The organism is Microbacterium sp. SL62, assembly GCF_026672635.1.
In the GTDB taxonomy this organism is placed as follows: domain Bacteria; phylum Actinomycetota; class Actinomycetes; order Actinomycetales; family Microbacteriaceae; genus Microbacterium; species Microbacterium testaceum_A.
This window is the reverse complement of the sequence record NZ_JAPPRM010000001.1, coordinates 2840256-2897926: the sequence shown is the minus strand read 5'-3', so window position 1 is coordinate 2897926 and position 57671 is coordinate 2840256. Positions and strand designations below refer to the sequence as shown.

The window sequence follows — 57671 nt, the reverse complement described above, 5'->3', positions numbered from 1 at the left end:
TGCCCGACCTCTCCGTCTCCGTCTCGCAGACCCGGGGCCTGGTCGCTCAGGGCATCCGTCTCGACTGGACCGGAGGCAAGAAGTCGACGGCGCCGTCGGCGGGGGGCAACGGTGGCGAGAACTTCCTCCAGGTGTTCATGTGCTGGGGCGACGATCCGCAGAACGCCCAGCGTCCCGATCGCACGACGTGTCAGTACGGAGGGGCGGGGAGCGTCGGGGCGACCCGCGACGCGTACCGCAACTATTCCTCGATGGACGAGGTGCCCGCGGCCGATGTGGAATTCACCGCCCCCGGCTCGATCATCTATCCGCCCTACACGTCGATCCCGTTCATCGCTCGCGACGGGACCCGGGTCGACTCGATCACGCGCGACCCGAAGACCGGCGGCAAGACGATCAACTCCGCCGTCGACGTCAACGCCAACCAGTTCTTCACCTCGTACACCACCAACGAGATCCCGTGGGTCGGTTCGGGAGACGACGGGAAGGGCTCCGTCACCTTCGAGGTGCAGACGGCCGTCCAGTCGAACGGACTCGGATGCGGAAACCCGGTGACGACGTCCGGCGCCACCGTCGGAGCGTCGTGCTGGCTCGTCGTCCTCCCGCGCGGGACCTCGGATAACGGGTCGACGAACATCACCCAGTCGGGCCTCTTCGCCGACTCGTGGCAGCACGCGCTCTCGGTGAAGCTCGACTTCGCACCCGTCGGCGCCGGCTGCCCGATCGGACAGGCCGAGCGACAGGTCGCGGGCAGCGAGCTCGCGGCACTCGCGGTCGCTTCGTGGCAGCCCGCGGTCTGCAACCAGAAGAACGGTTCGGTCTACTCGCTCATCACGAGCGCCGAGTCGGACGCCCTGCTCTCTGCCGCCAAGAACGCGCAGGCGCCCCTCGCCCTGACGAGCTACGCGCTCACGACCGAGGGCAAGGACCCGCTGACGTACGCCCCCGTGGCCTTGAGCGGCGTGGCCATCTCGCTGGCGATCGACAGGCTTCCGAACCCCAACGACAAAACCGTCCCCCAGGAGTGGAAGGACAAGGCGCGCACGCCATTCCGCGGCGTGAACCTCACCCCGCGTCTGCTGGCGAAGCTCCTCAGCTACTCCTACCGCTCGTCGATTCCCACCGGGGCCGACCAGGGATATCTGACGGGGACGAACGAGTACAACATCACTCGCGATGAGGACTTCCTCGCGGTCAACGATCCCGAGTGGAGGGCCCAGGACCTCCAGGGCGCCGCGATCGCCGACGTCATCGTTCCGCAGGGGCGGTCGGATGCCGCTCGCGCGGTGTGGAAGTACATCTCCTCCGACCAGGATGCGATGGACTTCCTCGCCAGCAAGCCGGACCCGTGGGGCATGGTCGTCAACCCGTGGTACTCCACGAACGCCGACATCAATCCCAGCAAGGTGGCGTTCTCGCTCGATCGGGACGACTTCCCGAAGGCCGACCCCGTCGAGGTGGTGCCGAAGAATCAGGCACCCTTCAACCTCGTGACCTGGCGCCCCTACGCCAACGACCTCTCCGCGATCGCGTATCTGACGCTCCGCGGAGACGGCCAGGGACCGGGGCAATGGGATCCGAACACCGTCCCGCCGAAATACGGCAAGAACCCGCGCATGCTGCCCGGAAGCCAACGCCTACTCGGGCTCACCAGTGCGGCCGCCGCCGCACGGTTCCAGGTGGTCACGGCATCCCTGCGTAATCCCTCCGGCGGATTCGCCGCTCCCACGAGCGCCTCGATGCGTGCGGCGGCCGATGTGATGACGCCGGCGGGCGCGGGGGATCGCGTCGTCGCCTTCGACCCGAAGTCGTCGGTGGCCTCCGGTTCCCGTGACGCCTACCCGCTCACCATGCCCGTCTACGCGGCCACCAATCCGACGGCCACCGATCCCTCGCTGCGCGCGGCGTACGCGGACCTCGTCCGCTTCGCCGTGGGCACCCAGGCGCAGACCCCCGGGACGGCGGCCGGAGAGCTCCCCGACGGTTACGTCGCGTTGCCCGCGGCCTGGATCGAGCAGGCGCGGGATGCCGCGGACGTGATGCAGAACGGCCCGCGGCCCTCGTCGACCGGGGAGTCGTCGTCGACGTCCGGCGCGTACATCCCCTCGCAGCAGACGGCGGTGACCACGGGAGCGGCGTCGTCGAGCGCTGCGAGCACCGCCGCGGCGGCCGGGGCCGCGCCCTCGTCGACGGACTCCGCGATGACGGCGGCATCCGGTGCGTCCAGCGGGGCGCTCGCCGGGGCGAAGACCCCGGAGGACCCCGACGGCGGCGCGCTCGGTGCCGCTCTGCCCCTGAGCGTGCTCGCCGGACTGGCGAGCGCGGCCGGGGTGCCCCTGATCACCCGTCTGAGAAGACGGGTCACCTGAGGCCCGCGCCTGCCGGCTTCTTCGCAGTAACCCATCCTCTGCACCCGAAAAGAACAGGAAGAAATGAAGCTCAAGCGAATCGTCGCGTTCGGCGCGGCCGTTGGTGTCGCCCTTGCCGGCGCTGGCATGGCGTCGGCGGCCAACGCCGACCCGATCTCCGACGGTTACTCGATCGTCGGCTCCGACACCCTGCAGGACGCCGTCAGCGCCCTCGCCAACGGGACCAACATCACCGGTCCCTCGGTCAAGGTGTCGGGCAACGGCAAGTCGCTGGCGTCGTGGGATGCCTTCACGCTGGGCGTCGCCGGAGGCGTCGGCAGCATCCAGACGAAGGCCTTCGGCCCCGTCTTCGACCGTCCGAACGGCTCCGGCGCGGGCCGCAACGCCCTCATCGCGTCGGTCGGCGGCGCGAGCGGCACCGCGTTCACCTTCAACAACGTCAACGTCAAGGACCAGGTCGACTTCGCCCGCAGCTCCTCGGTCGGTGGCACCACCGGAACCCTGCTGACCTACGTGCCCTTCGGTCAGGATGCGATCGGCTACGCGTTCAAGGTCGGCGCGGCGACCGGCAGCGCCAACGCGACCGCGGCGACCGACGCGATCAACGACCTCTCGAAGGACCAGCTGAGCAGCATCTACTCGGCGACCTCGAGCTCGTCCGCGAGCGCGGTCCTCGCCGGCACCGGCTACACCCTGAAGCCGCTGGGTCTGCAGTCCAGCTCCGGCACGTGGACCACCTTCCTCGGCAAGATCGGCCTCAGCACCACCACGCTGGGTTCCGCCGTCGACACGCGCAGCAACTCGATCCCCGAGAACGACGGTCGTGTGCTGACGCCCGCCAGCAACGAGATCCAGATCATCCCGCTCTCGGTCGCGAACTACATCGGTCAGTCCAACGGCGCCTCGCGCATCAACACGTTCTCGGGTGTCTCGGTGGGCGCGATCGCCGGTGTGGCCGCTTTCACGGGCACCGCGCCCAACCTCACCCCCAGCACCAGCTACTACAACAGCGCCGACTGGGGCCGCACGGTCTACATCGTGGTCCCCACGGCCAAGATCACGCCCGACAACGCGGCGTTCGACTCGGGTGTCGCTGCCCTGGTCAACACCTCGTCCACCACGAGCCTCACCTACTGGGGTGGCTCGGGCTCGCCGACGACGACGAAGGCCGTCAAGGCCAAGTTCGGCTTCTCGGCTCCCACCGGCACCGTCCTCACCCGCAACAACTGATCCTCACCCACGAGAAAGAGAAGAACACTCCTCATGAAGATCACCCTCGCGAAGCGCGGAATCCTCGGCCTCGGCGCCGTCGTGACCGCCGCTGCGCTCTCGATCGTCCCCGCCGCTGCGGCGTCGGCGGCGGTCGTCCCGACCGTGGGCTCCGCTCACCCGGTCTACCTGATCTCGGACCTCGACGGTACGCAGATCCCCGCTGGCAAGGTCCTCGGCTGGAACGACTCGGTCCTGGGCTCGCCGGACCCGAGTGACGAGGACTACAACAGCTTCTTCACCGTCCCCGCGAACAGCGGGAGCGTCCGTACGTTCATCTCGCCCCGCGGCCAGGAGGCCAACGTGGCGGCCTGGAACGCGTACGGTCCTCTCGGCCTCACCCCGAGCGGCATCCAGCTGCCCAACCTGATGCCGAGCGCCAACACCAGCACCGGAACGGGCTCGCCCTCGGGCAGCGGCGCCGTCGCCAACGCGGGCGGCGACTACTCGCTGGGTATCGCCTTCTTCAACGGCAACCAGGTCCTCGAGACGGACTTCATCTACATCTCGGTCACGGCCAACGCCAAGCCCGAACTGGCGACGTGGACCTTCGCCACGCCCGCCGCGGCCGCCGCCGCCCCCTCCATCACCACGGCATCGCTCAACGCCGCGACGGTGGGTACGGCGTTCTCGCAGACGCTCACCGCCGACGGCACCGCACCCCTCACCTGGTCGGTCAAGTCGGGTGGCGCTCTGCCCGCCGGCCTCGCGCTCGACGCCTCCAGCGGCGTCGTCTCGGGCACGCCCACGACCGCGGGGGCGTACAGCGTCACGATCGTCGCGACCAACAGCGCGGGTTCGAACGAGAAGGCCTTCTCGGGCACGGTGGCGGCTCCCGCTCCGACCGCTCCGACCAAGCCCGAGGGCTCGGCCACGAACAAGGTCGACATCGCCGACCCCGCCAAGGGTGCGAAGACGGTCACGGTTCCCGCCGGTTCCGCCAACGCGAACAAGACGCTCGTCGCCTGGGCATGGTCCGACCCGACCAACCTCGGCCAGGTCACGACCGACGCCAACGGCAACGCGACCGTCGACATCTCGTCGCTGCCCGCCGGTGAGCACACCATCGCGCTCACCGCCCCCGGTGACGCGACATTCGCGGTCCTCGCGTGGGACACGATCACCAAGGTCTCGGCCTCCGGTGACACCACCACCGACACGGTCGACGTGACCGCCGCCGTGACCGCGAGCGACCTGTGGTCGCTCAACGCCGAGGCCACGAAGGTCGACTTCGGCAGCGTCGCGCGCGACAAGACCGCCCAGGCCTCCCTCGGCAAGGTCACCGTGGTCGACGACCGCAACGTCCTCAAGGGCTGGAACCTCGACGCCGCGTGGAGCTCCTTCAAGAACTCCGCGGGTGACGAGATCCCGGCCACCGCTCTCACGCTGGCTCCCAAGGCCTACGCCGGCACGCCGCTCGTCTCGGGCGTGACCCTCGGTACCACGGGGTCGAAGATCGCATCCAGCTCGGCGGTCTCCACGCTCACCTCCGGTGCGCTGTTCGACGCCGACCTCACCTTCAAGGCTCCCAAGGACGCCCAGACCGGTGACTACACCTCGACGCTGACGCTGACGCTCACCTCCAAGTGAGCTGATCTCGGATAGACCCGCTGCACGCCGTGCGGGGAGGCCGTCACCGGTCTCCCCGCACGGTGCGTCGGCGCCCGCGCCGTGACATGTCTCGGCTCGTTCCCCATCAGGCCTCGTTCACCCCCGCGACATGCCTACGTCGCCCCCATCTGCGGAGATATACCGTGCTCTCCACGACCTCGCGGCGCCGCTTCCCGGCTCTGGGCGCCGCTCTTCTCGTCGCTGCGGCGACGATCGCCTTCCTCGTCCCCTCGGCGCCCGCGACGGCCGCCGAGGGCGATGCCACGTCCGCCGCCACCGTCGGTGTCGCGACACGTCCCGCCGGTGAGGACGGCCGCCCCGACGGCCGCTCCCGGTTCACCTTCACCGCCGACCCCGGCCAGAGCATCACCGATCGCGTGCTCGTCGGCAACACGGGCACGGAACGGCAGGACTTCACCGTCTTCGCCACCGACGCCTTCAACGGCGAAGACGGTAGCTTCTCGCTGCTCGCCTCCGCTGATGCCCCCACCTCGGTCGGCGCCTGGCTGCGTTTCGACGACGGCAGCGACCGGGTCCGGTTCTCGCTCGCGCCCGACGAAGTGCGCCTTCTCACGTTCACCATCGCGGTGCCCGCCGATGGGACGCCCGGCGATCACGTCGGCGGCCTCGTGGCATCCGTCGTCGAAAACGGGCAGCAGGTCAACGTCGACCGCCGCGTGGCGACGTCGATCTTCGCGCGCGTATCCGGGGAGCTCCAGCCGCAGCTCACAATCACCAGTTACGACGCGACCCACGAGGGCGATTGGTGGAATCCCGTGGGCGGGTCGGTGAAGGCGCGGTACACCGTCACGAACACGGGCAACGTCGCGTTGGCGGCCAACCTCACGAACGGTGCGAGCACGTGGTTCGGCATTCCCGCCACCGGTCTGCAGGGCGGCAGCATCCCCGTTCTGCTCCCCGGCAACACCTCGACGTACGAGACGACCATCGGCGGAGTCGGGCAGTGGTTCTACCTCGATGCGCGAACGGTGCTGAGTCCGTTCGTCGACTCCCCGGACATGACGCAGCAGCTCTCGGTCACGCCGGTCTCGCGCGACGCGGTCACGTTCGCTCCGCCGTGGACGCTTCTGCTCCTTCTCGCGCTCGCCGCGATCGTCTTCGTGCTCCTGCGCTGGCGTCGCCGCCGTGACGAAGCGCTCGCGCAGCAGTGGGTCGACTACATGGAGCACGCCGCCGCGTCCGACGCGAACAGCGCAGCAGACCTGCGCGTGGGCGCCCCGTGACACCCCGTCGACGCGCGTCGCAGCGACTCGTGGTCTCTCTGGCGCTCGCGGCCGTCGCGGCGGTCGGCCTCGCCGTGCCCGCTTTCGCGTCCGACGCCGATTCGGGCACCCCGCTGACCGTGAGCATCACCGACGGATCGACGCCCTCGCCTTCGCCCTCCTCCTCGTCGACGACCGGTTCCGGCCCCGCCACGGGCACGTCGTCCGGCGGATCGTCGACGGGTGGCTCGCGCGGCACGGGTGGCTCCACCGGCGTGGGGGGATCGACGGGCACCGGAACCTCCTCGGATCCGGGGACCACGCCGGCCGGACAGACCACCCCGGCGAACGAGGTGAGCGTCGGCGGCGGGCTCTTCGTCAGTGGTTTGAACGGCAACGGGATGCCGGCCATCAATCCCGCGGACGGCACCGTGGACATGTGGTTCACCGTGCGCAATTCGTCGACGAAGCCGGTCGATGCCACGGCCGATTTCTGGATGGAGGGCACGGTCTTCTCCAACCGTCTCGATGCCCGTGACGGCGTTCCCATCACCGCTCTCCAGCCGGGGGAGACGCGGGTCGTCGCGGCGACCCTGAGCGGGGCGGGACAGTGGACGCTCGTCTCGGCCCACGTCACCTTCACCCCGCCCGAGACCGTGGACGCAGCGGCGGCGACCTCGGTCACGCGCGATGCGCTCGTGCTGGTGTTCCCGTGGGTGATCGTGCTCGCCGCGGTCGCGATCGCCTTGGCCCTCGCGATCGTGCGGGTCGTCCGCGCGGCTCTTCCGCCGGTCCCCGCGGCGGCCGCGTCATGACCCTCTTCGAGGAACGACGGACGACGGACGGGGGCGGCTCTCCCGTGTTCCCATCGGCACCCCCGCGCCCCCCGCGTCCGCCGCGCCGTCCACCGCGTCGGCGACCGGGGTACGCGCCGTTGTCTCCGATGCAGGTCTTCGTCCGTGGGACGCTGGCTTCGATCGCGGTGCTCGTCCTGGTCTTTCTGATCAACCTCCTCGTGGTGAGTCACGTGAGCCACTTCGCCTCGCAGCAGCAGCTGCGGGATACCTATCGCGCTCAGCTGGCGGAGGGCACCGCTCCCGTAAGTGAGGGCGACTTCGAGGACCATCTGCTCGTCGACGGCGCGCCCGTGGCGCTGCTGTCGATCCCTCAGCTCGGCATCGACGAGGTGGTGTCCGAGGGCACGACGTCCGGCGTCCTCATGCAGGGACCCGGCCATCGTCGCGACACGGTGCTGCCCGGGCAAGCCGGCGTCAGCGTGATCATGGGGCGCACGGCCGCGTTCGGCGGCCCTTTCGCGCGCCTGCAGACCCTGCAGCCGGGCGAGACGTTCACGGTCCGTACGGGTCAGGGTGAGCAGACGTTCGAGGTCCTCGGCGTCCGATACGCCGGGGATCCGACCCCGCCTGCCCCCGTGAGGGGCGAGAGCCGGCTCATCCTCATGGCCGCCCGCGGCGCGCCCTACCTGCCGACGGGCGTCGCGTACGTGGATGCCCGGAGCGCCGGCGACGCACAGCCCACGGGAGCTCGTCAGACCACGTCGATGGCTCTCCCGCCGCAGGCGAAGCCGATGGCGACGGACATGACGACGGTGTGGGCGCTGGTCTTCGCGCTGCAGTTCCTCGTCGTGGCCGAATTGCTCGCCGTGTGGGCGTATCGGCGTGTGGGCTGGCAGAAGACGTGGGTCGTCTTCACCCCCGTCCTTCTGCTGGCGAGCGTCTTCGTCTCGGACCAGCTCATCCGTCTTCTTCCCAACCTCCTCTGACCGGAGAACCCGAATGTGCCCCATCATCGATCCCGAGCCTCGTGACCAGCACGGTCCCGGAGGCGATCCCTCGTCCTCCGCGCCCGATGTCGCGGACGGCTCCGCGGACTCTTTCCGCACGGACGTGCTGAGCCTCGAGCACCACACGCCGGACCCGTTCATGACCGATGTGGTCTCGGCGGACGAGCTCGACCTGCTCACGCAGACGACCATGGGGGCGGTGCCGACCACGGTCGTCGTTCCGCCCGAGGGTTCGGTCGCCTCCCAGGCGCGCCGCGCACGACGCACGACGCGTCTGTTCGGTCGATCGGTCGCCGCGGGCGCCGACGAGGTCACCGACGTGATCTCGCCGGACGCCGGTGCGTACCCCTCGTTCGCCCCGCCGATGTCGCCCGTTGCCGCCCCCGTGGGTGCGGCTCCGACCACGTCGGCGGGATACACCGTGTCGTCCGCGTCGGTCCGAGCCTCCGCCGTCTCGCTCCTGGGGGGCGCATCGGCCACCCCGGAGCGCCTCGCCGAGGCGGAGCGCCTGGTCGCCGAGGCGGCGGCGCGGCCCCCGTTGTCGGAGCTCGATGCGCGGTCGATCTCGGCCTGGTTCGGCGATCATCAGGTCCTCCTCGACGTGTCCCTCACGATGCCCGCGGGGCAGGTGACCGCGCTCATCGGTCCCTCGGGCTGTGGCAAGTCGACCTTCCTGCGCATCCTCAATCGCATGCACGAACTGGTGCCCTCGGCCGCCCTCGCCGGCGAGGTGCTGTTGGACGGCGACGACATCTACGACCCCGGTCACCGGTTGATCGATGCGCGCAAGCACATCGGCATGGTCTTCCAGAAGCCGAACCCCTTCCCGGCGATGTCCATCTACGACAACGTCATCGCGGGGCTGAAGCTCACGGGTCGCCGTGCCGGGCGGGACGAGAAGGATCACCTCGTCGAGACGTCGCTGCAGAGCGCGGGGCTGTGGAATGAGGTCAAGGACCGCCTGCGCGCACCGGGTGGGGGACTGTCCGGCGGGCAGCAACAGCGTCTCTGCATCGCTCGATCACTCGCGATCCGCCCCAAGATCCTGCTCATGGACGAGCCCTGTTCGGCGCTCGACCCCACCTCGACCCGCGTGATCGAGGAGACGATGGGCGAACTCCAGAAAGAGCTGACGATCGTCATCGTCACGCACAACATGCAGCAGGCGCAGCGTGTCTCGCAGCAGTGCGCCTTCTTCCTCGCCTCTCAGGGCCAGCCCGGCCACATCGTGGAGCACGGCGACACCGCGGCGATGTTCGACTCGCCGATCGATCCGCGCACCTACGACTACGTCAACGGACGCTTCGGATAGGACACGGCGCATGACCCTTTTCGATGAGCGGACCGAGGTCTTACCTCCCGTGCGGACGCCGGAGGCTTCCGAGCAGGGTCGTCCCGGTCTGGGGATTCGTGTGGCGGTTCTCGCCGTCGTCCTCGTCGTCCTGGCGACGACCGCCTTCGCGACGGCGGAAGGGCTCGTTCGCTCCGAGCGGGAGCGGGCCATCGTCGCCGAGGCGAGGACCATGTTCGCCCTTCCCGAGAGTCAACGCATCGAGGTCGACATCCCCGGTTCCGTGCTCCTTCAGGAACTCGCCGGACGCTTCGAAAGTGTCGGACTCACGGTCCGCAGCTTCGCCGTCGGGTCGGCCAACTCCGACTTCATGATGACTCTCGAAGGACTCGAGGACACCGACGGCACCTGGAGGGCCGACCACCTCTCCGGTGCGGTGACGCTCTCCGCCGCGCAGGCGACGGCGCTCCTGATCCCGCCCGAGGCGCAGGGTGCGATGCGGGTCGATTTCTCCGGCGGTGACATGGTCGTCGGCGCGTCCGTCCCCGGTGGAGCTCCTCCGCAATCGGTGAGCCTCGCGATGACGCCGCACTTCGACAAGGGGCGGTTCAGCATGGGGATCACCTCGGTCACGGCGGGTGGCGAATCGATGTCCGCCGCAGAGATGGGGGCGAAGACGGGTGTCGATCTCGCCGCCCTGCAACCCGCTCCCGTGTGTCTTGCCGAGGCGCTGCCCCGCTTTGTCCGCGTGCGCGACGTCGGCGTCACCGACCAGAGGTTCCGTATCGACGTCGACGTCGACCTGCCCGCGGTCGAGACCGCGACGGGGAGCGAACCCGGCTCCTGTCCCTAAGAACCCCGGATGCCACGGCCCGGTGCCCGCGCGATGCGGGGGCCGTGGCATCCCGGCTCTCGTTCGTGACTACCGCCGTGCTCGTGCCCGCACGCGCGTGACGCTCGACAGCGTCGCGCGCACCGGCTGGCCCAGGTAGATGCCGAGCGAGGCGCCCACCGCCAGGGCGATGCCGATCGTCGCCGCCCCGGCGAGCGTGGTCACTCCGGTCATGAGCACGGTGGGGTCGTCGCCCGACTCGACGATTCCGAGCAGGCCGCGGAACACCGCCGCACCGGGCACGAGGGGCAGGATCGCGGCGGTCGTGATCGCGACCGAGGGCACGTGCAACCGGTAGGCGACGACGATGCCCGCGAAGCTTCCGACGAATGCGCCGACGCCGCTGGCGGCGGCGACCTCGAAGCCGAGGCCCGAGGCGGCGACGTACCCCGCCCAGGCGACGAGGCTGAGAGCGGCGCTGACGACGACGATGCGCGCGCCGGCGCCGTTGTATACGGCGACGGCGATCGCGATGACGGCCGCGCCGACGAACTGCACGCTGACCGGGCCGAGGGGGAGGGCGTTCGAGGGTGGGGACATGCCCATGCCGATCACGCGCACCGTCTCGAGCCCGGCGAGGATGCCGAGGACGACGCCGAGGGTCTGCGTCGTGAGCTCGAGGATGCGTCCGGTCGCCGTCAGGGCGAAGCCGTCGATGGCATCCTGAGCCGCGCCCACCACGGTGAGTCCGGCGAGCATCAGGACGATTCCGGATGCCACGATCACCGACGGCCGGATCGCCGCGGCCGCGTCGAGGCCCGTGTAGCGCAGCAACGGGGATAGGGCGGCGAAGACGGTCAGGACGAACCCGCCCGCGATCTGCGCGAAGAAGTACGGCACGCGTGCCCGCGCCATCACGTATTGCGTCGACGCGGCGAGGGCCGCGGCGATGAACGACAGCACCAGGGCGAGCCAGTTCGCGCCGAACATGATCGCGACCCCGGCCGCGAGGGACGCCTGCGAGGCGATCACGATCGCGGGGCGATAGCGGAACGGCAGTCGGCGGATGGCGCGGCAGCGCACGACCGCGTCGTCGAGCCCGAGACCGCCGGTGATCTCCTGCACCAGAGCCTGCAGACGCTGCAGCTTCGCGTGGTCGGGCACCGAACCGCGCACCACCCGCAGCAGGGTGATCGGGTGGGTCGCGCCGGGGCGGCTGTGGGCGATCGTGATCGAGTTGTAGGTGACGTCGACGTGCACCGGATCGAGCCCGTAGGCCGCGCATACCCGCACGATCGTGAGGGTCACCTCGTTGGCGGGAGCGCCGACGACGAGCATGGTCTCGCCGATGCGGATGGCGAGGTCGAGGATGCGCGTCGAGAGCGCCTCGTCGATGACCGGGATCATCGTCGTGTCGGGCGACGAGGCCTCGTCGACGTGCACCAGACGGCGCAGGGACGACAGCAGTCGCCGCGGGGTGGGGGACAACCGCGGGCCTCCAGGGAACGGGGGAGTGGGAGCGCTCGATCCTATCGACGGGGCCTGCGGTTTCGCCGGGCGTCGGCGCATGACAGAGGCGGTATGCACCCGCCTCTAGGATGATCCTCGGGCGCGGCACGAGCGCCCCGTCGTGGCATCCCGACGCACGACCCCTCCGGGAGTTCTCCTCATGGCTCTGATCGTCCAGAAGTACGGCGGCTCGTCCGTCGCCGACGCCGAGAGCATCAAGCGGGTCGCCAAGCGCATCGTCGACACGCGTCGCGCCGGCCACGAGGTCGTCGTCGCGGTCAGCGCCATGGGCGACACCACCGACGAGCTGCTCGATCTCGCGGGCCAGGTGGCGCCGATCCCCGCGCCCCGTGAACTCGACATGCTGCTGTCCAGCGGGGAGCGCATCTCGATGGCGCTGCTGGCCATGGCGATCCACTCGATGGGGTTCGAAGCCCGCTCCTTCACCGGCAGCCAGGCCGGCATGATCACGGATGCCACGCACGGCGCGGCCCGCATCGTCGACGTCACCCCCGTGCGCCTGCGCGAGGCGCTGGACGAGGGCGCGATCGTCATCGTCGCCGGCTTTCAGGGCTTCAACCGCGATACCCGTGACATCACGACCCTCGGTCGTGGTGGCTCCGACACCACCGCCGTGGCGCTCGCCGCGGCGCTGAACGCGGATGTCTGCGAGATCTACAGCGATGTCGACGGCATCTTCACCGCCGACCCGCGCGTCGTGCCGCTCGCTCGCAAGCTCTCCCGCGTCGGCAGCGAAGAGATGCTCGAGCTCGCCGCCAACGGCGCGAAGGTCCTTTACATCCGTGCCGTCGAGTACGCCCGCCGCCACGGCGTGCTCATCCACGCGCGTTCCACGTTCAGCTCGGGCGAGGGCACCTGGGTGCTCGACGCTTCGAAGACCTCCGCACTCGTCCCCGAAAGAGGAGCCATGGAAGAGCCCATCGTCGCCGGCGTCGCCACCGACCTCAGCCAGGCCAAGATCACCGTCATCGGCGTGCCCGACGTGCCGGGCAAGGCCGCCGACATCTTCAAGATCGTCGCGAAGTCCGGTGCCAACGTCGACATGATCGTGCAGAACGTGTCGGCGGCCGCCACCAGCCGCACCGACATCTCATTCACCCTGCCCAAGACCGACGCCACCACGGCGCTCAAGGCGCTCGCCGGTGAACAGGCCGAGGTCGGCTTCGAGAGCCTCGTCCACGACGACCAGATCGGAAAGCTCTCGGTCGTCGGCGCCGGTATGCGCACGCACTCGGGCGTCTCGGCGACGCTCTTCGAAGCGCTGAGCCTGGCGGGCGTGAACATCGAGATGATCTCGACGTCCGAGATCCGCATCTCGGTCGTGGTGCGCGGCGTCGACCTCGCCGAGGCCGCCCGTCTGGTGCACACCGCGTACGGTCTCGACGGCGACGCCGAGGCCACGGTCCACGCCGGCACCGGTCGCTGACCGGGCTCGCGCCCCGCGGCGCCGCACGAAACTCCTGAGTCTCGCCGGCTACGCCGCGCCACACCCACGCGATTCCGCCATCGTGCGGCGGATTCGCGACGGATTCTCGGGAGTTCGGACCGCTCTCGACGAACCCATCCCACCGCTCGCGCTACCCTGACCCGAACGCCGCCGTCGCGGCATCCATCACCCGAATCCCAGAGGTATCCCGCATGACCCGCATCTCCGATTCCGGAATCTCCCTCGCCGTCGTCGGCGCCACCGGCCAGGTCGGCACCGTCATGCTCGAGATCCTCGCCGAGCGCTCGTTCCCGATCCGAGAGCTGCGCCTGTTCGCCACCGCCCGCTCCGCCGGCACCTCGATCGAGTTCGGCGGCCACTCCGTCGTCGTCGAAGACGTCGCCACTGCTGACCCGGCAGGGGTCGAGGTCGCGCTCTTCTCCGCTGGCGCCACCGGTTCGCGCGCCCACGCCCCCCGCTTCGCCGAGGCGGGCGCGCTCGTCATCGACAACTCCAGCGCCTGGCGCATGGATCCCGAGGTGCCCCTGGTCGTCAGCGAGGTCAACCCGCACGCGATCGACGAGGCCGTCAAGGGCATCGTCGCCAACCCCAACTGCACGACCATGGCCGCCATGCCGGTGCTGAAGGTCCTCGACACCGAGGCGGGCCTCGAGCGCCTGATCGTCAGCACGTACCAGGCCGTCTCGGGCTCCGGTCTCGCCGGCGCCCAGGAGCTGCTCGGTCAGGTCGAGGGCGTCCTCGCCCAGGGAGAGGTCGAGCGTCTGGTCCGCGATGGTTCGGCCCTCGACTTCCCGACCCCCGAGAAGTACGTGGCCCCCATCGCCTTCGATGTCATCCCGTTCGCCGGCAATCTCGTCGACGACGGCCTCAACGAGACCGACGAAGAGAAGAAGCTGCGCAACGAGAGCCGCAAGATCCTCGAGCTGCCCGAGCTTCGCGTCGCCGGCACGTGCGTGCGCGTCCCCGTCTTCACGGGCCACTCGCTGAGCATCAACGCCGAGTTCGCCCGCGACCTCTCGCCCGAGCGTGCGCGCGAGCTCCTCGCCGATGCCCCCGGCGTGCGCCTCGAAGAGGTGCCGACGCCTCTGCAGGCCGCGGGCACCGACCCCAGCTACGTCGGCCGCATCCGCGCCGACCAGTCTGCTCCCGACGGCAAGGGCCTCGCGCTCTTCATCAGCAACGACAACCTCCGCAAGGGTGCCGCGCTCAACGCCGTGCAGATCGCCGAGATCGTCGCGCAGAAGCGGCTCGCCAACGCCTGAGACACGGCATCCGGATGCCGCGTGCGAGGTGTCTCGACATCGAACCGACGGTTCTCTCGATGTCGAGACACCTCTCGGCTCGCACCTAGAATCGACGGGTGACTGAAAACGTCGACGTTCTCCTCATCGGTGGCGGCATCATGTCCGCCACTCTCGGAACTCTGCTGAAAGACCTCCAGCCCGATCTCAAGATCGCCGTGCTCGAGCGTCTGAGCGACGTCGCGCAAGAGAGCTCGAACGCGTGGAACAACGCGGGCACGGGGCACGCGGCCCTGTGCGAGCTGAACTACACGCCCGAGGGCAAGGACGGCTCGATCGATCCCGCCAAGGCGGTCACGATCAACGAGCAGTTCCAGCAGAGCCGGCAGCTGTGGGCCTCGCTCGTGGCCGAGGGCGTGCTCGACGAGCCCTCGACGTTCATCAACGCCACGCCGCACATGACCTTCGTCCGTGGCGAGAAGGACGTCGCCTTCCTTCGCAAGCGTTACGAGGTGCTCACACAGCAGCCGCTGTTCGCTGGCATCGAGTACAGCGAGGATTCGCGCGTCATCAACCAGTGGGCCCCGCTGCTCATGCAGAAGCGCCGTAAGGGCGAGCCCTTCGCGGCCACCCGCGTGCCCGCCGGCACCGATGTCGACTTCGGCTCGCTCACCCGTCAGCTGTTCGCGAACCTCCGCGAGAAGGGCGTCGAGGTCGCCACGAACCACGACGTCAAGAAGCTCAAGAAGAAGAAGGACGGCACGTGGGAGGTCTCGTACCGCCACGTGATCGGGGGAACGCCCGGCTCGATCAACGCGAAGTTCGTCTTCGTCGGTGCGGGCGGCTGGGCTCTCAAGCTCCTCCAGCGCTCCGGCATCCCCGAGATCAAGGGGTACGGCGTCTTCCCGATCGGCGGGCAGTGGCTCAAGACCTCGAACCCCGACATCGTCTCGAAGCACCGCGCGAAGGTGTACTCGCAGGCCTCGGTGGGGGCGCCCCCCATGTCGGTGCCGCACCTCGACACGCGCGTGATCGACGGGGAGTCGTCGCTGCTGTTCGGCCCGTTCGCGACGTTCAGCCCCAAGTTCCTCAAGAACGGCTCGATGCTCGACATCGTCACCCAGGTGCGCCCGCACAACATCGGCCCGATGCTGAAGGTCGCCGTCGACAACCCGAGCCTGATCAAGTACCTCGTCAGCGAGCTGTTGAAGACCCACTCCAAGAAGGTCGACAGCCTCCGCGACTTCATGCCGACCGCCAAGGACGAGGACTGGGAGCTGCTCGACGCCGGTCAGCGCGCGCAGGTCATGAAGCGCGACAAGGACAAGGGCGGCGTGCTGCAGTTCGGCACCGAGGTGGTCACCTCGGCCGACCACTCCATCGCCGGTCTCCTCGGCGCCTCGCCGGGAGCTTCGACCGCCGTCTCGATCATGCTCGGCTTGATCAAGACCTGCTTCCCCGAGCGCATGCCCGCCTGGGAGCCGCGCCTGCGCGACCTCATCCCCAGCTACGGCGAGACGCTGAACACGAATCCCGACGCGGCCCGCAGAGAGCTGGATGCCACGGCCCACGCGCTCGCGATCAACCCCTGAGGTCCGCGTGGCGAAGCTGTACTTCCGCTACGGAGCGATGAACTCGGGCAAGTCCACGGCCCTGCTGCAGGCGGCGTACAACTACGAGGAGCGCGGACAGCGGGTTCTGCTGGCCAAGCCCGAGATCGACACCAAGGGCGCCGACCAGATCGACAGCCGGCTGGGCGTGAAGCGTGCGGTCGACTTCCTCGTCGCCCCCGGCGATGATCTGCGCGAGGTGTTCCACAGCGCGGCGGGGCACGCGCCGGTGGCCTGCCTGCTCGTCGACGAGGCGCAGTTCTTCACCCCGACCCAGGTCGACGACCTGTTGCGGATCGCGGTGCTCGACGGCATCCCCGTTCTGGCCTACGGGATCCGCACCGACTTCCGCACCGAGGCTTTTCCGGGATCGGCGCGCCTGATGGAGTTGGCCCACAGCCTCGAAGAGCTCAAGACGATCTGCCGCTGCGGACGCAAGGCGATCTTCAACGCGCGCCTGGTCGGCGGTCGATTCGTCTTCGATGGTGACCAGGTCGCGATCGACGAGGGGCAGATCGAGGGCGAAGTCACCTACGAGTCGATGTGCGCCGCGTGCTATCTGCGAGAATCCGGCGGTCGGCTCGACGGGCGCTGAGGCCCTCCGGGCGATCAGCGCCGTCGCTCCCGAGCGATAGCCTGGAACCATGCGCGTACTCCTGGCCGGCGGAGCCGGTTACATCGGAACTCACACGGCGGTGGCTCTTCTCGAAGCCGGGCACGATGTCGTCCTCCTCGACGACCTGTCGGGAACGCACGCCGTCGCCGCCGAGCGGGTCGAGAAGATCACCGGCAAGCCCGCGCCCCTCATCGTGGGCGATGCGGCCGACGAGGCCGTCGTGGCCTCCGCCTTCGACGAGCACGGTCCGATCGACGCGATCATCCACCTGGCGGCGTTCAAGGCCGTCGGCGAATCGACGCAGAAGCCGCTGGAGTACTACTCCAACAACCTCGACACGACCTTCGCCCTGCTGCGGGTGGGCATCGCCCGCGGCATCCGGAGCTTCGTCTTCTCGAGCACCGGCACGGTGTACTCCGACCCGGCCGATCTCCCCTTCACCGAGGAGTCGACGACGAGCATCGACCTCTCCAACGCCTACAGCAAGTCGAAGCGCATGAACGAGGTCGTGCTCGCCGACGTCGCCCGCGTGAACCCCGAGCTGAACGTCACCGTGCTGCGCTACTTCAACCCCGTCGGCGCGCACCCCTCGGGTCTGATCGGCGAAGACCCCGCCGGCATCCCGAACAACCTCATGCCCTTCGTCTCGCGCGTCGCGATCGGCACGCTCGACGAGATCGGTGTCTTCGGGGCCGACTACGACACCCCCGACGGGACGGGCCTGCGCGACTACATCCACGTCGTCGACCTCGCCGAGGGGCACGTCGCCGCCCTCGAGCAGGCGCAGCCCGGGCACCAGGTGTTCAACCTCGGCACCGGTCGCCCCGTGAGCGTGCTCGAACTGGTCGCGTCGTTCGAGAAGGCCGTCGGACGCGAACTGCCCAAGAAGATCCTCGACCGTCGCCCCGGCGACGTCGCCGCCACGTACTGCGATCCCTCGAAGGCCGGCGAGGTCCTGGGGTGGCGCACGCGGCTCGGCATCGACGACGCGTGCCGCGATTACTGGAACTGGCAGACCACGAACCCGGCGGGATACCGCACGACCGCCGACGCCTGACGATCCGCGCATAGGGTGGTGTGGTCGGGCCACATCGCAGCGCCCACGAGGACGGGGGATGCCATGCCGAACTCCGCCCCCCGCGCCTGGCAGGTGGTGCTCGAGCGCATCGAGAGCGACCTGCGCGACGGGCGACTGGCCCCCGGCGACCGGTTGACCCCGGAACGCGAACTCGCCACGCAGCTCGGAGTGGGCCGCTCGAGCGTCCGCGAAGCGGTGCGGGTGCTCGAGGTGCTCGGGGTCGTCCGCACGGCGACCGGTTCCGGCCCCACCGCCGGCGCGATGATCGTCACGACTCCGCGGGGCGGCCTCGCCGCCTTTCTCCGCCTCCAGGTGGCGGCGAACGGCTTCCCCCTGACCGACGTCGTGCGTACGCGCATCGTGCTCGAGTGCGATGTCGCCGAGCGGTTGGCCCAGGATGACGTCGACCTCGCCGAGGTGGTCGGCATCCTGGATGCGATGGATGCCGACGACCTCGCGCCCGACGAGTTCCTCGCCCTCGACGCGCGCTTCCACCAGGCTCTCTCCGAAGCCTCGGGCAATGCGGTGATCTCGGCGATGATGGCGGGGCTGCGCAGCTCGATCGAGGCGTACACGCGCGCGGGGGCGGCTCGCCTCGATGCGTGGCCGGTCGTGGCGGATCGGCTGCGATCGGAGCACCGGCACATCGTCGCGGCGATGTCGGCGGGCGACGCTGCGGCGGCTCGCGAGGCCGTCCGGGCGCACATCACCGACTACTACACCGAAGTGGCGCAGGCGCTGAGTCCGGCCGACGCGGCAGAACCGGCTGTCGCCGACGCTGCTCGCGCCGCGCTGCGGTCCGTCCCGTCCGCGTGAGAGGAACCCCATGAGCGATCGACCCGCGCGCCCGCCGCGCCCCCAGCACGTCCTCCACGTCGTGGGGACCGAGCGACTCACCCCGCATCTCGTTCGGGTGCGCGCACGCGGGCACGACCTGGCGGCGTTCCGCGAGAGCCCGCACACCGACACCTACGTCAAGATCACCTTCGCCAAGCCCGAGCTCGATCTCGAGCCGCCGTATGACCTCACGGCACTGCGCGAGACCCTGGCGCCCGAGGATCTGCCCGTGACCCGCACGTACACCGTCCGTGCGGTCGAGGGAGATGAGCTCGTCATCGACTTCGTCGTGCACGGCGACGAGGGGCTCGCGGGACCGTGGGCTGCGCGAGCGCAGCTGGGCGATCGTCTCGTGGTCTCGTCGCCGGGTGGGGGCTACGCGCCCGACCCGTCGGCGGACTGGCACCTGTTCATCGGGGACGAGTCGGCGATCCCCGCGATCGCCGCGGCTCTCGAAGCTCTGTCGCCGGATGCCGTGGGCGCCGCCTTCGTCGAGGTGCAGGCCGCGGATGAGCATCTCGCGCTGACGGCTCCCGCCGGGGTCGCGATCACGTGGGTCCACCGTGGCGGGGCGACGGCGGGCGCGACGAACGTCCTGACGGATGCCGTGGCGTCATGGCATCCGCTTCCCGGACGAGGACACGTGTTCGCCCACGGGGAGCGCGAGGCGATGAAGCGGATGCGCGATCTCGTCTTCGCGCAGTGGGGTCTCGGGCGCGAGCAGGTGTCGCTGTCGGGCTACTGGGCGTACGGGCGCACCGAAGACCGGTTCCAGGCGGAGAAGCGCGAGCCGATCGGTCAGATCCTCTGACGGCTCGCGCTCCGCAGGCTCATTCAGCGGTTCGCGCGGGCAGCGTCGGGATGAGCTTCTCGAGGAACGCTTCGGTGTCTTCCCACCCGTGCACCGCCTGGCACTCGACGCCCATCGCGAGGACGGGGTAGTCGTTGCCGTCGGGGTCGAGGCGGTCGCCGACGAAGAGCATGTCGTCGAGGGGGATGCCGGTCGCCTCGACGAGCTTGTTCATGCCGTAGGCCTTGTCGATGCCGCGGTGGGTGATGTCGACCGAGGTGGAGCCGCCGGAGCGGACCTCGAGGTCGGGGATACGGGAGGCGACGGCCTCGCGCAGGCTGTTCTTCTTCTCGCCGGTGGGGTCCCAGGCCATCTTCGCCTCGAGGGGGGCCGACTGCCCGAGGGCCGAGAACGTGATCTGCGAGCCACGGTCCTCGAGGATGTCACCCCACGGCTTCGCCTCCCAGAGGCCGAGGCGTTCCGCCTCTTCGCGAACGGCGGTGAGCGCGCGCTGCTTCTCGTCGTCGGTGAGCGAGTGGGCGTACACGGTCTCGACGCCGGCGGGCGTGAGGAGGTAGTACTGGGTGCCGCAGGTGGGCATCAGGTGGAAGTGCGCGAGCAGCTCGGGGGAGGCCTGGGGCAGACGCTCGACCACCTGGCTGCGGAACTGCTGGAGCTGTCCACCCGAGATGATCGCGACCTCGACCTTCTCGGCGAGAGCGAGCAGCAGGTCGCCGATGCGCGGATCGATCGCCGACTTCGAAGGGGCGAGGGTGTCGTCGAGGTCGAAGGCGACGAGGCGGGGCGAGGCGTCGGACACGGTGCTCCTGAGCGGTGAGAGGTCGTCGCACGGAGGTGTCGCGTGCGGGCGGAGGGCGGCGTCGTGGGATGCCGCATACGGGTCGATTCTACCGGGCACCTCGATCGCCGCCCGGGCGTGGCCGGTCTGGTGAATGGGGGCTCAGCCGGCGCGCGTGAGGGTGCCGATCTTGACCCCGTCGCGGTCGAAGACCTCGAGGGTGTCGTCGACCAGGGCGGCGGTGGCCGCCTTACGCAGCCATGGGTCGACCCCGGGGCAGGCCATCAGCGTCGACAGCCCGAAGGTGATGGCGAGAGTGTCGTCCGTTCTCGAGTACGAGCCGCTGAGGGCGTTGCACCCGTCGCTCCCGCCGACAGCGTCGTCGTCGAACGTGAGGAATTCCGGTCCATCGCCGACCCATCTCCCCTTCTCCGAGGTCGCGCTTGCGCCGTTCGCGGCGGGCGCGCAGGCGGCGGTGGCCCATCCCAGGGCAACGATGGCGGCGAAGGTAAGGAAACGACGGGGCATGAGAATCTCCTCATGTGTGACGGAAAGCGAAAGGAACTTCATAACCAACGCTCAGGTTGCCATATGGTGATCCTCGACGCTGAGAGATGGGTGGGGGCCCTATCGAGATTCCCGTCCTGCCTCATCGCGCGTTTTCACCGACACCTGAGATGAGACGATGACACGAAACATGAAGCGTTTGGGGTGGGCGGCTGCGTCTGCCACCGTCGCGCTGACCGCGTCCGGTTTGCTGGCCCCCGCGGCCTTCGCCGGCGATGACCAGACGGTTGCGCCCACCTCGGGCGCGGCCTTCGATGCCTCTGCGAAGCAGTTGCTGAGCGCCAACGACGACGTGCAGGCGGTCGGTAAGGACGGCAACGGCAACGTGGTGGTCGTGACCACCGATGCCTCCGCGCTCGACGGTGAGTCCGGCGCTATCAGCAAGCGATCAGCGAACGTCGTGGTCAAAGAGGTTGCCGCGGAGCTGACGTCGTTCGCCGATTCCGACGTCGTCGGTGGCGCTGGGTATTACGCCGAGGCGATAAACCCCGCTGACCTGTCCGGCTTCTGTTCCATCGGGTTCACCGGTTTCGACAAAGCAGGCAACCCCGCCGTCATTTCCGCCGGGCACTGTGAGGGCGACGGAGCGCGAAAAGTCACGCAGCTCACCCTTCCGACGAGCGATGATGCTGGCGGCGCAGGGACCAAGCCGACGCTGACATACGACCTCGGTTCTTTCGCCTTCGCGCAGTGGGGCGGCCCGGGCAACACGACCGAGGACACGACGACGTCCGCTGTCGACATCTCCGTCATCGACGTCGCCAATCCGGCCCTGGATCTGCTTCCCGTCGTGACGGATTGGACGACGGCATCCAGCGAAGACCTGTCCCTGAGCACCCGGCCCGTGAAGGCCGTGGGCAAAGCGCAGATCGGTGCTTTTTCGAAGTCGGGTCGTACGACCGGCTTCACCGATGGTGAGGTCTCGATCGTCGATGGCTGGGCGAGGGTCGGCGGCCGTTCGGTCTATGGCTTCGGCGGCCAGCTCAAGGCTGGCCCCGGAGACTCCGGTGGAGCAGTCATCCAGGGCAGTACCGCCGTCGGTGTCGTCTCGGGTGGCGACGAAGCCTCGGGCTTCTTCTGGGCGGCCGACCTGCAGGCCGGCCTTGCTCTGACCAACGGCTACTCGGTGGCGCTCGACATCGACGAGCCTGCCCTGACCGCTCCCACGAGTGGCGGAACGGTCGGTCTCGGTGGGACGATCTCGGGCACCGCGCCCGTGAACACCACCGTCGAGGTGGATCCCGCAACGGGGGAGACCTTCACGATTCCGGTGGACGGCGCGGGCAACTGGAGCTTCGCCGCGCCGGACGAGCTCGGCCCCTACAAGTTCTCGTTGACCGCGTTCAGCGGATACAGCCGTTCCGCAGCCGTCGCCGCCTCGGTCGACGTGCGCATCGCCGCTCCGATGATCACCTCGCCGAGCGAGGACGCTTTCGTCATCAACGAGCTCACGTCGATTTCCGGTACTGGGCTGGTCGGAGCGACGGTCACGGTCACCGGCGGCACCAGTGAGTCGGCCACCGAACGGCCCACGGCGCTCGAGCTCCTCGGCACGGCTGTCGTGGACGCCGCCGGCAATTGGTCGATCCCGGTCGACCTGAGCTACGGCAACTACCTTGTGAGCGCCGTCCAGGCGCGTGACAGCCAGACCTCCGCCACCTCGGAGGTCAAGTTCATCGTGGGTCCGCCCGAGCCCACGATCGATGGGATCCAGGACGGTGCGAACTACAGCGGCGCTGCGGTTCCGACCTCGATTTCGGGTACCGGCGTTGACGGGGCTGAAATCCTCGTCACGCTCAACGGCGCAGAGGTGGGTCGCACGACCGTTCGTAACGGGGTCTGGTCGGTCCAGCTCGGGGTTCTCGCCGAGGGTTCCTATGAGATCGCCGCCACACAGACGATCGGGGGAGTCGCGAACGGAGTCGCGGTGAACTTCGCCGTCGTGCCTGCCGCCGTTCCCAGCCCGAGCGCTACCCCGGGCCCCGCGGGCAACGGTGGCGGCCTGGCCAACACCGGTATGGGTGACGTCGCCCCGCTCGCATGGGGTGCCCTGGTCCTCCTGCTCGGTGGAATCGGCGCGCTTGGCTTCCGCTCGCTGCGTCGAGCGAGCCGCTGACACGCATCCCCTAAGCGCCCCCGGCGCCTCCCCGTGCGGGAGGAGCCGGGGGCGCTTCGCTGTGCGCGTGGAGCCGGGGTCGCTTCGCCGTGCGCGTCGAGGACATCGTGGCCTCTGCCAGGAGACCGACTGCGCCAAGCTGAAGCAGCTCTCGCCGACTCCGCCTTCGGCCGATGGGGCTGCCGAGCCGCCTTTTGAGCGCGCGGGGCGCCGGGTGCAGCAGTCCCGAAGCCGTACGCAGAAGGGCCCTCCACCGGAGTGGAGGGCCCTTCTGATGATGCAGTGGTCGGGGTGACAGGATTTGAACCTGCGGCCTCGTCGTCCCGAACGACGCGCGCTACCAAGCTGCGCCACACCCCGTTGCAACTAGAAAAGTCTACCCTGCTCGAGGCCGTGCTCCGAACCACTCAGCCCTTTTCGCGCGAATCGTCCGGCGGTGACGGGGGTGGGTGGGCGCCACATCGGGCCGGCACTCACCCACCCCATCGATCACGCCGCCGCGGGCTGCGCGCGTCTCCGCGCGCGTCGCCACGCGCAGACCCCCGTCGCGATGGCGAGAGCGGCGAGACCGCCGGCCGTGAGCAGTGGCGGGGCGGAGACGCCGGTCAGGGGGAGCGCCGCGGGCACCGGCGGTGACGCCGGGGGCTCGATCGGGCTCACGATGGCGGCGGTCGTGGGCGTGGCCGTGGGGACGGGGTCGGGCGGGGGAGGGGTGAAGGCCAGCTGCTCGGTTTGCGCGGGCGTGGCGAAGCGCTCCATCCAGAAGTAGCGCGCCGGGAAGTGTGCGACGGAATCAGGGTCCTGCGACGTTCGCTCGATGCGCCAGACGGCGGTGTACACGCCCGGGCCGGGGAGCGCCGTGGTGGACGTGCGGTAAAGACCGGCGCCGATCTTCGGATCGGTACGGAGCTCGAGGTGCGCGACCGGGCTGAGATTCGACGGGATTTCGGACGCCTCGGCCGGGAACGCGTTCGTCCGGTAGACGTCGGCGGTGGCGCTGACGACGACGAAGGACCCGTCGCTGTGACGCGGCCAGACGCCGTCACGGGCAGACAGCGTGACCTCGTCGACGAATCGCCCGCGGGAGTCGATCGTCGCCACCGTCTCGATCCGAGGTGAGAACTGCACGGGTCGCGGTGAGGCGTCCTGGGTCGTCAGGGTGAACGTGGTCGGATCCGCCGGTCCGGCGGACTCCTGCTGCCCCGGGGTGGAGTAATACCGGATCGCCGCGGATCGCACCGTGAAGCTTCCTGAGGCTCGTGCGATATACGGCCGTCCGCCGTCGGACGCCGTCGCGGGCGCGAGGATCGGATAAGCGACCTGCCCCTGCACCCCGGTGCGCTCGGAGCTGCCGGTGTCGGCGAAGGTCGCGTTCTCGAGCCGAAGCGTCCCGGTGGCGGTCGGATCGACGTCTACGGTGACAGCTCCCCGCGTGGGGTCGTCCTCCTCCATCGACATCGTCAGAGAGCCTCCGACACGGGGAACGGGGATGTTCTGCGCCTCCGAGAGATACTGCGTGGTCCGGTCCTGGATCGCGCCGCTGTTCTCGGGACTCGCGCGTCGCATGATGTAGTCGATCGCCTCGGTCAGCTCGTTGCCGCCATAGCCCCAGGAGTGCAGTGTCGTGTCTCGATCGACGATGGCTTTGACCGCCCAGCCGTCGAGCCGACACTGGCGGCCTGAACCGCGTCATCTGTCTGGCCGTAGGTGCCGACGAGGTAGTTGATGGAGACCAGCTGTTGCGGGGTCAGTCCGTTCACGTCGCTCGTCGTGCCGTGGTCGGTCGTCGTTCCGGTGGCGACCGGGAGGCCGGGGTGGATGCAATAGGTGTGGACGTCGCCGACCCGCATGGAGCCGTGCCACCCGGTCCGCGAGAGGGAGGCCCAGGTACCGAAGCCCGTGCCGCGATCGGCGGCGTGGGCCGCGGGGACGACCGCGACGGCGAAGAGAACACCCGCCAACGCCAGGGCCGCGGCGAGCCGTCGAGAGGACGGTGGTGGTCGATGCATGGGGAGTCCCTTCCGGTCGAGGAACTCGATCCTGCGGGAACGCCGATACGGCCCGACGGCGGAAAGGGCCGATCCGTGAACGGATCGACCCTTTCAGAAGTTGTGGAGAAGCCGTCAGCGCGGCAGCAGCGTGAGCAGCGACGCCTCTGGTCGACACGCGAACCGCACGGGGGCGTAGATCGAATGCCCCAGCCCCGCGCTGACGTTCAGCGGCACGGTACGTCCATCGTGAGTCCACTCGCTGAGGCCGCGCGCCTGGTCGAGGGGGATGTCGCAGTTCGACACCAGCGCCTCGCGGCGGAACGGCACACGCACCTGTCCGCCGTGGGTGTGCCCCGCCAGGAGCACGTCCGCGCCGAGATCGGTGAAGGTGTCGAGCGTCCGCCGATACGGCGCATGCATGACACCGAGCGTGAGGTCGGCGGCATCCAATCTCTCCATGACCGGGGGGATGAGCTCGGGGTGGTCCCACTTGCGGTGGGCGTCGTTCACACCGAACGCCGTCACACGGAGTCCGTTGACCTCGAGCGAGACGGCCGTGTCGTCGAGGATGTGCCATCCCAGATCGTCGGCGAAGAACCGGTCGAGGGCGCCGACGTCGAGGTGCTTGTGAGCCGGCTGGTGGCCAGAGGGCCCGAGGAAATAGCGCAGGGGATTGCGAGGCGCCGGCTCTTGGAAGTCGTTCGAACCGTGCACGACGAGGCCCGGGATGCCACGCAGGGGCGCGAACGCCGTTCGGATCCCGGTGAGGCCGTCGCGGTGGCCCAGGTTGTCGCCCGTGTTCACGACGAGGTCGGGAGACAGCTCGGCGAGACGGGCCATCCACTCCTGCTTGCGGTGCTGCCAGGGGGCCATGTGGGCGTCGGAGACGTGCAGGACGCGGATCGGCTCGGCTCCCTTGGGGAGGACGCGCAGAGCGTGGTAGCGCACCGTGAAGAGGTAGCGCTCGATGCCCATGCCCCACACGGCGGCCCCGACAGCGGCCGCCCCCGCGACCCCGAGGGGTGCGAGGGCGGCCGTCACGAGAGGACGCGTCATCAGCACTTCTTCGCGACGATGGACAGAGCGATCGCGGTGCTCTTGTTCGTCGCGGTGCCGGCGGCAGGGTTCGTCGCCGTCACCTGGCCCTCGTTCGGAGCGTTGCCCTCGGGCTGGCAGGCACCGATGGACACGTTCGTGAAGCCAGCGGCGTTCAGCGCTGCCTGCGCAGCCGGAACAGTCTGCCCGCCCACGTTCGGCACCGTCGCACCCTGCCCGTTGCCGGGGCTCAGGGTGATCTGCGAGCCCGCGGGAGCGGAGCCTCCGCCGGGGTTCTGAGCGGCGACGGTGTCGGGACCCGACGGAGAGTCGACGGGGTCTCCCACGGTCACGCGGAATCCAGCGCCCTGCAGGGTCGAGGTCGCCGCGTCGATGCTCTGACCGACCACGTTCGGCAGATCGCGCTGCTGCGTGCGCAGCAGGTTCGACGCCGGGTCGGGGAACCGGTCACCACCGTAGGCCTTGTCGGCCGCGCGCTGCACATCCTTCGAGAGGCGGTAGCGCAATTCGCTCAGCTGGATGCCCTTCGCGTACTTGCCGAAGAGGTTGACAGTTCCACCGTCCCAGTTGCCGACCCACACGGCGGTGGTGGCGTTGGTCGATGACTGGATCATCCACGTCTCGTGCGCTTCGTGCGTACCGGTCTTACCGAGCACAGGCGTGCCATCGCCCGGGTTAGCGGCCGAGCCCGTTCCCTGGCCCACCATGACGCCCTGAAGAGCGTAGCCAGCGGTCGCCGCGATCTCCGGTGTGAGCACCGTCTCGCACTGGAGGTCGGGGATGGGGCGCTCCGACCCGTCTGCGGCGGTCACCTTGTCGATGACCTTGGCGGGGCAGCGGTTGCCGCCGTTCGCGACAGCGGCGAAAGCGCCGGCCATCGCGATCGGCGAGATGTTGTCGCTACCGATGACCTCGTTCGCGTTGGCCATCGAGATGTCTTTGCCGTCACCCGTCGTGACGCCGAGCTTCTTGACAACCTTCGCGATGTCGCAGAGGTCCAGTTCGGCGGCCATCGCGAGGTAGCCCGTGTTGAGCGAATCGCGCGTGAACATCATCGGCGTGCCGACGTAGCCGCCGCTGTTGCCGAAGTTGTTGATCGTGGTGTTCGACTGATTGACCCAGTTGCCCGCGCACGAGTTCGTCATGTTCGGGACGGGGCGCAGACGACCGTTGAGCGTTTCGTTCAGCGAGTGGCCCTTCTCGAGCCAGTCGACGAGGGTGAAGAGCTTGAACGTCGATCCCGCGCTGAATCCGATGGAACCGCCGTTGGTGGAATCGCCCGCGAACACGATCGAGTTATACGAAGGATCGGAGTCGGCCAGGCTGGGGTCCTGGGTGAACTTCGTGTTCTGCGCCAGCGCGACGAGGCGCCCGGTCTTCGCCTCGATCGTGACCGCGGTGGCTCCGAACCCCATGCCGTTCACCGACTCCGCAGCGTTGTCGCTCATCGTCTTCTGCGCGGCATCCTGGACGTTCCAATCCAGCGTGGTCTGGATGGTCAGGCCGTCCTGACGCAGCGCGCGGACCCGGTCGTCGGTCTCCGCGCCGAAGGCGGGGGAGTTGAGGATCGTCGACACGACGTACTGGCAGTAGTACGGCGCCGCCGACGAGGCGCAACCCTGGTCGGTCGGGGTGATCTGCGGCGAGATCGGCTCGATCGCCGCGGCGACGTACTGTTCGTGCGTGATCTTGCCGTCGACCTCCATGCGGCTGAGCACATAGAGCTGGCGGCCCTTGGTCTCGCTGTATCCGTCGGCGGCGTTGACCAGCTGCTCCTGCGTGATCTCGCCGTTGTCGCGCAGCGTGTAGAGCGCCTGGATCGTGCTCTGGTCGACGTCGTCGATCGAGCCGTCGGGAGCCTTGTTGTAGGCGGTCTCGCCATCGCTGATCGAGCCGTCGGGGCGGTCGATGCGGAAGCGGTTCGGGTTCTGCACCATGCCCGCGAGAACCGCCGCCTGGCCGATGCTCAGATTGGCGGCCGGGGTGTTGAAGTAGTAGCGCGCGGCGGCGTCGATGCCGTAGGTGGTGCCACCGAAGTTGGCGATGTTCAGGTAGCCGAGAAGGATCTGGTCCTTCGTGTATTCCTTCTCGAGCTGGATCGCGTACCGCATCTCCTGCAGCTTGCGCTGATAGCCGGCGGCGCCGTCGGACTGCACGGCCTCGAGGGCGCACTTCTGCAGGGCCTCGTCGCGCGTCATCGCGGGAGTGGTGTCGGTGGCCTCGACGGCCTTGGCGTCGCGCTCGCACCGCTGCACGAGCACATTCTTGACGTACTGCTGGCTGATCGACGATCCACCCTGCGTCTCACCGCCCGAGGCGTTGCTGAGCAGCGCGCGGGTCGTTCCGATGAGGTCGACGCCGCCGTGCTGGTAGTAGCGGGGGTCTTCCGACGAGAGGATCGCGTCGTACATGACCGGGTTGACCTGGTCGAAGGTGACGGGGGAGCGGTTCTGGTCGTAGAACTTCGCCAGCACCCGGTCGCCGGCCATCAGCGTCGTCGGCTGCATGAGCTCGTCGGGCTTCAGGTAGCTGGGCATGTTGTCGAAGACGGTGATCGCGCTGGAGGCAGCGGCACCGGAGACGGCGATGGCCGGTGTCACGGCAGCGGTGACCAAAAGTCCGGCGACCGCGCTCAGGCCGACGAGGCCGACGATGCCGCCGAGGGCACCGCTAGCCGTTCGTTTGTTCTCGGGCATAGGCTTGATGCTAAGCGACGTTGCTGGGCGATGCCTCGAAGGCAGGCCCTCGCGCGAGTACGCGTCCATCACCGCGCGCACGACGTTGCGCGCTCCGAGCCACCTCCGGGAGCCCGACATGACCACGTGGGAGTACCTCACCACTCCGCTGCTCATCCACAACACCGCCGCGATCCTCAACAACTGGGGCAAGCAGGGCTGGGAGCTCGTTCAGGTGGTGACCGGCCCCGAGGGCGGACTCGTCGCCTACTTCAAGCGCCCCACCGGCGGAGGTGCCGCCAACGCAGGTCTCGGCGCCGCCGAGACCGCCGCCCGTCAGTTCGAGGGCCAGCAGTGAGCGTCTCGGAGCGCCTCGCCGCCCTGGGCGTCGACGTTCCGGCGGTCGTCCCGCCCGTCGCCTCGTACATTCCCGCCAAGCGTCACGGCGACCTCGTCTACACCTCGGGTCAGCTGCCGATGGTCCAGGGAGCCCTGCCTGCGACCGGCAAGGTCGGCGAGTCCGACGGACTCATCGCCCCCGCCGACGCGAAGGGCTACGCGCGTCAGTGCGCCCTGAATGCGATCGCCGCGGCTGCGGCTCTCGTCGGCGGCGTCGACAACCTCACCGGCGTGCTCAAGCTCACCGGCTTCGTGGCATCCGTCCCCGAATTCACCGGTCAGCCCGGCGTCATCAACGGCGCGAGCGAGTTCCTCGGCGAGGTGTTCGGTGAGGCCGGTGCCCACGCGCGTTCCGCGGTCGGTGTGCCCGTCCTTCCCCTCGACAGCCCCGTCGAGGTCGAGGTGATCTTCACCGTCGCCTGACGACGATCCCGGATGCCGGCACCCCGGCCTCCACACGGAAGGGACGCTCCGGTCGCTCGGGGCGTCCCTTCCGTCGTTCTCGGCCGCGGGGGAACTCGGCTGATTCAGAAGTGAACGGGAGCAGGATTCCCCCGTGACCTCCTCTTCCGGCGTGGGCGGCCCGTCCTCCCCCGAGAACGCCCTCCTCGCTCCCTCGCCCTCCATCCGGCGCGCCGTCGTGTGGGCCGTCTGCACCGTGCTCGCCGTGATCGCGGTGGGATTCCTGCTGCGGTTCGTTCCGCTCGATGTGGCCTTCTCCGACGCGGTGCACCACCTTCACGCGCCCGTGCTCACACAGGTGGCCGAGGCGTTCTACCGCTCGCTCAAGCCGCTGCCCGCCGCGGGCATCATGATCGTCGCCACGGTCGCGGTCGGCCTGCTGACGCGACGGTGGCAGGTCGCGGTCGCCTTCTTCGGTGGGGTCGCCGTGACCTGGGGCCTCGCGGAGGCCGCGAAGCTCGTCGTCGCCCGACCGCGCCCTGGCATGTCCGAGGCCATGACCCAGGCCATCGGCGCGACGGCCGACCCCTCGTTCCCGAGCGGTCACGTGGCGTTCACGGCATCCTTCGCGGCGGTCCTGATCTGCGCACTGTGGTCGACGCGTTGGCGGGCGCTCGGAATCGTCGTGGGCGTCGTCCTGGTCGTCGGAATGTCGGTGTCGGTCGTCGTCATCGGCGTGCACTACGCCGGCGACGCTCTGGCGTCGATCGTCTGGGTAGCGGGGGTCTACCCCGCCGTGCGGGCCGTCGGCGCTGCGGTGGTGCCCCGCGTGGACGCACTCGTGACGCGCCGGCTGGGCACTGCCCGCTCGGGTCGCGGGACCTCGATCGGCCGCTGATTTCGTTGGCGAGCCGATCCCGGATGCCGTGAGTTCCGGCATCCGGGATCGGACCTCACTTCACCTGGGCGCTGATCACGCTCATGACGGCGGTGTCGGCGAGCGTGGTGGTGTCTCCGACCTCGCGGCCCTCGGCGACGTCGCGGAGGAGGCGGCGCATGATCTTGCCCGAGCGGGTCTTGGGGAGCTCGCCGACGATGTAGACATCGCGGGGACGGGCGATCGGGCCGATCTGCTGTCCGACCCAGGTGCGCAGTTCGTCGCCCAGACCCTCGACGGGGTGCTCCTTCAGGTAGCGGCTCTTGATGATGACGAAAGCGACGACCGCCTGGCCGGTGGTCTCGTCGCTCGCCCCGACGACGGCGGCCTCGGCGACCCCCTCGTGGCCGACGAGGGCGGACTCGATCTCGGCGGTCGACAGGCGGTGGCCCGAGACGTTCATGACGTCGTCGACGCGGCCGAGCAGCCAGACGTCTCCGTCGTCGTCGAGGCGCGCGCCGTCACCGGCGAAGTAGTACCCCTTGTCGGCGAACTTGTCCCAGTAGGTCTCGCGGTAACGGTCGGGGTCGCCCCAGATGCCGCGCAGCATGCTCGGCCACGGTTCGGTGACCACGAGAAGGCCGCCGCTGCCGTTGCCGACCGGTTCGCCCTGCTCGTCGACGACGGCGATCGAGATGCCCGGGATCGGGACCTGGGCGGAGCCGGGCTTCGTCTCGGTGACGCCGGGCAGGGCCGAGATCATCATCGCCCCCGTTTCGGTCTGCCACCACGTGTCGACGATGGGGGCCTTGTCGGCGCCGATGATCTCGCGGTACCAGATCCAGGCTTCGGGGTTGATGGGCTCGCCCACCGAACCGAGCAGGCGAAGCGACGACAGGTCGAACTTCTGCGGCACGTCGCGTCCGATCTTCATGAACGAACGGATCGCGGTCGGCGCCGTATAGAAGATGGTCACGCCGTGCTTCTCGATGAGCTCCCACCAGCGACCCGGGTGAGGAGTGTCGGGGGTGCCTTCGTAGAGCAGCTGTGTCGCGCCGTTCGCAAGAGGACCATAGGTGACGTAGGTGTGTCCGGTGATCCAGCCGATATCGGCGGTGCACCAGTACACGTCCGTTTCGGGGTGCACGTCGTGGACGACGCGGTTGGTGAACGCGGCCTGGGTCAGGTACCCGCCCGAGGTGTGCAGGATGCCCTTCGGCTTACCCGTGGTGCCCGAGGTGTAGAGGATGAAGAGAGGGGTCTCGGCGGGGAAGGCTTCGGCCTCTTGGCCCGCGGAGGCCTTCGGAACCACGTCGTGCCACCAGAGGTCGCGGCCGTCCGCCCAGTCGACCTCGTTGCCGCCGCGCTTGACGACGAGCACGTGCTCGACGGTCTCCTGCTCGCCGGAGCCGTTGCGGTCGGCGAGCGCCTGGTCGACCGCCGGCTTCAAAGGCGAGACCTTGCCCTTCCGCCAGCCGCCGTCGGCGGTGATGACCAGCTTGGCGCCGGCGTCGTCGATGCGCGCGCGCAGGCTGTCGGCCGAGAACCCGCCGAACACGACGGAATGCACGGCGCCGATGCGTGCGACCGCCAGCATGGAGGCGATCGCCTCGGGGATCAACGGGAGGTACAGGGCGACGCGGTCGCCGCGCTCGATGCCGAGCTCGGTGAGGACGTTCGCCAGGCGCTTCACCTCGTCGGTGAGTTCGGCGTAGGTGACGTTGCGCTGATCGCCCGGCTCGCCCTCCCAGCGCAGAGCGATGCGGTCGCCGTTGCCGGCCTCGACGTGCCGGTCGAGACAGTTGTAGGCGACGTTGAGCTCCCCGTCGGCGAACCACTCGGCAAACGGGGGAGTGGACCAGTCGAGCACCTGGGTGAAGGGCTTGTGCCAGTGCAGTTCGCGGGCCTGATCGGCCCAGAAACCCTCACGGTCTGCCGCCGCGCGCTCGTAGAGGTCGTGCTGGGCGACGGCCTGGGCGGAGAACTCGGCCGACGGCGCGAACCGGCGGGTCTCGTTGAGGAGGTGGTCGATCTGGCTGCTCATCGCGGCGCTCCTTCGCGTTCACGGACCCGCGCACCTGCGCGCGGCGTCCTCACCCCGGTCACGCTAGCGACCCCCTCCGACACCGGCCACCTCCGATAGATGGGATCTCCGACGGTGGGAAACAGGTGATATATCGCAATGAATAGGTCGGGTTGAGTTGGCCGGACTCACCTGCACGCGTACTCTAGCTAGCGCCCGAACATCGCTTCCGGCACTCGCGTCGGGGGGAGCCCCCAATTTTTCCCCGGCGCGTGGCGGCATCCCTCGCCCCCCACTGTAGGGATGCCGCCCCCTTCTTTTTCCGGCGGAGTTCCTCCCCGATGACGATTCGAGCGACGTTCTCGTCGCTCGCTCCTCCACAGGTGGGGATCTTCGCGGCGAATCCACTGATCGCTTTTGCGGGCCCGCGGATCGATCCGGCCCGACCCTACGGTCGTCGTCGTGACCTCCCTCGCCCCGCCCTGCAGCGGCCTCGACCCCGCGACAGTCGACGCCCCCGACCCGGCGGTGGCGTTCCTGCGTCCGTTCCTCGAAGACCCTCGCGTGACCGATCTCTTCGTCAACGGCGATCGGGGGCTCTTCGTCGATCGCGGTGACGGCATCGAGCACGTGCCTTCGTGGCGGGCGTCCGAGACCGAGGTCCGCCGCCTCGCGGTCCGCCTCATCGCGCTCGGCGGGCGGCACCTGGACGACGCCACGCCCTGCGTCGACGTCCGGCTCGATCGGGGCGTGCGAGTACACGCCGTGCTCGCCCCCGTGGCCGCGAGCGGCACGAGTATCTCCGTCCGCGTGCCGGCGTTCGCGCGGCCCGACCTGCAGGCTCTCCAGCGCGCGGGGATGTTCTCAGCGCGCCAGCGGGACAGGCTCGAACGTCTCGTCGATCGACGCGAGAACACCCTCATCGCCGGCGCGACGGGCGCGGGCAAGACCACGCTCCTGGCTGCTCTGCTGTCGCAGGTGCCATCGACCGAGCGCATCATCACGATCGAGGAGGTGGCGGAGTTGCACCCCGACCACCCGCATCACGTCGCGCTCGAGGCGCGGCAGGCCAATATCGAGGGCGCCGGCGGCATCTCCCTCTCGCGGCTGGTCAGGGAGGCCCTGCGCATGCGTCCCGACCGGCTGGTGCTGGGGGAGTGTCGCGGAGAGGAGATCCGCGAACTGCTGATGGCGTTGAACACCGGGCACGACGGGGGAGCGGGGACGCTCCACGCGAGTAGCCTCATCGACGTCTCGGCGCGACTGGAAGCCCTGGCAGCGCTCGCCGGAATGGATGCCGAGACCTGCGCGCGGCAGAGTGCCGGGGCCATCGACGCCGTCGTGTACGTCGAACGGATCGCCGGGCGTCGTCGCGTCACCGGGTGGGGACGACCCGTCGTGCACGAGGGGCGTCTCCGAATCGAGCCGGAGAAGTGGACGTGAGCGCTCACGGCTCGCGGACGCCGCATCTTCGCGCGCGACGCGACCCTCGGACCGCTGATCCGATCGAGACGGTTCTCCGCCTCGCCGTCCTGCTGTCCGGGGGAACAGCCCCGGCGTACGCGTGGAGATACCTGGCAGAGGGCGGCGACCCCACGCTGAGCGCGGCAGCCGACGCCGCTGCCCGTGGGGCGGATGTCGGTGCCGTCCTCCGGGCGGCGGGTGAGTCGTGGAGCGGGACCGCCGCGATCTGGAGCGTGGCCGTAGCCACGGGAGCGCCCCTGTCCGATGCCCTGCGCTCGGTCGTGGGCGCCCTCCGTGACGCGGTGGAGGTTTCGGCCGACATCCGCGTCGCTCTCGCGGAGCCGGTCGCCACGGCCCGGCTCCTCGGGTGGCTTCCCCTCGTCGGCATCCCTCTGGGCGGTCTTCTCGGCTTCGACCCCGTCGGTGTTCTGCTCCGGGATCCGCTCGGGCAAGGATGCCTCGCCCTCGGGCTCGGCCTGATAGGTGCAGCGTACGTCTGGATGCGCAGGCTGTCCCGCCGGGCCCAGCCCCCTCCGGTGATCCCGGGACTCGAGGCCGAGCTCTGGGCGGTCGCCCTTTCGGCTGGCGTGTCGATCGACCGGGCCCGCGGACTGATCGAAGGTCTGGGCGTCGGCACGATGAACCGCACCGCCGTCGCCGAGACGCTGGACCTGGCGACCCGAGCGGGAGTGCCCGCGGCCGAACTCCTGCGGGGGGACGCGTGGATCGCGCGGTACCGGTCCCGAACCGACGGTCGGGTGGCTGCGGCGAGACTCTCCACCCGCCTGCTCGTGCCGCTCGGGCTCTGCACGCTGCCGGCGTTCCTGCTCATCGCCGTCGTCCCTGCCGCGCTCTCGGTCCTCCGCTCCACGGCACTGCCGTGACCTCGATCGTCCACACAGAAGAAGGAGTAGTTCCATGATCCGATCCCCTCGACCCGTCTCGAAGCGCGGCCCCGTCGATCTGCCGCCCTTGACCAGCGCACGCGCGGGCGCCCTGTTCCTCGACGAGCGGGGCGCGGCGACCGCCGAGTACGCCATCGCGACCATGGCGGCTGTCGCCTTCGCGGGCCTGCTCGTGATGATCATGCGCAGCGACGAGGTGCGGGGGATCCTCACCGATCTCGTGCGTCGCGCGCTGACTGTTCAATGAGAAGGCTGGGGGAGCGCGGGGCGGTCACGGCGGAGTTCGCGGTGGCTCTGCCCGCCGTTCTGGTCGTCCTGGTCCTCGGGGCCGGCGTCCTCGCGTCGTTCGCGACCACGGTACGGGTGCAACAGCTCACCACCGAGGCCGCGCGTCTGCTCGGCAGGGGCGACGACGCCGCCCTGCAGCGGCTGGCAGAGGTGGGGGCGACGGCGTCGGTGGACCGCGGCGGCGGAGTGGTCTGCGTACGAGCGTCTGCTCGCGTGCCGATGGGCCTGCCCCTCCCTCCGGTCTCGACGCGCGCCTGCGCCCTCGACGGAGGTCGCTGATGCCCGCGAGCGTGTCGACCCTCGGAGTGATCTCGGTGGTCGCCGGTCTCGCAGTCGCCCTGGCCGTCGTCGGCGGTGCCGCGGTCGCCGCCGAACGACTCGCGGGGACCGCGGATGCCGCCGCCCTGGCTGCGGCGGATGCGGCCAGCGGGGCAGTATCGGGGGTGCCGTGCGACGAGGCCGCACGGGTCGCTTCGGCGGGGGAAGCGACCCTGCGAGAGTGCGATGTCGAGGGCCTGGTCGCCACCATCACCGTCGGTGGGGCGTACGGTGGGATTTCATTCGATGCGCGCTCGCGGGCCGGACCCCCCGAACGGTCGAGCCCGTGAGACCTCCCGGAACCCGAACAGGGAGGCGTGTGTATGGTGTGCATCGACGAAAGGACCCCAGTGGCAAACGGAAAGAAGCTCGTCATCGTCGAGTCCCCGACGAAGATGAAGTCGATCCAGGGATACCTCGGCGACGACTACGAGGTGCTCAGCTCGGTCGGTCACATTCGCGACCTCGCGTCGAAGAAAGAGATCCCGGCCGACAAGAAGGCGGCGTACGGCAAGTACTCCATCGACGTCGAGAACGACTTCGACCCCTTCTACGTGGTCAACGACCGCAAGACGAAGACCGTCGCCGAGCTCAAGCGCGCCCTCAAGACGGCCGACGAAGTCCTCCTCGCCACTGATGGTGACCGCGAAGGCGAAGCCATCGCGTGGCACCTCCTCGAGGTCCTCAAGCCCAAGGTCCCCGTGCGTCGCATGATCTTCCACGAGATCACCAAGGACGCCATCAAAGAGGCCGCCGAGCACACCCGCGAACTCGACGTCTCGCTCGTCGACGCGCAAGAGACCCGCCGCGTGCTCGACCGGCTCTACGGCTGGGACGTCTCGCCCGTTCTGTGGCGCAAGGTCGGCTCGGGCCGCGAAGGCACGGCCCTCAGCGCCGGTCGCGTGCAGTCCGCGGCCACCCGTATGGTCGTCGAGCGCGAGCGCGAGCGCATGGCTTTCGTCTCGGCCTCGTACTGGGACGTCGAGGCACTCGCGTCGCAGTCCGGCTCCTCGTTCACCACGCGCTTGAACCGTCTCGACGGTGCGCCCATCGCGCGCGGCGGCGACTACGACGACAACGGCCAGCTCAAGAAGGCCGTCGTGGTCCTCGATGAGGCGCAGGCACGCGCACTCGCGGACGCGATCACCGCCGCCGGCACGGCGACCGTCGCCAAGGTCGAGGCGAAGCCCGGCACGCGCAGCCCGCGCGCCCCCTTCACGACCTCCACGCTGCAGCAGGAGGCCGGCCGCAAGCTCTCGATGAGCGCCAAGCACGCCATGGGCGTCGCCCAGCGACTCTACGAAAAGGGCTTCATCACCTATATGCGTACCGACTCGGTCGCCCTCTCGGGGCAGGCCATCTCGGCAGCGCGTGCTCAGGCCGTCGCTCTCTACGGCGACAAGGCCGTTCCCGCGAACCCGCGCGTCTACAAAAGCAAGTCGAAGAACGCGCAGGAGGCGCACGAGGCCATCCGTCCCTCGGGCGAGACCTTCCGCACGCCCGCGTCGCTCGCGTCCTCGCTCGATCGCGACGAGCAGAAGCTGTACGACCTGATCTGGAAGCGCACCGTCGCGAGCCAGATGGCGGATGCCAAGTACGAGACGACGACCGTCACGCTCACGGTCAAGGCCGGTGCCCAGGTCGCCGAGTTCACGGCATCCGGAACCGTTTACACCTTCAAGGGGTTCCTCGAGGCTTACGAAGAAGGCGCCGACGAGAAGCGCAACGACGACGATGCCGACCAGTCGCTGCCGGCGGTCGCCGTGGGCGACACGCTGTCGGTCAGCGATGTCGAGCCCAAGGGGCACAGCACCTCTCCGAAGCCGCGGTACACCGAGGCCAGCCTGGTCAAGGCCCTCGAAGAGAAGGGGATCGGTCGCCCGTCTACCTTCGCCAGCATCATCGGTGTGATCCTCGACCGTGGGTACGTCAGCAAGCGTGGTCAGGCGCTCGTGCCCAGCTGGCTCGCGTTCAGCGTCGTCCGCCTCCTCGAAGAGCACTTCGCCGACCTCGTCGACTACGACTTCACCGCCGCGCTCGAAGACGATCTCGACGCCATCGCGCGTGGCGAGCAGCGCCGCACCGAGTGGCTGAAGTCGTTCTACTTCGGCTCCGAGAAGCAGGTGGGACTTCGTCACATCGTCGACAACCTCGGCGAGATCGACGCTCGCGAGCTCAACTCGACGCGCATCACCGACACGGCCACGCTGCGCTTCGGAAAGTACGGCCCGTACCTCGAGGTGACCGATCCCACGGCCGCCCCCGACGCCAAGCCGCGCATCGTCAACATCCCCGAGGACCTCGCGCCCGACGAGCTCACGCCCGCGAAGGCGCAGGAGCTCATCGACGCCCCCGTGGCCGGCGACCGGGTGCTGGGCGAGAACCCCGAGAACGGCAAGCTCGTCGTCGTGAAGGACGGACGCTTCGGCCCCTACGTGCAAGAGGTCGACGCCGAGGAGCCCGAAGAGGTCGACCAGGCCACGGGCGAGGTCGTCGAGGCCCCCAAGAAGCGCGGAGCCAAGAAGGAAGCGGCCCCGAAGCCTCGGACCGCCTCGCTCTTCCGGTCGATGTCCGTCGACACGGTCGATCTCGATACGGCCCTGCAGCTGCTCTCCCTTCCCCGCGTCGTGGGTACCGACCCCGCCTCGGGTGAGGAGATCACCGCGCAGAACGGTCGCTTCGGTCCCTACCTCAAGAAGGGCACCGACTCCCGGTCGCTCGACGACGAGAAGCAGATCTTCGACATCACGCTCGACCAGGCGCTCGCGAAGTACGCCGAACCGAAGTACGGCGCCCGCCGGGCCTCGAGCGCTCTGAAGGAGTTCGACGCCGACCCCGTCAGCGGCAAGCCCCTCAAGCTGAAGGACGGTCGCTTCGGTCCCTACGTCACCGACGGCGAGACCAACGCCACTGTCCCCCGCGGCGAAGACGCGATGGCGATCACCTTCGAGCGCGCCGTCGAGCTGATCGCTGACAAGCGCGCCAAGGGTCCCGCGCCGAAGAAGACCGCAGCGCGAAAGGCCCCCGCGAAGACCACGGCCGCCAAGACCACGGCCGCCAAGACCACGGCGGCCAAGACGACGGCGAAGACCACCGCGGCGAAGACGGCTGCCACCAAGACGGCGGCCGCCAAGGCGACGGCCGCCAAGACCGCCGCCCCGCGGGCGACGACCACGCGCAAGGCCCCGGCGAAGAACTCGTGACCGACGACCGCACCCGGCCGCTGACTCTCCCTCGGGCGTCCGCGGCCGGGGGGCCCGGCCTGTTCGTGACCTTCGAAGGCGGGGACGGCGCCGGCAAGACCACTCAGGCCTCGATGCTCGAGGACTGGCTGCGCTCCGGTGGCCGGAACGTCGTTCGCACCCGCGAGCCCGGTGGCACCGACGTGGGAGTGCGCATCCGCGACATCGTCCTGCACCACCGCGGTCACATCGCCGCCCGCGCCGAAGCGCTGCTCTACGCGGCCGACCGAGCCCATCACGTCGAGACCGTCGTCCAGCCCGCCATCGCGCGCGGCGACGTCGTGATCCAGGACCGGTACCTCGATTCCTCCGTCGCCTATCAAGGCGCCGGTCGTGTCCTGGATGCCGATGACATCCGCGCCCTGTCGCTCTGGGCGACCGGCGGGCTCCTGCCCGATCTCACCGTGCTGCTCGACCTGGACCCCGCCGCGGCGCGCCGTCGCCTGGACGCGGACGACAAGCCCTTCGACCGTCTCGAAGCGGAGAAGAGCGAGTTCCACGCGCGCGTGCGCGCCGGCTTCCTCACCCTGGCCGCCGCCGAGCCCCACCGCTTCCTCGTGCTCGATGCCACACAGGCGCCGGACATGCTGGCGGGTCAGGTGCGCGCGGCGATGCAGGAGCACCTCGGCTGAGGCGAGCGTGGTCGATGCACAGCCGACCGCCAGCGGCCGTGTCCGACCCCCCGATTAGGCTGGAGCCCATGTCCGTCGCCCTCGATCCGTCCGCGTCCGCCGCCGGTACGGCGTCGTTCCCCTGGGACGCCGTGTGGGGGCAAGACGGGGCCGTGCAGACGCTGCAGGCCGCGGCATCCGACCCCTCGGCGCTCGCGCACGCGTGGCTCATCACCGGACCTCCCGGTTCGGGGCGGTCCACCCTGGCCTACGCGTTCGCCGCCGCTCTCATCGCCGATCCGGGTGACGAGAACGCGCAACGTCAGGTGCTCGCCCGGACTCACCCCGATCTCACCGCCCTGCGCACCGAGCAGGTCGTGATCCGCATCGACGAGGCGCGTCGACTCGTCGAGCGCGCCTCTTTCGCCCCCTCGCTCGGTCGTCACCGCGTGATCGTCGTCGAAGACGCCGACCGGATGGCCGAGCGCACCTCGAACGTGCTGCTCAAGGCCCTCGAGGAGCCGCCCGAGAAGACCGTCTGGGTGCTGTGCGCACCCAGCGACGCCGACCTGCTGCCGACCATCCGCTCGCGCGTGCGCGTCCTGCGTCTGCGCGAGCCGTCGGTCGCCGACGTCGCCGCCTTGATCGTGGAACGCACGGGAGTGAGCCCCGACATCGCGGAGGAGTCCGCACGCCACGCGCAGCGCCACATCGGCATGGCGCAGCGCCTCGCGACCGACGACGACGCTCGCGGCCGCCGCGCCGAAACCCTCGCGGCGGTGCTCGCCGTCCGCGGGATCGGCGACGCCGTCGATGTGGCCGGACGCATCGTGCGGCTGGCCACCGATGACGCCAAGGCCCTCACCGCCACCCGCGACGAAGAAGAGCGCCGATCGCTTCTGCGCATGCTCGGCGTCGCCGAGGGGGCTGCGGTGCCGCCGTCGGTCCGCGGTCAGGTGAACGCCCTCGAAGACGACCAGAAGCGCCGGGCGACCCGCAGCCTGCGCGACGGTATCGACCGCGTGCTCACCGACCTGCAGTCGCTCTTCCGCGATGTCGTGATGATCCAGTACGGCCGCGACGGCGACCTGGTCAACAGCGAACGCCTCGACGCGCTCCGCGCCCTCGCCGGGGAGTGGTCTCCCACGCGCACGCTGGGAGTCCTCGACCGCATCTCGGTCACCCGCCGCAACCTCGAGCAGAACGCCGCCCCGCTGCTGGCCCTGGAGAGTCTTATGATCACCGTCGCCAACGGATCCGCTCCGTGAGCGTCCGCCGTCGTCTCGCCGCCGTCATCGCGGGCGTCGTGGGTCTCGCCCTCGCCCTGTCGGGCTGTCTGTACGCCCAGATCCCTCCCCTGGCTCCCGCGGTCGGGCCGTCACTGGCACCGCAGACCGAGGGCATCGACGCGTCGCTCCTGCCCTACTACGGGCAGACGCTCACCTGGACCGACTGCGGCTCGGCCGGTTTCGATTGCACGACGGTCACCGCGCCCCGCGACTACGCCGATCCGTCGGCCGGCGACCTCACGCTGTCGGCGATCCGGCATCGGGCGACGTCGGGCCAGCCGCTGGGCTCTCTGCTGACTAACCCCGGGGGTCCCGGTGTGAGCGGTGTGTCCACCGTGCGCGACTCCCTGTCGCTCGTGGCCGACGAGACGCTGACGAAGACGTACGACATCATCGGCTTCGACCCTCGCGGGGTGGGCCAGTCGGCACCGGTCACCTGCTACGACGCGGCGGGCATGGATTCGTTCCTCTACGACATCCCCCCGGGTACGCGCGGCAGCGACGAGTGGAACGCCGCGCTCGAGAAGCGCCAGGCCGACTTCGCGCAGGCGTGTCAGGCCAACAGTGACGGCATCCTTCCCTACGTCTCCACCGAGAACGCCGCGCGCGACATGGACCTGCTGCGTGGCGTCCTGGGGGACAAGAAGCTGAACTACCTCGGCTTCTCGTACGGGTCGTTCCTCGGCACGACGTACGCGGGGCTCTTCCCCGATCGTGTCGGGCGAATGGTCCTGGACGGGGGAATCGACCCCAGCCTGCCGAGCAGCGCGAGCGGTATCGCCCAGGCGGTCGGGTTCGAGAACGCCCTGCGCGCTTTCATGGCGGACTGCCTCGAAAGCTCGGACTGTCCGTTCACCGGTTCCGTCGACGACGCGATGAACGATCTCTCGTCGCTGCTGGAACGCGTCGACGCCCGCCCGCTGACCGGCCCCGACGGGAGGCGGCTCGGCGCGGACACCCTCGTGACCTCGATCGTGGCGGCACTGTACAGCGACCAGAACTGGCCCTACCTGCGCATGGCTCTCACCGGGGCGCAGGACGGCGATGCCTCCGTCGCCTTCCAACTCGCGGACTTCTACAACGGTCGTGTCGGCGGTCAGTACCAAGACAACACGATGCAGGCGTTGCGGGCGTACAACTGCGTCGACTATCCCGACGAGGGTGACGAGGACAACCCGCAGATCGAGAAAGAGCTGCAGCAGAAGGCCCCGGTGGTCGCCCCCTACTGGCTGGGCCCCGACGCGTGCGCCGCGTGGCCCGCCCCACCGACGGGCACGCGCCAGGCGATCACCGCCCCCGGCTCGCCGCCCATCGTGGTGCTCGGCACGACGGGAGACCCGGCGACCCCGTACACCGAGGCGCAGGCTCTCGCCGGTCAACTCTCGCAGGGTGTGCTCGTGACCTACGTGGGCGAGGGGCACCTCGCCTACAACAAGGGCAACGACTGCGTGAACTCGGCCGTCGACGACTACCTGGTCGACGGCACCGTGCCCGCCGAGGGGCTGCGCTGCGAGTAGCGCCCCGCTCCCTGCCGCCCGCGCGCCTAGGCTGAAGACGTCATACCCCGAGGAGACCCCCATGACCGCGCCCATCGCCGACCTGGCGACCTACATCGATCACACGCTACTCAAGCCCGAGGCCACCCGCGCCGACGTCGAGCGCCTCATCGCCGAAGGCGCCGAGCTCGGCACCTACAGCGTGTGCATCTCGCCCTCGTTCCTGCCGGTGCAGCTGCCGGAGGGGCTCAAGCTCGCCGTGGTGTGCGGCTTCCCGAGCGGAAAGCACCACGCCGAGGTCAAGGCCGCCGAGGCCGCTCTGTCGGTCGCGCAGGGTGCCGACGAGATCGACATGGTCATCGATGTGGGTGCCGCGATCGAGGGTCGCTACGACATCGTCGAGTCCGAGATCCGCGCTGTCCGGGCCGCGGCCCCCGCGCCGACCGTCCTCAAGGTCATCATCGAATCCGCCGCGCTGAGCGACAAGGCCATCGTCGCCGTCTGTGAGGCGGCGGTGAACGCGGGCGCCGATTTCGTCAAGACGTCGACCGGTTTCCACCCCGCCGGTGGCGCGAGCGTCCACGCGGTCGAGCTGATGAAGCGCACGGTCGGCGACCGCGCCGAGGTCAAGGCATCCGGGGGAGTGCGCACGCGCGCGGCCGCCGAAGAGATGATCGCCGCGGGCGCCACGCGTCTGGGGTTGTCGTCGAGTCGTGACATCCTCGCGGACCGCACCGCCGCCGGCGACTACTGAGCGCGTACCTGAGCACGCGCTAGAGCATGTAAGATCGATGATCGTGCACGCTCCAGCGCGCACATGCCGCCTTAGCTCAGACGGCAGAGCGATTCACTCGTAATGAATAGGTCAAGGGTTCGATTCCCTTAGGCGGCTCCGAAGGCCCTCACCCGCTTCCACCGGGTGGGGGCCTTTCTTCGTCGGTGGAGCATTTCGCCGCGTCGCGCACGCGCTCGGTCGTACGCTCGCCCCAGGGGCCGGCATCGAACGGGGGGCCATGAACGAACGAACCGCTCTCATCCGTCGCATCCGGGTCTGCCTCGCGATCGTCATCGCGGGACTCGCCGTCAGCGGCCTGACCGCCTTCCCGCTGCGCGAAGAGCTCGCCCTCGGTCGCCAGATCCTGCGCGGGCTCGGGGTCGCGGCCTTCGCTCCGGAGGCGGTCGGCTGGGTGGATCGGGTGGGGGAGGGACTGGATGCCACGGCCGCGGCGTTCCCGTTCATCGCCTACGGCACCGACTGGTTGGCGTTCGCCCATCTGCTGATCGCCGTCGCCTTCATCGGCCCGTGGCGCGATCCGGTTCGCAACGTGTTCGTCCTCCAGTGGGGGCTCGTCGCGTGCGCGGGGATCATTCCGCTGGCGTTCATCGCGGGGGCGATCCGCGGTCTCCCGCTCGGCTGGCAGCTCATCGACATCTCGTTCGGTGTCGTGGCGGCGGTGCCGTTGGTCATCGCGTTGCGCGCGACCCGACGGCTCGAGGCCCTCGGGACGGTGGCTCGAGAGGTTCGGCCCGACCTCGCCCGATAGGCTGAACCCGCCTTGTTCCGCGTCCGCGTGACGGCTGTCCTCCGCCCGTCGAACCCTGCTGGAGCCCCCGTGTCGAACGCCCTCGATGCCGTCATCGAGATCTTCACGTGGGTGGGTCTGGGTGGCGGTCTTCTGCTCGCCTTCGTCGCGGTCTTCCTGCTTCTGGCCGATGGCACGTGGTTGCCGACTCGCGCCGTGGTCGAGCATGTCGACGGGGGCCGCGTCGTGCGGTGGTTCGACGCCGACGGGGGAGTGAATGAGGCTCCGCTCTCGGCCCACGACGACGCGAAGATCGGGGCGGCCGACATGGCCGACATCTTCTACCGCCGGGGCCGCGTCGATCGCATGCGGCTGACGCGCTCTTCTCCGCTGGTGCGCTTCGTCTCCCTGCTGGCGGCCGGGGTGCTGACTCTGGGTGCGGTGGCGTTCGTCGTGTCGATCGTGGTGCTCTTCGCGCGCGGGTGACGGACTGGCGCGACGCACGTATTGCTAGATAAGCTAGCTATATGTCCGCTTCGCCTGCTTCCACTCGCCGCTCCTCCCGCGGACGCACCCGCCGATCGACGAACGCCCCGCGCGTCTCGCGGTGGCTGAGGGTCGGCATCCCCAGCCTGCTCGTTCTGCTCTGGGTGGTGGGCGGCTCGATCGGCGGTCCCTTCTTCGGCAAGGTCGACCAGGTCGCGACGAACGATCAGTCCTCTTTCCTGCCGCAGTCGGCCGACGCGACGCGAGTGAGTGAGCGCCTGACCGACTTCACCGGGAGTGACACGATCCCCGCGATCGTCGTCGCCTCGACCGCTGACGGCTCCGCGCTCAGCGATGCACAAGTGACCGCACTGCAGACCCTCGCGACGGACCTCGCCGCCGTCGACGGCGTCTCGGGTGACGCGTCGCCTCCCGTGGTCTCGGAGGACGGTCAGGCCGCGCAGATCTTCGTACCCATCGACAGCTCCGGTGAAGTGCGCGACGTCGTCGAGCAGGTGCGCGAGAAGGTGTCCGCCGAGGTCCCGGCGGGCGTCGAGGCGTGGGTCACGGGCCCGGCCGGGTTCACCGCCGATCTCGTGAAGGGCTTCCTCGGCATCGACGGCCTTCTGCTGATCGTCGCGCTGGTGGCCGTCTTCGTCATCCTCGTCATCGTGTACCGCTCACCGCTGCTGCCGATCCTGGTGCTGCTGACCTCGGTCTTCGCCCTCTGCGTGGCCCTGCTGACCGTGTGGTGGCTCGCTTTCGCCGGCATCGTGGTCCTCAACGGTCAGGTCCAGGGGATCCTGTTCATCCTCGTCATCGGCGCGGCCACCGACTACGCCCTCCTGTACGTCGCACGCTTCCGCGAGGCCATCGGCGAGGGTCGTCCGCGGTGGGATGCCACGGTCCGGGCGTGGAAGGGAGCGTTCGAGCCCATCCTGGCTTCGGGTGGCACCGTGATCGCCGGGCTCCTCTGCCTGTTGCTGTCCGATCTGGCGACCAACCGTGCCCTCGGGCCCATCGCGTCCATCGGGATCGCCTTCGCCGTTCTGTCGGCGCTGACCTTCCTTCCCGCTCTCCTGGCGTTGGTCGGCCGGGCGGCGTTCTGGCCGTTCCTGCCGAAGCCCGGTCAGTCGGCCCTGCCGGCCGACCTCACGCAGCCAGCGAAGGGGTTCTGGTCGCGCCAGGCGCGCTTCGTCGCCCGCCGGGCCCGGCCGGTGTGGATCGTGTGCACGCTCGTCCTCCTCGCCGCGTGCGTCGGTGTCACCCAGCTGCGCGCCGACGGCGTGCCCGCGAGCGACCTCGTTCTGGGGGCGTCCGAGGCGCGCGACGGTCAAGCCGCCCTCGCCGAGCACTTCCCGGGCGGCTCGGGTAGCCCGGCGTACGTTCTCGTCCCCGAACAGGACGCCGCTCGGGCGGCGACCGTGCTTCAGAGCGCGTCGGGAGTCGACGCGGTCGCGGTGCTCAGCGCCGACGCCCCCGGTGGGCAGTCGCCGGTGAGCGTATCCGACGGCGCTCTCCAGACGACGGCGTTCGGTGCGCCCGGGACGCCCGCGCCCGCCCCGACCGTCGCGGACGGCGACGTCCTGCTGGCCGCGACCCTGGCGGATACGGCCGATTCACCGGCGGCGGACGAGACCGTCCGTCAGCTCCGCGCCGATCTCACCACCGAGCTCGGCGAGAGCACCGCCCTGGTGGGCGGTGTCACCGCCACCGACATCGACTCGATCGACACCTCGATCCGTGATCGGACGCTCATCATCCCGATCGTTCTCGCCGTCATCCTGCTGATCCTCATGGCTCTGCTGCGCTCGATCGTGGCCCCCCTCATCCTCATCGGGACCGTCATCGTGTCGTTCGGGGCGGCGCTGGGCGTCAGTGCCCTGGTGTTCGACGGCATCCTGGGCTTCCCGGGCGCGGATCCGGCGGTGCCGTTGTACGGCTTCGTCTTCCTCGTCGCGCTGGGTGTGGATTACAACATCTTCCTGATGTCGAGGGTGCGGGAGGAGTCCCTCGCGCACGGTACGCGTGCCGGGATTTTGCGTGGCCTCGTCGCCACGGGCGGAGTGATCACCTCGGCGGGGCTCGTGCTGGCGGCGACGTTCGCGGCTCTCGGGGTCATCCCGATCCTCTTCCTCGCGCAGATCGCCTTCATCGTGGCCTTCGGTGTGCTGCTCGACACCTTCGTGGTGCGCTCGTTGCTGGTGCCCGCTCTGGCGTACGACCTCGGCCGGCGCATCTGGTGGCCCTCGAAGCTCGGGCGGACGGATGCCGCGGAGCGTAGGCTCGACGCATGACGCGCGCCCTGTTCATCGTCGATGTCCAGAACGACTTCACCGAGCACGGCGCCTTGGGCGTCGAGGGCGGTGACGCGGTCGCCGAACGCATCTCGCGGTACCTCGCCGTGCACGACGATGAGTACGCGCTCATCGTCGCGTCGCGGGACTGGCATCACGGCGACGACGACAACGGCGGCCACTTCTCGGACAGCCCCGACTTCGTCGATACGTGGCCGGTGCACTGCGTGGGCGGCACCTTCGGCGCCGAGTACGACAAGGTCTTCGACACCTCGCGGGTGACGCACCACCTCAAGAAGGGGCAGGGCAAGCCCGCCTACTCGCTGTTCGAGGGCGTCACCGATGCGGGCGAGACCGCGGCGCAGCTGCTCGAGGTCCACGGCATCCGGGACATCGACGTGGTGGGCATCGCGACCGACTACTGCGTGCGCGCGTCCGCCCTCGATGCGATCGGCGCGGGACGCCGCGTGCGCGTTCTCACCGACCTGGTCGCGGGTGTGCATCCCGACTCCAGCGCGGCGGCCCTGGCCGAGATCGAGGCTGCGGGCGCGGAGCTCTCGACCTCGGGCTCCTGAGGCGAGACCGGGTTCAGTCGATCCGAACCGGATCAACCTCGTCGTCGGCGCGGGGGATCGTGAGGGAGACGCTCGTCCCCTCACCCGGTGCGCTCCTGATGCGTACCGTTCCGCCGTGTGCACCCACGATGCGCTGCACGCTCGCGAGCCCGATCCCACGTCCCCCGTCGCCGGCATCCGCGAGCCGACCTCGGTTGCCTTCCTGCGTGATCGAGGCGAGATCGTCGGGATGGATGCCACGACCTCGATCGCGCACGCGCACCACGGCCCCCTCGTCGGTTTCGAAGACGTCGACCTCGATGAGGTCGTCGGAGTACTTCGCGGCGTTCTCGAGCACGTTGGCGATCGCGCGTCGGAGTCCGAGCACATCGCCCCAGATGGGAACGGCATCCATCTGACCGAACACGACACGGCCGGGCGCATCGCCCGGCAGGACGAGTGAGACGGCTCCGCGGGCGATGAGGTCGAGGCTCGCGCGCCGCCGTCCCCGCTCGGCGGCGGTGTTGACGTCGGCCATGAGGGCCTGGGCCATGGCGACGATGTGGTCGCTCGCCTCGCCGGCGAGGCGCAGGAGGCGGTGGTCAGGGGGCAGCTCCTCGCCGATCAGGTCGAGGTAGCCACGGAGAGCCGTGACCGGCGAGAGAAGGTCGTGCGCGAAGGTGCGCTGCAGGGACTGGCGCTCATCCGCTTCCTGCTTCTCGGTCGTCAGATCGCGCACGATCTTGACGAAACCGAGGACCTGACCCTGGTCGGTGCGGATGGCCGAGATCGTCACCCGCGCCCAGAACTCCGAGCCGTCGCTGCGCACGCGCCAGCCCGTGTCTTCGACGTGGCCGTCGCGTTGGGCGGCCGCCAGTAGTTGGTCGGGCTTGCCGCGCCGCCGGTCCTCTTCGCGGTAGAAGCGCGAGAAGTGCGAGCCGAGGATCTCGTCCTCGCTGTACCCCTTGATGCGTTCCGCTCCGAGGTTCCACCCGCGGACGAACCCGCCGCTGTCGAGCTTGACGATCGCGAAGAGGTCGACCTGCTCGTCCCAGTCGCGCGGAATGGAGCGTCGGATGCTCGTCAACGGATGGTCGGGGTCGACGCCGGGAGGGGCGGGGGACATGGGGGGCTCATTGGGGACCGTGGTCATGCGGAAGCACCGGCTCGGGTCGCAATGCTTGCTGAAGGCATAGTGCGATCATGCCCCTCGCGACGCGCCCGGGAACAGCGATTGACATTGCCCTGCCGGGCTTACGACGAGACGGTGACCAGCGTCCGCTGCCACCCGCTCGAGCCGTTCGGGGCGATCGGAGCCGCATCCTGGATCTGCAGGTTGCCCTGCTTGTCGGTCGCGCGGACCGCGATGTAGTGCGTCCCGGCCTCGGCGGTCCAGTCGAGCTTCCACTGCACCCACGACTGGTCGTTGATAGGGGTGGAGAGCTGCGTCTCCTGCCATTCGCCGTTGTCGATGCTGACTTCGACCTTCTGCACGCCGACGGGCTGGGCCCACGCCATGCCGGCGACCACCACGGCGCCCGCGGCGACGGGCGAGCCGATCTTGGGCGTGTCCACGCGCGACGACATCTTGATCGGCGCTTCGGCCGAGTACCCGCGCGGGGTCCAGTACGCCTCGTCCTTGTCGAACCGCGTGACGGTCAGCTTGGTGACCCACTTCGTGGCCGAGACGTAGCCGTAGAGACCGGGGACGACCATGCGCACGGGGAACCCGTGCTCGAAGGGCAACGGTTCGCCGTTCATCTTGACCGCGAAGATCGCGTCGAGGTTGTCGTCGGTGAGCGACGAGAGGGGAGTGGATGCCGTGTACCCGTCGACGCTCTCCGAGAGCACCATGTCGGCGTCTCCCTGCACGCCGGCCATGCGCAGCACGTCGCGGATGGGGACGCCGGTCCAGATGGCGTTGCCGACCAGGCCGCCGCCGACCTCGTTGGAGACGCAGGTGAGGGTCACGCCGTACTCGTCGAGGCCCATGTTGACGAGGTCGTCGAAGCTCAGCTCCACGGGGTTGTCGACCATGCCCTCGATGGAGAGGCGCCAGGTGGTGGGGTCGACGTTGGGGACGGTCAGTGCGGTGTCGACGCGGTAGAAGTCGCCGTTGGGGGTGACGATCGGGGTGAGCCCGTCGATCTCCCAGTTCGCGCCCTCGGGAACGGTCACGGTGGAGCGGGCGGCCGGGATCCGCAGCGCGTCGCGTGCGGCGGCGACAGACGAGGTCGCGGCGTTCAGGACGCGAGCACCGACACCCACGACGACCGCGCCGACCGCGGTGAGGCCGGTGAACAGCAGGAAGTGGCGTCGATCGGTGCCGGAGGCCTGGGCGTTCTGCGCAACGGCGGCCGAGACCCAGCGTCGCAGACGCACGATCGCCAGCAGCAACACGAGGATGCCCGCGACCGTGCCGACGACGGGGGGCAGCCACGCGAGAGCGCCGGCCCCGGCGCGCGTGATGATCGCCGCCGTGGCGAGGATGCCGCCGATTCCGAGGAGGACGACGCCGACGAAGCGGAAGCGGTACTCGAGTACGCCCGCGACGGCGGCGGCGACGGCAGCGCCGAGACCCACACCCGCGAGCAGGGCGATCTTGTCGCTCTCGCCGAACAGCGTGATCGCGAGCTCTTTCAGGGGGCGCGGGACGATGTCGACGATGAAGGAGCCGACGGCGAGGATGGGGCTCGCCGATCGAGCGACGAGCGCCGCGAGCGCCTCCGCGACAGCCAGCAGGGCGGCGGCCGAGACGATGCCGGCTAGGGCTGCCCAGATCCAGGCGTGCGGTCGGCGGACCGTGGTGGCCTCGTCGGTACGGGCCGCGGTGTCGGTCGTCATGGCATCCCTCATCTCCGCTCCTCGCGCGTGCGCGACGAGCCTCCCCCTCTCTTCGGAGCGGAGGACGGAACGGATGCCGTCAGCGCGGAGTGCTCTGCCCGCTCGGCGTCGCGGGTGACAGGGCGAAGACGGCGACCCCGGTGACGATGAGGGCCAGTGCGACCCCGAGGCCGAGGCCGAGCGACTCTCCCAGGAGGGGGACGGCGACGACGGCGGTGAGGACCGGGCTCAGGGCCCCGGCTGCGGCGGGCAGGCTGCTGCCGAGGTTCTTGACCGCGACGACGTAGCACGCGGTCGAGAGCAGGCCCGTCCCGACCCCCTGCACGAGGGCATAGCTTCCCACCGTCGCCAGATCGGCGGTGCCGGCGAGCAATGCGGACGGGAGCACCCCCGTGACCGCGAGCAGAAGAGCGGATGCCACGGACGTGATCGAGACGATCACGATCACGCCGACGGGATCGAGGCGCGTGCGGGCGACGCCGAGGGTGTACGCGGCCCAGACGAGGCCTGCCGCCAGCAGGACGGCGATGCCGCCGGGTCCGGTCGGTCCGCCGGTGAACAGGGCGCTGGCCGCCACTCCCGCCACGATCGCGGCGAGGGCGAGCACGCGCCGCCGCGACACCGTCCGGCGGACGCACAGGAACAGCAGGAGGGTGACGAACAGGGGGACGGTTCCCGGCACGAGCAACCCGGTGAGAGCCGCGGAGGTGAGGTGCGCGCCCCAGGCGAACAACAGGAAGTGCGGCAGCCCCGCCAGCAGTACGAGAGCCAGAACCGTCGGGCGCTCGGTACGGAGGGTGCGCAGCGTGCGGGGGATCCACGGGCTCAGGACCACCGCGGGCACGGCGAAGCGCACGATCGCGGCATCCGCCATGGTGAGTCCGGCCCCCTCGAGGGCGCGCGTGGAGAGGGCGAACGACGACCACAGCATGACGACGGCGGTCAGGGCGGCGACGCCGACCAGGGTGCGGCGTGGAACGGCGCGAGGCAGGGAGAGAGCGAACGTCGTCACCCTGCGAGCGTAGAAAGGACGGCGCCGCAGGCGATTGCGATGATTGCTCGATTGGTCTAATTTTTGGCAGAATCTGCTACATGGTGGACCTCGACCGCATCGACCGTCTCATCCTGCGCGAGTTGCAGCAGGACGGACGCCTCTCGAACCAGGAACTCGCCGATCGCGTCGGCCTCTCTCCATCGCCGTGTCTGCGGCGTGTGCGCCACCTCGAGCAGGCCGGGGTCATCGAGGGCTACCGTGCCGTCGTCTCGGCGAAAGCCGTGGACCTCACCATCACGGCTTTCGTGCGATTGCGGCTGGCCTCGCACGAGGGAAGCACCGTGGACGCCGTCGAAGAGCGGTTGCGCGCCATTCCGCACATCGTCGAGGCGCACCTGCTCGCCGGCGACTGGGACTACCTCGTGCGGATCGTCACGCCGAGCTTCGAGGAGTACGAACGGCTCCTGCGCGAGCACCTGCGAGCGATCCCCTCGCTGTCGTCGATCGACACGACCTTCGCGTTCGGGGTTACCAAGCCCGTCTCGCCCCTGCCCCTGGGAGCGGTGCCGGGGCCCACGTGAGACCCGGGTCGACGATCGCGACCCGGGCCCGGGATCCCTCAGCGCGGCGAGCGCTGTTTGAGGACTTTCGCCTGCACCTTGCGGCGGATCTTCTGCACCTTCGGGTCCTTCCAGACCCGGTAGGCGACCGTTCCGGCGGCGGCCGCGCGGCCGATCGCCGTCCGGGCGAGCACCGCTCCCGCGAGTGCGACCGCTCCGGTTCCGATCCAACGTGCGACACCCATAGCGCCTCCTCGATTCCCGTGTGGAATCTCACCTCACACGATCGGAGGGCGGATGCCGCGCCGCTTGCGCCGACGCCCGCGGTGTGCGTCGGTCAGCGCAGCGACCCGCCCGAGGGGGCGGCGAACGGCTCGAGGGCGGCGATCACGTCGTCGCTCAGCGTGGCCTTGCTCGCCTCGACCGCGTCGTCGATCTGGCTCGGGCGCGAGGCACCGATGATCGCGGTCGTGACGACAGGGTCGCGCAGCACCCAGGCCACGGCCAGCTGCGGGATCGAGAGTCCGGCTTCGCGAGCGACCCCGTCGATACAGCGGATGCGCTCGAGGTAGTCGTCGGTGAGCGCCGATTCGTCGAGGAAGCGGCTGTCGGCCGCGCGCGAGTCGGCGGGCACCGTGCCGTCGAGGTACTTGGCGGTCAGCAGCCCCTGCGAGAGCGGCGAGAAGACCGCGCTTCCGACCGAGAGCTCGCGCAGCGTCGGGAACAGCTCCGACTCGGGCGTGCGGTCGAACAGCGAATAGCGCGGCTGGTGGATGAACAGGCGGATGCCCTCGGCGGCGAGCAGCTCGTGCGCGCGGCGGGTGAGCTCGGCCGGGTAGTTCGAGATGCCCACGTACAGCGCCTTGCCGCTGCGCACGATGTCGGCGAGCGCGGTGACCGTCTCTTCGATCGGCGTCTCGGGGTCGACCCGGTGCGAATAGAACACGTCGACGTAGTCGGTGCGCATGCGGGTGAGGCTCTGCTCGAGAGAACGAACGAGGTACTTGCGCGACCCGCCGTCGCCGTAGGGGCCCGGCCACATGTCGTAGCCGGCCTTGGTCGAGAGGAACAACTCGTCGCGGTACGCGCGCAGATCGCTGTCGAGGACTGTGCCGAACGTTGTCTCGGCGGCACCGTAGGGCGGGCCGTAGTTGTTGGCCAGGTCGATGTGCACCACGCCCCGGTCGACGGCGTGACGCAGGATCTCGCGCTGCGAGTCGAGGGTGCGGCCGCTGCCGAAGTTCTGCCACAGCCCGAGTGAGATGCGGGGGAGAGGGATGCCGCTCGCCCCGGCGCGCAGGAACGGCACGTCATCGTAGCGGGTGGAGGACGGCGTGAACGCGGACGTCAGGCGGGGGTCATCGGCGGCGATGGGCATGGTTCTCCTCGGCGGTGAAGGGGGACACCGTCGACTCTGCCACGGATCGCAGCGGAGCTCAGGCGAGAACGCGCGAGAGCTCTTCGCGCAGGATGCCGGCACCCGCCGACAGCGCGCTCAGCTTCTCGAACGCCACCTGGCGCGGCAGAGGGGCCATTCCGCAGTTCGAGCTGGCGATGAGCTTGTCGGCATCCACGAACTGCAGAGCCCGCCGCAGAGTGTCGGCCACCTCTTCGGGAGTCTCCACCTCGTGACTGGCGACGTCGATCGCGCCGAGCATGACGTTCTTGCCGCGGATGAGCTCGATGAGGTCGATGGGCACGTGCGAATTGTGGCTCTCGAGCGACACGGTGTCGATGCTCGAGCGCTGCAGCAGGGGGAACGACTCCTCGTACTGACGCCACTCGGCGCCCAGGGTGGCCTTCCAATCGGTGTTCGCCTTGATGCCGTAGCCGTAACAGATGTGGACGACGGTCTCGGCGCGCAGCCCCTCGGCGGCGCGCTCGAGGGTCGCGACTCCCCAGTCCTTCATCTCGTCGAAGAAGACGTTGAACGCGGGCTCGTCGAACTGGATGATGTCGACCCCTGCCGCTTCGAGCTCGCGGGCCTCCTGGTTGAGGATGGTCGCGAACTCCCACGCGAGCTTCTCGCGGCTGCGGTAGTGGTGATCGGCGAGCGTATCGATCATCGTCATCGGCCCGGGCAGGGCCCACTTGATCGGGCGATCCGTCTGCTGACGCAAGAACGCGGCATCCTGGACGAAAACCGGCTGGCGACGGCTCACCGCACCCACCACGGTCGGAACGCTCGCGTCGTAGCGGTCGCGGATGCGGACGGTCTCGCGATTCTCGAAGTCGACACCCTCGAGGTGCTCGATGAAAGTCGTCACGAAGTGCTGGCGGGTCTGCTCGCCGTCGCTGACGATGTCGAGGCCACGGCGTTCCTGCTCCGTGGCGGCGCTGCGCAGGGCGTCGTGCTTGCCTTCGACGAGTGTGTCGCCCTCGAGCTCCCAGGGCGACCAGAGCACCTCGGGCTTGGCGAGCCACGCGGGCTTGGGAAGGCTTCCGACGATCGAGGTGGGGAGGAGGGTGTTCACGGGGCGGGTCTCCGGGGAGGTCATCGGGTCGGGAGGGCGTCGGCGACGAGCCACGCGTCGAGCACGGCGCGGTGGGGCTTCACGAAGTGCTCCTCGGTGTAGCGACCCTGGGTGATGCCGAGGCGGCTGCGCTCTTCGCGGTCGTACGCGATGTTCGTGCGGGTGAAGTTGTCGTGCGCGAGGGTGGGACGGTAGACCTCGCCCGCCGGCTCGTGGGCGTTGTAGATCTCGGGACGGTAGATCTTCTGGAAGGTCTCCATCGTGGCCACCGTGCCGGCCAGCTGGAGATCGGTGTAGTCGGCCAGAAGATCGCCGCGGAAGTAGAACGCCAGCGGTGCGACGCTGCCCTGCGGCATGAAGTACCGCACCTGCAGGCCCATCTTGCCGAAGTACTCGTCGGTGAGGCTGAAGCTGTCCTGCTCGTACTCGAAGCCGAGTACGGGGTGCTCGACACCGGTGCGGTGGTACTCGCGGCTCGTCGACACGCTGATGCACACAACCGGGGACTGCGTATAGCGCTCGCGGTACGCCTCGGAATCGAGGAAGTGCTGGAAGAGCTTGCCGTGCAGAATGCCGAAATCCTCGGGCAGCGTGAAGGGCTTGCCCTCGCCGTTGGCCGCCGGCAGCAGCACGCTGAAGTCGTAGTCGCGCAGGTAGGACGAGAAGTTGTTGCCGACGATGCCCTGGTGGCGCTCGCCGGTGACCGTGTCGACGACGTGGATGTCGAGCACCTCGAGCAGGGGGAACTCGCGGTCGTCGCCGGCGTCGTCGTCGAAACGGAGCTCGGCCGAGACGATGTCCAGCTCGACGCGGTAGCGGTCCGCGTCGTCGCCGACGAGCTCGTTCATACGGCGATCGATCATCGCGAGGGCGTTCCGCAGGTTCTGCTGGCGGTGCTCGCCCCGGGCGAGGTTGGCGAAGTTCGTGGTGATCCGCGAGCTGGCCGAGGGCGCGTAGTCCTCGTCGAAGCGCGTGGTGGAGATGCGGAACGTGATGTCGTTCGCCATGTCGAGCCAATCGGGTAGGGCCGGGGTGGGCCGTGCGGTGATCGTGTCCTCATCGTGCGCCTTCGGGCGGGTCATCGGGTAATTCCGTCCCGCTATGCCGAGGTATAGCCTCGACCTATGGCGAAGCGGGCGAGCGGCATCACGCTGCAGCAGATGCAGTACTTCATCGAGGTGGCCGCCGAGGGGTCCATCAGCGCTGCGGCCGACCTGCTCTACGTCGCGCAGCCCACCATGTCGGCCGCGATGCGCGATCTCGAGACGCGCGTCGGTCGCGACCTGCTCACCCGTTCGGCGCGCGGGGTGACCCTCACCGTCGATGGAGTGGAGTTCCTCGGCTACGCCCGCCAGGTGGTCGAGCAGGCGGAGTTACTCGAGCAGCATTACCTGGGGCGTCCGCCCTCGAGGCGCCTCCTCGGCGTCTCCGCTCAGCACTACTCGTTCGTCGTCGACGCGTTCGTGCGGATGGTGAAGGCGACGGATGCCGCTGAGTACGAGTTCTCTCTGCGCGAGACCCGCACCTTCGACATCATCGAAGACGTCCGGACGTTGCGCAGCGAGCTCGGCATCCTGTTCCGCAACGACTTCAATCGGAACGTCCTCGACAAGCTGCTGCGGGACTCGGGCCTCGCCTTCCACCCGCTCTTCCGTGCCGAGCCGCACATCTTCGTCTCGCGACGCAATCCGCTCGCCACGCGCGAGCGCGCGACCCTCGACGACCTGGCGGACCTCCCGCGTCTCACCTTCGATCAGGGCGCGAACAACTCGTTCTACTTCGCCGAAGAGATCCTCTCGACCCTCTCGAGCAAGCAGGAGATCCGGGTCTCCGACCGCGCGACGATCTTCAACCTCATGATCGGTCTCGACGGGTACACGATCTCGACGGGCATCATCAGCGACGACCTCGACCCCGAGATCGTCGCCGTCCCCCTCGACGTCGACGAGCGGATCGAGATCGGCTGGATCGGCCGCACCGCCATCCCCCTCACCGAGCAGGCGCAGCGCTACCTCGGCGAAGTGCGCGACGTGGTGGCGGGGTTCGGGGTGGAGGTGATCGGCTGACGGGCGCAGTGGGTCTATTGATCGCTCAGGCACGCCGGGCGTCGAGAATCGCCGACTCGAGATCCCCCCACCTCTCGATGGTGAGCGGTTCGCCGTCGACGAAGAACGTGGGAGTGCTGCCGACACCGAGCGCCCGACCTTCGTCGAAGTCGGCGCGGACCCGGGCTTCGGTCGCCGGGTCGGCGACCGCGGCGTCGTACGTCTCCATGTCGAGACCCAGCTCGACCGCGTAGTCGCGGAACACGGGTGCACGGGACTCGGTCGTGTGGCTCCACTGCGACTGACGCTCGAAGAGCACGCGATACATGTCTTCGAAGCGCCCCTGTTGCGCGGCGGCTTCGGCGGCGACGGCGGCGGTGCCCGAGTTGGCGTGACCCGGCAGAGGGAAGTAGCGCACCACGAACCGGATCTCGCCCCTGTACTTCTCGCGGACGTCCTCGACGACGGGGTGATACGCGGCGCACGCCTCGCACTCGAAGTCGAGAAACTCGACGATGCTCACGGCGTTGGAGTCGCCCGGGTCGAGCACGTGGGAATCGGCCCGCTCGACCTGCAGCGATCTCGGATCGGGGTCATCGGATCGATCGACGACGACGAAGACGGCGGCCGCGAGCGTGAGCGCGACGAGGATGGCGCCGGAGGCGATGAGGGCCTTCGCGAGGGGGCGCATGGGTCAGTGGTGCTTTCCGTCGTGGTCGTGATCGGAATCATGCTCGTCGTCATCGAGGAGCATGCCCACCGAGGTGGCGCAGGCGTCGCCGCGCCAGGCCTCGATCCCCTCGCGCACCGCGAAGGCCGCGATGACCAGTCCGGCGGCGGCATCCGCCCACCACCACCCGAAGATGCTGTTGGCGACCAGTCCCACCAGAACCGCCGCGGAGAGGTAGGTGCAGATGAGCGTCTGCTTCGAGTCGGCCACGGCCGTCGCCGAGCCGAGTTCGCGACCGGCGCGACGTTCGGCGAGCGAGAGGAACGGCATGATGACGACGCTCAGCGCGGTGATGACGATGCCGAGCGTGGAGTGCTCCACAGCACTGCGACCGATCGCGGCCATGACCGAGGTCGCCGCGACATATGCCGCGAGGGCGAAGAAGGCCACGGCGATGACGCGCAGCGTGCCCTTCTCCCAGCGTTCCGGATCGCTTCGCGTGAATTGCCAGGCGACCGCTGCGGCCGAGAGCACCTCGATGGTGGAGTCGAGTCCGAAGCCGATGAGCGCGGCCGACGACGCCGCCGATCCCGCCGCGATCGCGATGACGGCTTCGACCAGGTTGTAGGCGATCGTAATCGCGACGATCCAGCGGATCCGGCGCTGCAGGACCGATCGGCGATCGGCGGTGAGGCGTGTCTCGGCGGTGCTCATGCGCACGTGCACGTCTCGCCGGCGCAGCATCCGGGCTCGACGTAGAGCACGACTCGCAACAGCTCGTCGAGAGCGGGAGCGAGGTGCGAGTCAGCCAGCCGGTACCAGGTGCGTCGTCCATCCGGCACCGACTCGACCAGGCCGCAGCCGCGGAGACAGGCGAGTTGGTTCGACATGACCTGCCGCGAAACGTCGAGCGCCTCGGCCAGATCCGAGGGGAAGGCGGGGGCTTCCCGAAGGGCGAGCAGGATGCCGGCACGGGTGCGGTCTGACAGCGCGTGTCCGAGCCGTGCCAATGCTGCGGTGTGCGTCGCGGTGGCGAGTGGAGCGGCGATCGACATGCTCGCGATAGTACATGATTCGCTGTATTGAAGAATCTGGCGTCGTGCCGCGGGGGCCTGCGAGCGCGCCGGCGCAACTGTGAGGGCTTCGCCGGCGTCCAAC

At 69.3% G+C, this 57671-nt stretch carries 53 protein-coding genes and 2 tRNA genes (1 of these 55 only partly in view); 36 read left to right on the top strand and 19 right to left on the bottom strand.

Annotated features, from left to right (window positions below; genetic code table 11):
* The 8 genes from OVA26_RS13890 to OVA26_RS13855 form a co-directional block, all read left to right on the top strand.
* Positions 1-2369, top strand: partial view of a hypothetical protein gene (locus OVA26_RS13890; RefSeq protein ID WP_268104475.1) — the 3' portion only. Its footprint begins 262 nt before the window's first position; only the last 2369 of its 2631 coding nucleotides appear in the window; its start codon lies beyond the left edge, outside the window; the stop codon is at positions 2367-2369.
* A 63-nt stretch (positions 2370-2432) separates the two neighbouring features.
* Entirely contained in the window at positions 2433-3599 is a 1167-nt protein-coding gene (locus tag OVA26_RS13885; RefSeq protein ID WP_074695699.1) for a hypothetical protein, read from the top strand.
* Positions 3600-3632: 33 nt separating this feature from the next.
* The gene (locus tag OVA26_RS13880) at positions 3633-5228 is read left to right on the top strand and encodes an Ig domain-containing protein (protein ID WP_268104473.1); all 1596 of its coding nucleotides are present in this window, start codon (positions 3633-3635) and stop codon (positions 5226-5228) included.
* Between the two features lie 164 nt (positions 5229-5392).
* Entirely contained in the window at positions 5393-6493 is a 1101-nt protein-coding gene (locus OVA26_RS13875) for a hypothetical protein (RefSeq protein ID WP_268104471.1), read from the top strand.
* A gap of 29 nt (positions 6494-6522) precedes the next feature.
* On the top strand, positions 6523-7287 hold the full coding sequence (locus tag OVA26_RS13870) for a hypothetical protein (RefSeq protein WP_268104469.1): 765 nt from the start codon (positions 6523-6525) through the stop codon (positions 7285-7287).
* Between the two features lie 128 nt (positions 7288-7415).
* A complete protein-coding gene (locus tag OVA26_RS13865) occupies positions 7416-8255 on the top strand; it encodes a sortase (RefSeq protein ID WP_268104468.1) in 840 nt (279 codons plus the stop codon).
* A gap of 559 nt (positions 8256-8814) precedes the next feature.
* Positions 8815-9588 (top strand): phosphate ABC transporter ATP-binding protein, encoded by a 774-nt coding sequence (locus tag OVA26_RS13860; RefSeq protein WP_268104937.1) that lies wholly within the window; start codon positions 8815-8817, stop codon positions 9586-9588.
* A 100-nt stretch (positions 9589-9688) separates the two neighbouring features.
* The gene (locus OVA26_RS13855) at positions 9689-10420 is read left to right on the top strand and encodes an LmeA family phospholipid-binding protein (protein WP_268104467.1); all 732 of its coding nucleotides are present in this window, start codon (positions 9689-9691) and stop codon (positions 10418-10420) included.
* Between the two features lie 69 nt (positions 10421-10489).
* Here the strand turns inward: OVA26_RS13855 and OVA26_RS13850 are convergent, their stop codons facing one another.
* Complete coding sequence (locus tag OVA26_RS13850) at positions 10490-11887, bottom strand: threonine/serine ThrE exporter family protein (protein ID WP_056229506.1); 1398 nt, start codon at positions 11885-11887, stop codon at positions 10490-10492.
* A gap of 181 nt (positions 11888-12068) precedes the next feature.
* Here OVA26_RS13850 and OVA26_RS13845 point away from each other — a divergent pair, with 181 nt between their 5' ends.
* The 7 genes from OVA26_RS13845 (at position 12069) to OVA26_RS13815 (ending at position 19569) form a co-directional block, all read left to right on the top strand.
* Positions 12069-13355 (top strand): aspartate kinase, encoded by a 1287-nt coding sequence (locus OVA26_RS13845; RefSeq protein WP_268104466.1) that lies wholly within the window; start codon positions 12069-12071, stop codon positions 13353-13355.
* Between the two features lie 212 nt (positions 13356-13567).
* A complete protein-coding gene (locus OVA26_RS13840; RefSeq protein WP_268104464.1) occupies positions 13568-14638 on the top strand; it encodes an aspartate-semialdehyde dehydrogenase in 1071 nt (356 codons plus the stop codon).
* Between the two features lie 98 nt (positions 14639-14736).
* Entirely contained in the window at positions 14737-16209 is a 1473-nt protein-coding gene (locus tag OVA26_RS13835; RefSeq protein WP_268104463.1) for a malate:quinone oxidoreductase, read from the top strand.
* A gap of 7 nt (positions 16210-16216) precedes the next feature.
* A complete protein-coding gene (locus tag OVA26_RS13830; protein WP_268104462.1) occupies positions 16217-16822 on the top strand; it encodes a thymidine kinase in 606 nt (201 codons plus the stop codon).
* 49 nt (positions 16823-16871) lie between these two features.
* Positions 16872-17900: a UDP-glucose 4-epimerase GalE gene (gene galE, locus OVA26_RS13825; protein ID WP_056229489.1), complete on the top strand. Its 1029-nt coding sequence runs from the start codon at positions 16872-16874 to the stop codon at positions 17898-17900.
* A gap of 63 nt (positions 17901-17963) precedes the next feature.
* Complete coding sequence (locus OVA26_RS13820; RefSeq protein WP_268104461.1) at positions 17964-18737, top strand: FadR/GntR family transcriptional regulator; 774 nt, start codon at positions 17964-17966, stop codon at positions 18735-18737.
* Positions 18738-18747: 10 nt separating this feature from the next.
* Positions 18748-19569: a siderophore-interacting protein gene (locus OVA26_RS13815; RefSeq protein WP_268104460.1), complete on the top strand. Its 822-nt coding sequence runs from the start codon at positions 18748-18750 to the stop codon at positions 19567-19569.
* Between the two features lie 19 nt (positions 19570-19588).
* Here OVA26_RS13815 and OVA26_RS13810 read toward each other — a convergent pair whose 3' ends face one another.
* Both OVA26_RS13810 and OVA26_RS13805 read right to left on the bottom strand, forming a co-directional pair.
* The gene (locus tag OVA26_RS13810) at positions 19589-20368 is read right to left on the bottom strand and encodes an HAD-IIB family hydrolase (RefSeq protein ID WP_268104459.1); all 780 of its coding nucleotides are present in this window, start codon (positions 20366-20368) and stop codon (positions 19589-19591) included.
* A 141-nt stretch (positions 20369-20509) separates the two neighbouring features.
* The gene (locus tag OVA26_RS13805) at positions 20510-20875 is read right to left on the bottom strand and encodes an META domain-containing protein (protein WP_268104458.1); all 366 of its coding nucleotides are present in this window, start codon (positions 20873-20875) and stop codon (positions 20510-20512) included.
* 157 nt (positions 20876-21032) lie between these two features.
* On the opposite strand from OVA26_RS13805, the gene OVA26_RS13800 reads away from it, so the two are divergent.
* Positions 21033-23030 (top strand): hypothetical protein, encoded by a 1998-nt coding sequence (locus OVA26_RS13800; protein WP_268104457.1) that lies wholly within the window; start codon positions 21033-21035, stop codon positions 23028-23030.
* A gap of 283 nt (positions 23031-23313) precedes the next feature.
* On the opposite strand, the gene OVA26_RS13795 is transcribed toward OVA26_RS13800, so the two are convergent.
* From OVA26_RS13795 to OVA26_RS13775, 5 genes are all read right to left on the bottom strand, one after another.
* Positions 23314-23390: transfer RNA gene (locus OVA26_RS13795), tRNA-Pro, on the bottom strand.
* 129 nt (positions 23391-23519) lie between these two features.
* The gene (locus OVA26_RS13790) at positions 23520-24596 is read right to left on the bottom strand and encodes a hypothetical protein (protein ID WP_268104456.1); all 1077 of its coding nucleotides are present in this window, start codon (positions 24594-24596) and stop codon (positions 23520-23522) included.
* Between the two features lie 20 nt (positions 24597-24616).
* Positions 24617-25039 carry a hypothetical protein gene (locus tag OVA26_RS13785; RefSeq protein WP_268104455.1) on the bottom strand — a complete coding sequence of 141 codons (423 nt, stop codon included), beginning with the start codon at positions 25037-25039 and terminating at the stop codon, positions 24617-24619.
* Between the two features lie 114 nt (positions 25040-25153).
* On the bottom strand, positions 25154-26077 hold the full coding sequence (locus OVA26_RS13780) for a metallophosphoesterase (protein WP_268104454.1): 924 nt from the start codon (positions 26075-26077) through the stop codon (positions 25154-25156).
* The gene (locus OVA26_RS13775) at positions 26077-28773 is read right to left on the bottom strand and encodes a transglycosylase domain-containing protein (RefSeq protein ID WP_268104453.1); all 2697 of its coding nucleotides are present in this window, start codon (positions 28771-28773) and stop codon (positions 26077-26079) included. Before OVA26_RS13775 ends, OVA26_RS13780 begins: the two co-directional genes overlap by 1 nt.
* Positions 28774-28891: 118 nt before the next feature.
* Between OVA26_RS13775 and OVA26_RS13770 the strand changes: the two genes are divergently transcribed.
* From OVA26_RS13770 to OVA26_RS13760, 3 genes are all read left to right on the top strand, one after another.
* Positions 28892-29110, top strand: a complete 219-nt coding sequence (locus tag OVA26_RS13770; protein ID WP_056229468.1) for a hypothetical protein — start codon at positions 28892-28894, stop codon at positions 29108-29110.
* A complete protein-coding gene (locus OVA26_RS13765) occupies positions 29107-29574 on the top strand; it encodes a RidA family protein (protein ID WP_268104452.1) in 468 nt (155 codons plus the stop codon). Before OVA26_RS13770 ends, OVA26_RS13765 begins: the two co-directional genes overlap by 4 nt.
* A gap of 133 nt (positions 29575-29707) precedes the next feature.
* Complete coding sequence (locus tag OVA26_RS13760; RefSeq protein WP_268104451.1) at positions 29708-30451, top strand: phosphatase PAP2 family protein; 744 nt, start codon at positions 29708-29710, stop codon at positions 30449-30451.
* A gap of 55 nt (positions 30452-30506) precedes the next feature.
* Here the strand turns inward: OVA26_RS13760 and acs are convergent, their stop codons facing one another.
* On the bottom strand, positions 30507-32474 hold the full coding sequence (gene acs / locus OVA26_RS13755; protein ID WP_268104449.1) for an acetate--CoA ligase: 1968 nt from the start codon (positions 32472-32474) through the stop codon (positions 30507-30509).
* 441 nt (positions 32475-32915) lie between these two features.
* Here acs and OVA26_RS13750 point away from each other — a divergent pair, with 441 nt between their 5' ends.
* The 15 genes from OVA26_RS13750 to OVA26_RS13680 all read left to right on the top strand — a co-directional run bounded on the left by OVA26_RS13750 (position 32916) and on the right by OVA26_RS13680 (position 46947).
* Positions 32916-33896, top strand: coding sequence for a TadA family conjugal transfer-associated ATPase (locus tag OVA26_RS13750; protein ID WP_268104448.1), 981 nt, complete (start codon positions 32916-32918; stop codon positions 33894-33896).
* On the top strand, positions 33893-34801 hold the full coding sequence (locus OVA26_RS13745) for a type II secretion system F family protein (RefSeq protein WP_268104447.1): 909 nt from the start codon (positions 33893-33895) through the stop codon (positions 34799-34801). Before OVA26_RS13750 ends, OVA26_RS13745 begins: the two co-directional genes overlap by 4 nt.
* Before the next feature lie 34 nt (positions 34802-34835).
* Entirely contained in the window at positions 34836-35069 is a 234-nt protein-coding gene (locus tag OVA26_RS13740) for a DUF4244 domain-containing protein (protein ID WP_056229450.1), read from the top strand.
* A gap of 41 nt (positions 35070-35110) precedes the next feature.
* Positions 35111-35389: a hypothetical protein gene (locus tag OVA26_RS13735; RefSeq protein WP_143017969.1), complete on the top strand. Its 279-nt coding sequence runs from the start codon at positions 35111-35113 to the stop codon at positions 35387-35389.
* Positions 35389-35718, top strand: a complete 330-nt coding sequence (locus tag OVA26_RS13730) for an Rv3654c family TadE-like protein (protein ID WP_056229443.1) — start codon at positions 35389-35391, stop codon at positions 35716-35718. The genes OVA26_RS13735 and OVA26_RS13730 overlap by 1 nt, the downstream gene beginning before the upstream one ends.
* Positions 35719-35778: 60 nt before the next feature.
* Positions 35779-38631, top strand: coding sequence for a type I DNA topoisomerase (topA, locus tag OVA26_RS13725; protein ID WP_268104445.1), 2853 nt, complete (start codon positions 35779-35781; stop codon positions 38629-38631).
* Complete coding sequence (tmk, locus tag OVA26_RS13720; protein ID WP_082450483.1) at positions 38628-39302, top strand: dTMP kinase; 675 nt, start codon at positions 38628-38630, stop codon at positions 39300-39302. The genes topA and tmk overlap by 4 nt, the downstream gene beginning before the upstream one ends.
* A 68-nt stretch (positions 39303-39370) precedes the next feature.
* On the top strand, positions 39371-40549 hold the full coding sequence (locus OVA26_RS13715; RefSeq protein ID WP_268104444.1) for a DNA polymerase III subunit delta': 1179 nt from the start codon (positions 39371-39373) through the stop codon (positions 40547-40549).
* A complete protein-coding gene (locus tag OVA26_RS13710) occupies positions 40546-42087 on the top strand; it encodes an alpha/beta hydrolase (RefSeq protein ID WP_268104443.1) in 1542 nt (513 codons plus the stop codon). The genes OVA26_RS13715 and OVA26_RS13710 overlap by 4 nt, the downstream gene beginning before the upstream one ends.
* A 61-nt stretch (positions 42088-42148) precedes the next feature.
* On the top strand, positions 42149-42820 hold the full coding sequence (gene deoC / locus OVA26_RS13705) for a deoxyribose-phosphate aldolase (RefSeq protein WP_268104442.1): 672 nt from the start codon (positions 42149-42151) through the stop codon (positions 42818-42820).
* A gap of 65 nt (positions 42821-42885) precedes the next feature.
* A tRNA-Thr gene (locus OVA26_RS13700) sits at positions 42886-42958 on the top strand.
* Between the two features lie 121 nt (positions 42959-43079).
* Positions 43080-43610, top strand: coding sequence for a hypothetical protein (locus OVA26_RS13695; protein WP_268104441.1), 531 nt, complete (start codon positions 43080-43082; stop codon positions 43608-43610).
* 69 nt (positions 43611-43679) lie between these two features.
* Entirely contained in the window at positions 43680-44075 is a 396-nt protein-coding gene (locus tag OVA26_RS13690; RefSeq protein ID WP_056229424.1) for a hypothetical protein, read from the top strand.
* A gap of 41 nt (positions 44076-44116) precedes the next feature.
* Complete coding sequence (locus tag OVA26_RS13685; RefSeq protein ID WP_268104440.1) at positions 44117-46372, top strand: MMPL family transporter; 2256 nt, start codon at positions 44117-44119, stop codon at positions 46370-46372.
* Positions 46369-46947, top strand: a complete 579-nt coding sequence (locus OVA26_RS13680; RefSeq protein ID WP_268104439.1) for an isochorismatase family protein — start codon at positions 46369-46371, stop codon at positions 46945-46947. Before OVA26_RS13685 ends, OVA26_RS13680 begins: the two co-directional genes overlap by 4 nt.
* Positions 46948-46960: 13 nt before the next feature.
* On the opposite strand, the gene OVA26_RS13675 is transcribed toward OVA26_RS13680, so the two are convergent.
* The 3 genes from OVA26_RS13675 to OVA26_RS13665 all read right to left on the bottom strand — a co-directional run bounded on the left by OVA26_RS13675 (position 46961) and on the right by OVA26_RS13665 (position 50782).
* Positions 46961-48052 (bottom strand): PAS domain-containing sensor histidine kinase, encoded by a 1092-nt coding sequence (locus OVA26_RS13675; RefSeq protein WP_268104438.1) that lies wholly within the window; start codon positions 48050-48052, stop codon positions 46961-46963.
* Between the two features lie 128 nt (positions 48053-48180).
* A complete protein-coding gene (locus tag OVA26_RS13670) occupies positions 48181-49770 on the bottom strand; it encodes a molybdopterin-dependent oxidoreductase (RefSeq protein WP_268104437.1) in 1590 nt (529 codons plus the stop codon).
* 79 nt (positions 49771-49849) lie between these two features.
* Positions 49850-50782, bottom strand: a complete 933-nt coding sequence (locus OVA26_RS13665) for a DMT family transporter (RefSeq protein ID WP_268104436.1) — start codon at positions 50780-50782, stop codon at positions 49850-49852.
* Positions 50783-50862: 80 nt separating this feature from the next.
* Here OVA26_RS13665 and OVA26_RS13660 point away from each other — a divergent pair, with 80 nt between their 5' ends.
* Entirely contained in the window at positions 50863-51345 is a 483-nt protein-coding gene (locus OVA26_RS13660; protein ID WP_268104435.1) for an Lrp/AsnC family transcriptional regulator, read from the top strand.
* A 38-nt stretch (positions 51346-51383) separates the two neighbouring features.
* On the opposite strand, the gene OVA26_RS13655 is transcribed toward OVA26_RS13660, so the two are convergent.
* From OVA26_RS13655 to OVA26_RS13640, 4 genes are all read right to left on the bottom strand, one after another.
* Positions 51384-51569, bottom strand: coding sequence for a hypothetical protein (locus OVA26_RS13655; RefSeq protein WP_056229409.1), 186 nt, complete (start codon positions 51567-51569; stop codon positions 51384-51386).
* 92 nt (positions 51570-51661) lie between these two features.
* Positions 51662-52702: an aldo/keto reductase gene (locus OVA26_RS13650; protein WP_268104433.1), complete on the bottom strand. Its 1041-nt coding sequence runs from the start codon at positions 52700-52702 to the stop codon at positions 51662-51664.
* 58 nt (positions 52703-52760) lie between these two features.
* Entirely contained in the window at positions 52761-53798 is a 1038-nt protein-coding gene (locus OVA26_RS13645; protein ID WP_056229889.1) for a methionine synthase, read from the bottom strand.
* 20 nt (positions 53799-53818) lie between these two features.
* On the bottom strand, positions 53819-54805 hold the full coding sequence (locus OVA26_RS13640; RefSeq protein WP_268104936.1) for a putative oxygenase MesX: 987 nt from the start codon (positions 54803-54805) through the stop codon (positions 53819-53821).
* 117 nt (positions 54806-54922) lie between these two features.
* Here OVA26_RS13640 and OVA26_RS13635 point away from each other — a divergent pair, with 117 nt between their 5' ends.
* A complete protein-coding gene (locus OVA26_RS13635) occupies positions 54923-55864 on the top strand; it encodes a LysR family transcriptional regulator (RefSeq protein WP_268104432.1) in 942 nt (313 codons plus the stop codon).
* Positions 55865-55889: 25 nt separating this feature from the next.
* Here the strand turns inward: OVA26_RS13635 and OVA26_RS13630 are convergent, their stop codons facing one another.
* Genes OVA26_RS13630 through OVA26_RS13620 form a run of 3 tightly spaced genes read right to left on the bottom strand, consistent with a single transcriptional unit; the run spans position 55890 to position 57568 of the window.
* A complete protein-coding gene (locus OVA26_RS13630; protein WP_268104430.1) occupies positions 55890-56534 on the bottom strand; it encodes a DsbA family protein in 645 nt (214 codons plus the stop codon).
* Between the two features lie 3 nt (positions 56535-56537).
* Positions 56538-57227 (bottom strand): cation transporter, encoded by a 690-nt coding sequence (locus tag OVA26_RS13625; RefSeq protein WP_074696825.1) that lies wholly within the window; start codon positions 57225-57227, stop codon positions 56538-56540.
* Positions 57224-57568 (bottom strand): ArsR/SmtB family transcription factor, encoded by a 345-nt coding sequence (locus OVA26_RS13620; protein ID WP_074696600.1) that lies wholly within the window; start codon positions 57566-57568, stop codon positions 57224-57226. Before OVA26_RS13620 ends, OVA26_RS13625 begins: the two co-directional genes overlap by 4 nt.
* Positions 57569-57671: the final 103 nt, after the last annotated feature.

Bases quoted from the DNA above. Each gene is read 5' to 3' on its own strand.
- OVA26_RS13625 (WP_074696825.1), bottom strand. From the start codon at position 57,227: ATGAGCACCGCCGAGACACGCCTCACCGCCGATCGCCGATCGGTCCTG.
- OVA26_RS13635 (WP_268104432.1), top strand. From the start codon at position 54,923: ATGGCGAAGCGGGCGAGCGGCATCACGCTGCAGCAGATGCAGTACTTC.
- OVA26_RS13740 (WP_056229450.1), top strand. From the start codon at position 34,836: ATGATCCGATCCCCTCGACCCGTCTCGAAGCGCGGCCCCGTCGATCTG.
- OVA26_RS13640 (WP_268104936.1), bottom strand. From the start codon at position 54,805: ATGGCGAACGACATCACGTTCCGCATCTCCACCACGCGCTTCGACGAG.
- deoC (WP_268104442.1), top strand. From the start codon at position 42,149: ATGACCGCGCCCATCGCCGACCTGGCGACCTACATCGATCACACGCTA.
- OVA26_RS13630 (WP_268104430.1), bottom strand. From the start codon at position 56,534: ATGCGCCCCCTCGCGAAGGCCCTCATCGCCTCCGGCGCCATCCTCGTC.
- OVA26_RS13820 (WP_268104461.1), top strand. From the start codon at position 17,964: ATGCCGAACTCCGCCCCCCGCGCCTGGCAGGTGGTGCTCGAGCGCATC.
- OVA26_RS13845 (WP_268104466.1), top strand. From the start codon at position 12,069: ATGGCTCTGATCGTCCAGAAGTACGGCGGCTCGTCCGTCGCCGACGCC.
- OVA26_RS13770 (WP_056229468.1), top strand. From the start codon at position 28,892: ATGACCACGTGGGAGTACCTCACCACTCCGCTGCTCATCCACAACACC.
- OVA26_RS13840 (WP_268104464.1), top strand. From the start codon at position 13,568: ATGACCCGCATCTCCGATTCCGGAATCTCCCTCGCCGTCGTCGGCGCC.
- OVA26_RS13800 (WP_268104457.1), top strand. From the start codon at position 21,033: ATGACACGAAACATGAAGCGTTTGGGGTGGGCGGCTGCGTCTGCCACC.
- OVA26_RS13680 (WP_268104439.1), top strand. From the start codon at position 46,369: ATGACGCGCGCCCTGTTCATCGTCGATGTCCAGAACGACTTCACCGAG.
- OVA26_RS13880 (WP_268104473.1), top strand. From the start codon at position 3,633: ATGAAGATCACCCTCGCGAAGCGCGGAATCCTCGGCCTCGGCGCCGTC.
- OVA26_RS13815 (WP_268104460.1), top strand. From the start codon at position 18,748: ATGAGCGATCGACCCGCGCGCCCGCCGCGCCCCCAGCACGTCCTCCAC.
- OVA26_RS13695 (WP_268104441.1), top strand. From the start codon at position 43,080: ATGAACGAACGAACCGCTCTCATCCGTCGCATCCGGGTCTGCCTCGCG.
- OVA26_RS13865 (WP_268104468.1), top strand. From the start codon at position 7,416: ATGCAGGTCTTCGTCCGTGGGACGCTGGCTTCGATCGCGGTGCTCGTC.
- OVA26_RS13670 (WP_268104437.1), bottom strand. From the start codon at position 49,770: ATGACGACCGACACCGCGGCCCGTACCGACGAGGCCACCACGGTCCGC.
- galE (WP_056229489.1), top strand. From the start codon at position 16,872: ATGCGCGTACTCCTGGCCGGCGGAGCCGGTTACATCGGAACTCACACG.
- OVA26_RS13785 (WP_268104455.1), bottom strand. From the start codon at position 25,039: ATGCATCGACCACCACCGTCCTCTCGACGGCTCGCCGCGGCCCTGGCG.
- OVA26_RS13715 (WP_268104444.1), top strand. From the start codon at position 39,371: ATGTCCGTCGCCCTCGATCCGTCCGCGTCCGCCGCCGGTACGGCGTCG.
- acs (WP_268104449.1), bottom strand. From the start codon at position 32,474: ATGAGCAGCCAGATCGACCACCTCCTCAACGAGACCCGCCGGTTCGCG.
- OVA26_RS13775 (WP_268104453.1), bottom strand. From the start codon at position 28,773: ATGCCCGAGAACAAACGAACGGCTAGCGGTGCCCTCGGCGGCATCGTC.
- OVA26_RS13805 (WP_268104458.1), bottom strand. From the start codon at position 20,875: ATGCCCCGTCGTTTCCTTACCTTCGCCGCCATCGTTGCCCTGGGATGG.
- OVA26_RS13675 (WP_268104438.1), bottom strand. From the start codon at position 48,052: ATGTCCCCCGCCCCTCCCGGCGTCGACCCCGACCATCCGTTGACGAGC.
- OVA26_RS13730 (WP_056229443.1), top strand. From the start codon at position 35,389: ATGCCCGCGAGCGTGTCGACCCTCGGAGTGATCTCGGTGGTCGCCGGT.
- OVA26_RS13620 (WP_074696600.1), bottom strand. From the start codon at position 57,568: ATGTCGATCGCCGCTCCACTCGCCACCGCGACGCACACCGCAGCATTG.
- OVA26_RS13780 (WP_268104454.1), bottom strand. From the start codon at position 26,077: ATGACGCGTCCTCTCGTGACGGCCGCCCTCGCACCCCTCGGGGTCGCG.
- OVA26_RS13655 (WP_056229409.1), bottom strand. From the start codon at position 51,569: ATGGGTGTCGCACGTTGGATCGGAACCGGAGCGGTCGCACTCGCGGGA.
- OVA26_RS13685 (WP_268104440.1), top strand. From the start codon at position 44,117: ATGTCCGCTTCGCCTGCTTCCACTCGCCGCTCCTCCCGCGGACGCACC.
- OVA26_RS13650 (WP_268104433.1), bottom strand. From the start codon at position 52,702: ATGCCCATCGCCGCCGATGACCCCCGCCTGACGTCCGCGTTCACGCCG.
- OVA26_RS13660 (WP_268104435.1), top strand. From the start codon at position 50,863: ATGGTGGACCTCGACCGCATCGACCGTCTCATCCTGCGCGAGTTGCAG.
- OVA26_RS13885 (WP_074695699.1), top strand. From the start codon at position 2,433: ATGAAGCTCAAGCGAATCGTCGCGTTCGGCGCGGCCGTTGGTGTCGCC.
- OVA26_RS13790 (WP_268104456.1), bottom strand. From the start codon at position 24,596: ATGCGACGCGCGAGTCCCGAGAACAGCGGCGCGATCCAGGACCGGACC.